52 protein-coding genes and 3 pseudogenes (2 of these 55 running past the window's edge) are annotated in these 57,671 nt (G+C 34.1%); 16 read left to right on the forward strand and 39 right to left on the reverse strand.

What is annotated here, in order from left to right; all coding sequences use genetic code 11:
* The 4 genes from OLM54_RS02725 to OLM54_RS02740 form a co-directional block, all read right to left on the reverse strand.
* On the reverse strand, window positions 1-7 hold the beginning of the coding sequence (locus tag OLM54_RS02725) for an energy transducer TonB (protein ID WP_264537077.1). It extends 422 nt beyond the left edge of the window; the window shows 7 of its 429 coding nt (coding positions 1-7); it begins with the start codon at window positions 5-7; the stop codon falls past the left edge of the window.
* On the reverse strand, window positions 7-1,404 hold the full coding sequence (locus tag OLM54_RS02730) for a tetratricopeptide repeat protein (RefSeq protein ID WP_264537078.1): 1,398 nt from the start codon (window positions 1,402-1,404) through the stop codon (window positions 7-9). The genes OLM54_RS02725 and OLM54_RS02730 overlap by 1 nt, the downstream gene beginning before the upstream one ends.
* 191 nt (window positions 1,405-1,595) lie before the next feature.
* Window positions 1,596-2,792: an aspartate aminotransferase family protein gene (locus tag OLM54_RS02735; RefSeq protein WP_264537079.1), complete on the reverse strand. Its 1,197-nt coding sequence runs from the start codon at window positions 2,790-2,792 to the stop codon at window positions 1,596-1,598.
* Between the two features lie 185 nt (window positions 2,793-2,977).
* The gene (locus OLM54_RS02740; protein WP_264537080.1) at window positions 2,978-4,645 is read right to left on the reverse strand and encodes an OstA-like protein; all 1,668 of its coding nucleotides are present in this window, start codon (window positions 4,643-4,645) and stop codon (window positions 2,978-2,980) included.
* 406 nt (window positions 4,646-5,051) lie between these two features.
* On the opposite strand from OLM54_RS02740, the gene OLM54_RS02745 reads away from it, so the two are divergent.
* Window positions 5,052-6,923: an alpha-amylase family protein gene (locus tag OLM54_RS02745; protein ID WP_264537081.1), complete on the forward strand. Its 1,872-nt coding sequence runs from the start codon at window positions 5,052-5,054 to the stop codon at window positions 6,921-6,923.
* A gap of 142 nt (window positions 6,924-7,065) precedes the next feature.
* Here the strand turns inward: OLM54_RS02745 and OLM54_RS02750 are convergent, their stop codons facing one another.
* The 14 genes from OLM54_RS02750 to rsfS form a co-directional block, all read right to left on the reverse strand.
* Window positions 7,066-8,691, reverse strand: a complete 1,626-nt coding sequence (locus tag OLM54_RS02750; RefSeq protein ID WP_264537082.1) for an alpha-glucosidase — start codon at window positions 8,689-8,691, stop codon at window positions 7,066-7,068.
* Window positions 8,692-8,697: 6 nt separating this feature from the next.
* Complete coding sequence (locus tag OLM54_RS02755; protein WP_264537083.1) at window positions 8,698-10,413, reverse strand: hypothetical protein; 1,716 nt, start codon at window positions 10,411-10,413, stop codon at window positions 8,698-8,700.
* A 17-nt stretch (window positions 10,414-10,430) separates the two neighbouring features.
* Entirely contained in the window at window positions 10,431-11,708 is a 1,278-nt protein-coding gene (locus tag OLM54_RS02760) for an MFS transporter (RefSeq protein WP_264537084.1), read from the reverse strand.
* Entirely contained in the window at window positions 11,708-12,766 is a 1,059-nt protein-coding gene (locus OLM54_RS02765; protein WP_264537085.1) for a glycoside hydrolase family 130 protein, read from the reverse strand. Before OLM54_RS02765 ends, OLM54_RS02760 begins: the two co-directional genes overlap by 1 nt.
* 53 nt (window positions 12,767-12,819) lie before the next feature.
* On the reverse strand, window positions 12,820-14,322 hold the full coding sequence (locus OLM54_RS02770; RefSeq protein WP_264537086.1) for a RagB/SusD family nutrient uptake outer membrane protein: 1,503 nt from the start codon (window positions 14,320-14,322) through the stop codon (window positions 12,820-12,822).
* 10 nt (window positions 14,323-14,332) lie between these two features.
* A complete protein-coding gene (locus OLM54_RS02775; protein WP_264537087.1) occupies window positions 14,333-17,392 on the reverse strand; it encodes a SusC/RagA family TonB-linked outer membrane protein in 3,060 nt (1,019 codons plus the stop codon).
* A 197-nt stretch (window positions 17,393-17,589) separates the two neighbouring features.
* Window positions 17,590-21,753, reverse strand: a complete 4,164-nt coding sequence (locus OLM54_RS02780) for a two-component regulator propeller domain-containing protein (RefSeq protein ID WP_264537088.1) — start codon at window positions 21,751-21,753, stop codon at window positions 17,590-17,592.
* A gap of 255 nt (window positions 21,754-22,008) precedes the next feature.
* Window positions 22,009-22,791 carry a superoxide dismutase gene (locus OLM54_RS02785; protein WP_264537089.1) on the reverse strand — a complete coding sequence of 261 codons (783 nt, stop codon included), beginning with the start codon at window positions 22,789-22,791 and terminating at the stop codon, window positions 22,009-22,011.
* Window positions 22,792-22,799: 8 nt separating this feature from the next.
* On the reverse strand, window positions 22,800-23,069 hold the full coding sequence (locus OLM54_RS02790) for an acyl-CoA-binding protein (protein WP_264537090.1): 270 nt from the start codon (window positions 23,067-23,069) through the stop codon (window positions 22,800-22,802).
* Window positions 23,070-23,723 carry a phosphatidylserine decarboxylase family protein gene (locus OLM54_RS02795; protein WP_264537091.1) on the reverse strand — a complete coding sequence of 218 codons (654 nt, stop codon included), beginning with the start codon at window positions 23,721-23,723 and terminating at the stop codon, window positions 23,070-23,072.
* A complete protein-coding gene (locus OLM54_RS02800) occupies window positions 23,713-24,600 on the reverse strand; it encodes a phosphatidate cytidylyltransferase (protein WP_264537092.1) in 888 nt (295 codons plus the stop codon). Before OLM54_RS02800 ends, OLM54_RS02795 begins: the two co-directional genes overlap by 11 nt.
* Before the next feature lies 1 nt (window position 24,601).
* Window positions 24,602-25,207, reverse strand: a complete 606-nt coding sequence (locus OLM54_RS02805) for a lactate utilization protein B/C (RefSeq protein ID WP_264537093.1) — start codon at window positions 25,205-25,207, stop codon at window positions 24,602-24,604.
* A gap of 114 nt (window positions 25,208-25,321) precedes the next feature.
* Complete coding sequence (ftsH, locus tag OLM54_RS02810) at window positions 25,322-27,247, reverse strand: ATP-dependent zinc metalloprotease FtsH (RefSeq protein WP_264537094.1); 1,926 nt, start codon at window positions 27,245-27,247, stop codon at window positions 25,322-25,324.
* A gap of 15 nt (window positions 27,248-27,262) precedes the next feature.
* The gene (gene rsfS / locus OLM54_RS02815; RefSeq protein ID WP_012024667.1) at window positions 27,263-27,634 is read right to left on the reverse strand and encodes a ribosome silencing factor; all 372 of its coding nucleotides are present in this window, start codon (window positions 27,632-27,634) and stop codon (window positions 27,263-27,265) included.
* A gap of 94 nt (window positions 27,635-27,728) precedes the next feature.
* Here rsfS and OLM54_RS02820 point away from each other — a divergent pair, with 94 nt between their 5' ends.
* Window positions 27,729-28,469, forward strand: a complete 741-nt coding sequence (locus tag OLM54_RS02820; RefSeq protein WP_264537095.1) for a biotin--[acetyl-CoA-carboxylase] ligase — start codon at window positions 27,729-27,731, stop codon at window positions 28,467-28,469.
* A 248-nt stretch (window positions 28,470-28,717) separates the two neighbouring features.
* Here the strand turns inward: OLM54_RS02820 and OLM54_RS02825 are convergent, their stop codons facing one another.
* Both OLM54_RS02825 and pyrE read right to left on the reverse strand, forming a co-directional pair.
* A complete protein-coding gene (locus OLM54_RS02825) occupies window positions 28,718-29,110 on the reverse strand; it encodes an SRPBCC family protein (RefSeq protein WP_264537096.1) in 393 nt (130 codons plus the stop codon).
* Between the two features lie 95 nt (window positions 29,111-29,205).
* Window positions 29,206-29,856: an orotate phosphoribosyltransferase gene (pyrE, locus tag OLM54_RS02830; protein WP_264537097.1), complete on the reverse strand. Its 651-nt coding sequence runs from the start codon at window positions 29,854-29,856 to the stop codon at window positions 29,206-29,208.
* A gap of 7 nt (window positions 29,857-29,863) precedes the next feature.
* Between pyrE and OLM54_RS02835 the strand changes: the two genes are divergently transcribed.
* The 3 genes from OLM54_RS02835 to OLM54_RS02845 all read left to right on the forward strand — a co-directional run bounded on the left by OLM54_RS02835 (window position 29,864) and on the right by OLM54_RS02845 (window position 31,967).
* A complete protein-coding gene (locus OLM54_RS02835) occupies window positions 29,864-30,466 on the forward strand; it encodes an NUDIX hydrolase (protein WP_264537098.1) in 603 nt (200 codons plus the stop codon).
* 243 nt (window positions 30,467-30,709) lie between these two features.
* Window positions 30,710-31,126: a helix-turn-helix domain-containing protein gene (locus tag OLM54_RS02840; RefSeq protein ID WP_264537099.1), complete on the forward strand. Its 417-nt coding sequence runs from the start codon at window positions 30,710-30,712 to the stop codon at window positions 31,124-31,126.
* Window positions 31,127-31,490: 364 nt separating this feature from the next.
* Window positions 31,491-31,967 (forward strand): hypothetical protein, encoded by a 477-nt coding sequence (locus tag OLM54_RS02845; RefSeq protein WP_264537100.1) that lies wholly within the window; start codon window positions 31,491-31,493, stop codon window positions 31,965-31,967.
* Window positions 31,968-32,180: 213 nt separating this feature from the next.
* Here OLM54_RS02845 and OLM54_RS02850 read toward each other — a convergent pair whose 3' ends face one another.
* Both OLM54_RS02850 and OLM54_RS02855 read right to left on the reverse strand, forming a co-directional pair.
* Window positions 32,181-32,837, reverse strand: coding sequence for a hypothetical protein (locus tag OLM54_RS02850; protein WP_264537101.1), 657 nt, complete (start codon window positions 32,835-32,837; stop codon window positions 32,181-32,183).
* A gap of 285 nt (window positions 32,838-33,122) precedes the next feature.
* On the reverse strand, window positions 33,123-34,853 hold the full coding sequence (locus OLM54_RS02855) for a M14 family metallopeptidase (RefSeq protein WP_264537102.1): 1,731 nt from the start codon (window positions 34,851-34,853) through the stop codon (window positions 33,123-33,125).
* A gap of 238 nt (window positions 34,854-35,091) precedes the next feature.
* Here OLM54_RS02855 and OLM54_RS02860 point away from each other — a divergent pair, with 238 nt between their 5' ends.
* Window positions 35,092-36,441 carry a DEAD/DEAH box helicase gene (locus tag OLM54_RS02860; RefSeq protein WP_264537103.1) on the forward strand — a complete coding sequence of 450 codons (1,350 nt, stop codon included), beginning with the start codon at window positions 35,092-35,094 and terminating at the stop codon, window positions 36,439-36,441.
* A gap of 220 nt (window positions 36,442-36,661) precedes the next feature.
* Window positions 36,662-37,108, forward strand: coding sequence for a hypothetical protein (locus OLM54_RS02865; protein ID WP_264537104.1), 447 nt, complete (start codon window positions 36,662-36,664; stop codon window positions 37,106-37,108).
* 186 nt (window positions 37,109-37,294) lie between these two features.
* Here OLM54_RS02865 and OLM54_RS02870 read toward each other — a convergent pair whose 3' ends face one another.
* The 4 genes from OLM54_RS02870 to OLM54_RS02885 form a co-directional block, all read right to left on the reverse strand.
* Window positions 37,295-37,873: a PhnA domain-containing protein gene (locus OLM54_RS02870; RefSeq protein WP_264537105.1), complete on the reverse strand. Its 579-nt coding sequence runs from the start codon at window positions 37,871-37,873 to the stop codon at window positions 37,295-37,297.
* A gap of 177 nt (window positions 37,874-38,050) precedes the next feature.
* On the reverse strand, window positions 38,051-38,509 hold the full coding sequence (coaD, locus tag OLM54_RS02875) for a pantetheine-phosphate adenylyltransferase (RefSeq protein ID WP_264537106.1): 459 nt from the start codon (window positions 38,507-38,509) through the stop codon (window positions 38,051-38,053).
* Window positions 38,510-38,627: 118 nt separating this feature from the next.
* Window positions 38,628-39,320: a DUF421 domain-containing protein gene (locus OLM54_RS02880; protein WP_264537107.1), complete on the reverse strand. Its 693-nt coding sequence runs from the start codon at window positions 39,318-39,320 to the stop codon at window positions 38,628-38,630.
* 229 nt (window positions 39,321-39,549) lie between these two features.
* Window positions 39,550-40,521 (reverse strand): D-alanine--D-alanine ligase, encoded by a 972-nt coding sequence (locus OLM54_RS02885; protein ID WP_264537108.1) that lies wholly within the window; start codon window positions 40,519-40,521, stop codon window positions 39,550-39,552.
* Window positions 40,522-40,673: 152 nt separating this feature from the next.
* On the opposite strand from OLM54_RS02885, the gene OLM54_RS02890 reads away from it, so the two are divergent.
* Together OLM54_RS02890 and OLM54_RS02895 are read left to right on the forward strand one after the other, a co-directional pair.
* Window positions 40,674-41,297 carry a PASTA domain-containing protein gene (locus tag OLM54_RS02890; RefSeq protein ID WP_264537109.1) on the forward strand — a complete coding sequence of 208 codons (624 nt, stop codon included), beginning with the start codon at window positions 40,674-40,676 and terminating at the stop codon, window positions 41,295-41,297.
* Window positions 41,287-42,327 carry an RluA family pseudouridine synthase gene (locus tag OLM54_RS02895; RefSeq protein ID WP_264537110.1) on the forward strand — a complete coding sequence of 347 codons (1,041 nt, stop codon included), beginning with the start codon at window positions 41,287-41,289 and terminating at the stop codon, window positions 42,325-42,327. Before OLM54_RS02890 ends, OLM54_RS02895 begins: the two co-directional genes overlap by 11 nt.
* Window positions 42,328-42,562: 235 nt before the next feature.
* Here the strand turns inward: OLM54_RS02895 and OLM54_RS02900 are convergent, their stop codons facing one another.
* The 8 genes and pseudogenes from OLM54_RS02900 to OLM54_RS02930 all read right to left on the reverse strand — a co-directional run bounded on the left by OLM54_RS02900 (window position 42,563) and on the right by OLM54_RS02930 (window position 48,173).
* Window positions 42,563-43,426 carry an ABC transporter ATP-binding protein gene (locus tag OLM54_RS02900; RefSeq protein WP_264537111.1) on the reverse strand — a complete coding sequence of 288 codons (864 nt, stop codon included), beginning with the start codon at window positions 43,424-43,426 and terminating at the stop codon, window positions 42,563-42,565.
* Window positions 43,427-43,452: 26 nt separating this feature from the next.
* Window positions 43,453-43,833, reverse strand: a complete 381-nt coding sequence (locus OLM54_RS02905; RefSeq protein WP_264537112.1) for a hypothetical protein — start codon at window positions 43,831-43,833, stop codon at window positions 43,453-43,455.
* A 160-nt stretch (window positions 43,834-43,993) separates the two neighbouring features.
* Entirely contained in the window at window positions 43,994-44,614 is a 621-nt protein-coding gene (locus OLM54_RS02910) for a sulfurtransferase (protein WP_319802305.1), read from the reverse strand.
* On the reverse strand, window positions 44,506-44,826 hold the full coding sequence (locus tag OLM54_RS21605) for a hypothetical protein (RefSeq protein WP_319802306.1): 321 nt from the start codon (window positions 44,824-44,826) through the stop codon (window positions 44,506-44,508). The genes OLM54_RS02910 and OLM54_RS21605 overlap by 109 nt, the downstream gene beginning before the upstream one ends.
* A 53-nt stretch (window positions 44,827-44,879) precedes the next feature.
* The gene (locus OLM54_RS02915; protein ID WP_264537113.1) at window positions 44,880-45,683 is read right to left on the reverse strand and encodes a ThuA domain-containing protein; all 804 of its coding nucleotides are present in this window, start codon (window positions 45,681-45,683) and stop codon (window positions 44,880-44,882) included.
* Between the two features lie 60 nt (window positions 45,684-45,743).
* Window positions 45,744-46,132 (reverse strand): annotated as a pseudogene (locus tag OLM54_RS02920) (DUF1398 domain-containing protein).
* Window positions 46,133-46,241: 109 nt separating this feature from the next.
* A pseudogene (locus OLM54_RS02925) lies at window positions 46,242-47,228 on the reverse strand (alpha/beta fold hydrolase).
* Window positions 47,229-47,318: 90 nt separating this feature from the next.
* Window positions 47,319-48,173 (reverse strand): mechanosensitive ion channel family protein, encoded by an 855-nt coding sequence (locus OLM54_RS02930; protein ID WP_264537114.1) that lies wholly within the window; start codon window positions 48,171-48,173, stop codon window positions 47,319-47,321.
* A 249-nt stretch (window positions 48,174-48,422) separates the two neighbouring features.
* Here OLM54_RS02930 and OLM54_RS02935 point away from each other — a divergent pair, with 249 nt between their 5' ends.
* Genes OLM54_RS02935 through OLM54_RS02960 form a run of 6 tightly spaced genes read left to right on the forward strand, consistent with a single transcriptional unit; the run spans window position 48,423 to window position 51,411 of the window.
* Window positions 48,423-48,767, forward strand: a complete 345-nt coding sequence (locus OLM54_RS02935) for a hypothetical protein (RefSeq protein WP_264537115.1) — start codon at window positions 48,423-48,425, stop codon at window positions 48,765-48,767.
* The gene (locus OLM54_RS02940) at window positions 48,707-49,153 is read left to right on the forward strand and encodes a hypothetical protein (protein ID WP_264537116.1); all 447 of its coding nucleotides are present in this window, start codon (window positions 48,707-48,709) and stop codon (window positions 49,151-49,153) included. Before OLM54_RS02935 ends, OLM54_RS02940 begins: the two co-directional genes overlap by 61 nt.
* Complete coding sequence (locus OLM54_RS02945) at window positions 49,134-49,547, forward strand: hypothetical protein (RefSeq protein ID WP_264537117.1); 414 nt, start codon at window positions 49,134-49,136, stop codon at window positions 49,545-49,547. Before OLM54_RS02940 ends, OLM54_RS02945 begins: the two co-directional genes overlap by 20 nt.
* The gene (locus OLM54_RS02950) at window positions 49,547-50,878 is read left to right on the forward strand and encodes a fibronectin type III domain-containing protein (RefSeq protein WP_264537118.1); all 1,332 of its coding nucleotides are present in this window, start codon (window positions 49,547-49,549) and stop codon (window positions 50,876-50,878) included. The genes OLM54_RS02945 and OLM54_RS02950 overlap by 1 nt, the downstream gene beginning before the upstream one ends.
* A gap of 51 nt (window positions 50,879-50,929) precedes the next feature.
* Window positions 50,930-51,193 carry a hypothetical protein gene (locus OLM54_RS02955; RefSeq protein WP_264537119.1) on the forward strand — a complete coding sequence of 88 codons (264 nt, stop codon included), beginning with the start codon at window positions 50,930-50,932 and terminating at the stop codon, window positions 51,191-51,193.
* Between the two features lie 35 nt (window positions 51,194-51,228).
* Complete coding sequence (locus OLM54_RS02960) at window positions 51,229-51,411, forward strand: T9SS type A sorting domain-containing protein (protein ID WP_264537120.1); 183 nt, start codon at window positions 51,229-51,231, stop codon at window positions 51,409-51,411.
* 80 nt (window positions 51,412-51,491) lie between these two features.
* On the opposite strand, the gene OLM54_RS02965 is transcribed toward OLM54_RS02960, so the two are convergent.
* From OLM54_RS02965 to OLM54_RS02985, 5 genes are all read right to left on the reverse strand, one after another.
* A complete protein-coding gene (locus tag OLM54_RS02965) occupies window positions 51,492-51,929 on the reverse strand; it encodes an acyl-CoA thioesterase (protein ID WP_264537121.1) in 438 nt (145 codons plus the stop codon).
* 685 nt (window positions 51,930-52,614) lie between these two features.
* Window positions 52,615-53,640: a saccharopine dehydrogenase family protein gene (locus OLM54_RS02970; RefSeq protein WP_264537122.1), complete on the reverse strand. Its 1,026-nt coding sequence runs from the start codon at window positions 53,638-53,640 to the stop codon at window positions 52,615-52,617.
* A gap of 47 nt (window positions 53,641-53,687) precedes the next feature.
* The gene (locus OLM54_RS02975) at window positions 53,688-54,401 is read right to left on the reverse strand and encodes a hypothetical protein (RefSeq protein ID WP_264537123.1); all 714 of its coding nucleotides are present in this window, start codon (window positions 54,399-54,401) and stop codon (window positions 53,688-53,690) included.
* Window positions 54,402-54,476: 75 nt separating this feature from the next.
* The gene (locus OLM54_RS02980) at window positions 54,477-54,851 is read right to left on the reverse strand and encodes a cation:proton antiporter (RefSeq protein WP_413614462.1); all 375 of its coding nucleotides are present in this window, start codon (window positions 54,849-54,851) and stop codon (window positions 54,477-54,479) included.
* A gap of 56 nt (window positions 54,852-54,907) precedes the next feature.
* Window positions 54,908-55,738: a cation:proton antiporter gene (locus tag OLM54_RS02985; protein ID WP_264537124.1), complete on the reverse strand. Its 831-nt coding sequence runs from the start codon at window positions 55,736-55,738 to the stop codon at window positions 54,908-54,910.
* A gap of 264 nt (window positions 55,739-56,002) precedes the next feature.
* Between OLM54_RS02985 and dnaK the strand changes: the two are divergent.
* A pseudogene (gene dnaK, locus OLM54_RS02990) lies at window positions 56,003-57,671 on the forward strand (molecular chaperone DnaK) (it continues 214 nt past the right edge of the window).

A 57,671-nucleotide genomic window follows, 5' to 3' on the forward strand; every position in this document is an offset into this window, starting at 1 on the left:
TTTTCATTATTGTTTTCTATGTTTTTCAATATAATTTTTAACCATTTTTTTTGCCCAGACTACCGGAAATAAATCTTCGATTAAAATATAATTATCAAAGTTTAAACGTAATCCGTTGCTTAAATGGAATTTTGCTTTTGTGTTGTCCTGAATCATAAAATACAATCCGGCCAAACGATATTCGACTTCATTTTCTTCAGGAAAATATTCTGAAGCCTGCAATAATGTTTGAATTGCGCTTTCAAATTCTCCTAAAAACTGTAAAATATCAACCCAGAATAACCAAGTATCCAGTGCATAATCACCAAATTCTACCGCTTTTCTGTACCCAAATTCAGCCTCTTCAAAAAAGTTCATTTGTTTGTTGATCGTAGCGTAACGTTTCCAGTACAAACGATTTTGATTGTCTATCGCTAAAGCTTTGTTGACAAAAAACAGAGCTTTTTGAAAGTTTTTCTGGCGAACATGAAAATCGGTAATGGCAATCCAGCCTTTATCTAAAAGCGGATCTTCGTGTACCGTTTGATTGTAATATTGAAGCGCTTTTACAGAATTTCCTAATTTTTCGTAACATTTACCAATTCGCAGTAAAGCGTACGAAGTGGCATCGTCAAGCTCAATCGTACGATTATAGCTTTCGATCGCTTCATTGTATTTTTTTAAACGTTCGTATGCTTTTGCTTTTTCCATGAAAGCACCCAAAAACTCATCGTCGATCAGGGTTGCATAATCAAAAGCACGAATGGCGTTTTCATATTCTTTTACACCATAATGCAAACGTCCAAGCTGATGCCAGGCGATTTCACTATATGGATTTTTGTTGATATAATCGTTCAAATACAGAATAGCTTCCTGATTTTGATCTAAAAATTCAAAACAGTAAACCACATTATACAATGCCGACTGATCTTCTAAATCTTCTTCAAGACATTTGATAAAACTGTCTTTTGCCATCTCAAGGTTATCCATAAAAAGATATTCCATTCCAATCAAATTATACACGTCAGCGTAATCATCTGTATATTGCAAGGCAATTTTAAGTAATTCTACCGCTTTTTCGTGTTGATCTCTTTTAGAACAAATATTGGCTTTCTGGATATAAATTTCCTCGTTGTTAGGTTCAATTGCATACAACTCATTCAAAAGCTTTTCAGCAATTTCGAGTTTGTCATCGTAAACCAGCATTTCTACTTGTACTAATTTTAAGCCTGTAGATTTTGGATGTTGGTCTAATGCAAGTTTTAAGGCCTTTTTTGCTAAATTAGCCTTACCTATATCTAAATAATGAAGAATAATTTCTTCAAATTCTTCAGAGTCAAAAAAGAGTACTTTGTTAGTTTTTAACATCGACTCAAATTTGGATAGGGATAGGTTATAATCTTCTTCTTCGTTGCTTAATTGCATACTTTGTTTTATTTGAAATTAGCCTGTTATAAATTTAGGCAACCATATTATTGTTGTGAGGAACGGAAATTAATTGTTGTGAACAATTTAATTAACAATATGGACAGAATTTACGTTCTGTTTTTAATCATAATCTTCTGAAATATAAAAGATTATTTTGTTATTACTCTTTTTTTAGTGTAAAACTTTAATTAAGTTTTTCGCTGTTTATTAATGATTTCATCCATGACTTCTAAAATTATGGCGCAACCTTCTTTTATTTCTTCATCAGAAATGGTTAATGGAGGTGTTATTCGTATTGCACATCCCTCAAACAGTAACCAGAATAAAATGAGCCCTTTATCCTGACAGCTTAAAATAACTTCATTCGTTATTTCGGCAGTTTCAGTCATAGCAGCAAGCATTAATCCTTTTCCTCTAACTTCCTTTATCAAAGGATGTACCAAAAGCGATCTGAACAGTTTTTCCTTGTTTAATGCTTCCTGCATCAAATTAGTCTCAGTTAATTCCTGCAAAGTAGCTAAACAAGCTGACGCAATGACAGGATGCCCTCCAAAAGTGGTTATATGCCCTAATTTTGGATTTTCTGTCAAAAGATCCATTTTTTCTGCTGAAGCTGTAAAAGCGCCTACAGGCATTCCGCCTCCCATTCCTTTTCCCATAACGACAATATCCGGAACTACATCATAGTTTTGAAAACCAAAAAGCTTACCCGTTCTGCCAAATCCCGGCTGAATTTCATCTACAATCATCAACGCACCAACTTCATCACAACGTTTACGAACTTTTTGTAAAAAGTTGTCTTTTGGCTCAATAAATCCGGCGCCGCCTTGTATTGTTTCCAGAAGAATCGCAGCTGTTCTGGTCGTTATTTTTTGTAAATCTTCTTCGTTGTTAAAAGTAATAAAATCAATATCCGGAAGCAATGGACGAAAAGCTTGTTTGCGCTCTTCAAATCCCATAACACTCATCGATCCCATTGTATTACCGTGATATGCATTGTGGCAGGAAATAAGCTGACTTCTTCCTGTTGTTCGTTTGGCAAGTTTAAGCGCACCTTCAATTGCTTCTGTACCGGAATTAACCAAATAAGTTTTGTTTAAAGATTCCGGCAGGAGTGAAGCCAGTAATTTGCAATACGCTACAGCAGGACTTTGCGAATATTCACCGTAAACCATCACATGCGAGTATTTGTCTAACTGATCTTTAATAGCCTGATTTACCCTTGGATGCTGATGACCAAGCGTGCAAGCCGAAACTCCGGCAACAAAATCTAAATATTTTTTATTAGTAGTATCGTAAATATAGGAACCAATAGCATGAGAAACCTCCATTCCCAAAGGATATGGAGACGTTTGTGCCTGGTATTTTATAAAATCTGGATTCATTTTTTTTAAGGTTCAAAGTGGCAAAGGTAGTAAGGTTCTGAGTTTAGTCGCAGTTTACAGTTTTCAGTCTCAGTTTTTAGTCTCAGTTTATAGTTTTTAGTCACAGTTTTCAGTCTCAGTGTGAAACTGAAAACTGTGACTGTGACTGCGACTTTAAACTGCGACTGTAAACTAAAAAATAAAAACTATTTTTTAGTTTTCGTACTCGCTTTAGCTGTAGTTTTTACCGCAGGTTTCTTTTTATCGTAATCTAAAGTTTCTTTCCTGACTTTCATTGGTACATTTTCTTGTGCATTTTCGTCTTTACCTTCCTGAATTAATTTATCATTCATTTCATTTTCTTCGGCAGTAAAAATATCATCTTTCGATTTTATTCGTTCGTCACCACGCCAGACTAAACCTCTTAATTTACGGGCATTTTCAGGTAATTCAATTTCGGGATAAATATCGCCGTCTACTTTGTTGAAAAATGTAATGGTTTCAACCGCATTATTTTCTAAAATAAGATTGATTTTACTACTCACATTTTTATTAATTCCGATTAGTTCATTCGCGTCATTTCGCATATAATAAATTACTTCGGTATTTTTTATCACGTCAACGTCATGGAGTTTTCCATCTTTGAATTTTCCAAATAAATTGAGCCCTTTTACCTGATTAAATCCCGTGCTCAGCGTATCCCGCGAGACGAGAAACGTGTTATTGAGGACTTTTAAAGAATCGAGTTTTTTGGTGTTATTATCACCAATTAAATGCATGACATCACCTGTAATTTGATTTTCACCATTCCATAAAATCGGATTCCCAATTAGTTTGGTCAAAGCCGTTTTAGAGTTTGAATGAATAGAATCACATTTTCCACTCATATCTATTTTAAAGAAACGAACATTATTATAAGCTCTCAAAATTCGTTCGCCTTCTTTTCCCGTAACCATTAATTTTTTTCCGTGAATGTAAACCGAATCATTTTCAACTAAATTAATAGCAACGGCTCTTTTGGTTACAAACATCGAATCTTTTAGTTTGTATAATTCGGCATAATGCCCCTTTACAATTCCTCTATTGATCGAATCTGTAATTTTTACGTTTCGTGTTGCCGATGCAAATTCGGTATTCCGATTATAAAATAAACTATCGCCTTCTATTCGCCTGTCATCATATTTGATATAGGAGTTCCTGACAAAATGTGCCAAATTTTTCTTGGTGTCGTAAAAACCTTTTTCGGTATAAATATAATTGCTTTTACTTGTAATTGTCGACGGACCAAATAAATAAGTGTGCCCGGAATTACTGTAATAATCTAAATGATTTGATTTTATAACATATTTTGGATTCGTAATCGTCACTTCGGTCAAAAACTGAAACTTTTTTTCAGCAACATAATATCTTCCGGATTTACTTACCAAAGTATTGTCTTTATTAACGATTGTTCCTTTTGAGTTGTAAAAAACTTCCTGAACATTTCGATCAAAATTAATGGTATCAGTTTGCAGAGTTGCATCTGGGGAGCTCATAACAGCGTCTCCGGTTGCAAATGCTTTCTTTAAATTTCCGTTATATTCAGCATATTTACTATTTAAAAACAAAGTATCTCCCTGCACTAATTGTACATTACCAAAGGCTTTAAGGTAATTTTCTTTCTGAAAAAAATAAGCTTTATTGCAAGTTAGCACGACACCATCATGATTTACTTTTACATTCCCTGTTAGTAAAAGTGCATCTGGCATTAATTCCTGATTTACATCAGAATAATCAGCATTCTCGACAATTATTTTTTTAGGTGCTTGAGCAAAAATGCTTTGAACACATAAAAGAAGCAGACAATAAGATATGAAAAAGAGTGATTTCTTCAATTGATTAAATTTTTGTCAAATTTATGAAAAAGGTTACAACCTTTATGGATATTAGGATTAAATTATATTTTTTAGGTGCAAAGGCTCAAAGCAACAAAGGTGCAAAGGTACAAAGTTTTAAATGATAGGTTCAAAGTTACAGAGAGGCAAAGGTTCAAAGTTTTTTAAGATTCGTCGAACTATTAAAGATGATTTATATTTTTTACATTCATTAAAAAAACCTCTGTCCCTTTGAACCTTTTTCAAGTTACCAACAAAACATGAAACTATTTCGTTGTAGTTCTCTTTTTTGACGTTAAATCAAAGTCGGTTTCTTTTGAGTTTTAAAAATTAGCTTACATTTAAAAAATGGTTTCTTGTATTGATTTAATCTTCAATTCAGTAAAGAAATAGTTTAAAAATGATTATGATAAATAAAAGAATTTTAGTTGCAGGAATAGCTGCAGCAATGCTGTTTTCGGCATGCAAAACAAAAGATTTGAGAATGAATACAGCAAATGAAGAAAATGCTACAAATAAGAAAATTGTAGTGTATCAGGTTTTTACGCGATTATTTGGAAATAAAAATACAAACAATAAACCCTGGGGAACAATTGACGAAAATGGAGTAGGAAAATTTAATGATTTTACTGATAAAGCACTTCACGAAATTAAAGATTTAGGCGTTACTTATATTTGGTACACAGGAGTTCCGCATCACGCTTTGGTTCATGATTATACGGCTTACGGAATTTCAAATGACGATCCTGAAGTGGTAAAAGGCCGTGCCGGATCGCCATATGCGGTAAAAGATTATTATAACGTAAATCCGGATCTGGCAGTAAATCCGGCAAATCGATTACAGGAATTTGAAGCTTTAATTGCCCGTACACATAAAGCCGGACTAAAAGTAATAATTGATATTGTCCCAAATCATATTGCGAGAAAATATGAAGGAAAAAATAATCCGGAAAGTATTAAAGATTTTGGTGCCAATGATAATGTAAATCTGGAATACGAACGCAATAATAATTTTTACTACATACCCAATAATCATTTTGAAATTCCTGATGGAGATATTCCGTTAAATGGAGAAAAAAATGCAATGGTTGATGGTTTCTTCGACGAAAATCCTGCAAAATGGACAGGAAACGGATCCCGAAAAGTAAAACCGGACCAAAATGATTGGTATGAAACCGTAAAGGTTAATTACGGAATTCGTCCGGATGGTTCTAAAGATTTTCCCGAACTTCCGGCTGGATCTGATCAAAAATCATATCAGGAACATTTTGCTTTTTGGCAGGATAAAGACGTTCCGGATTCCTGGAAAAAATTCAAATCTATTGCTTTATACTGGACAGCAAAAGGGGTAGACGGCTTTCGTTATGATATGGCAGAAATGGTTCCATATGAATTTTGGAGTTACATGAATTCAGCAATTAAAACTAAAAATCCAAATGCTTTTTTATTGGCAGAAGTGTATAACCCAAATGAATATCGCAATTATATCCGTTTAGGAAAAATGGATTATTTATATGATAAAGTAGAAACCTATGATAAACTGAAAGATATTATTCGTGGAAAATCTTCGCCTGATGGATTATCAGATATTCAAAAAGGAATGTCAGACATAGAACATCATATGCTTCATTTTTTAGATAATCATGATGAACAACGTTTGGCAAGTCCTGAATTTGCAGGAACGCCGGAACGTGGAAAACCATTAATGGTAGTTTCTACCACAATAAGCACTTCGCCAACAATGGTTTATTTTGGACAGGAAGTAGGCGAGGCCGGAAATGAAAATGCAGGATTCGGAACGCGTTCGAGAACTTCTATTTTTGATTATATCGGAGTTCCAAATCATCAACGCTGGATGAACGGCGGAAAATTTGATGGAGGTCAGCTTTCTGAATCAGAGAAAAATTTACGTGATTTCTATAAAAGATTACTGAATTTCTCAATTAATAGTCCAGCCTTAATGGGAAGTTTTCAGGAAATTCAATCTGCGAATCGCGAAAATAATTCAGGTTACGATGCTTCACTTTATTCGTACGTTCGTTGGTCTGCCAATCAAAAGCTGATTATCGTCGCTAATTTTTCTTCGGATAAAACAAGGGAGTTTGATTTGAAAATTCCATCCGATATTATTTCAAAATGGAATTTAAAAGATGGAGAATACCAAATTGCAGATCAATTGTATCAAAAATATTCCATGAAATTAACAGTAAATAATGGAGTAGGAACTGTGAAAATAAAAATAGAACCTTCGGAATCTTTTATATTTGAAGTAAAGTAATAGTATTATCCTGCAAGGTTTTCTAAATCTTATCGTTATCCTGCAAGGTTTTTTTCAAACCTTGTAGGTTTAAATTGATGCTAAGAACTTATTATACCTACAAGGTTTGAAAAAAACCTTGCAGGATACTTTTAGGAATTAATTAGTGTTTATATACAACAAAACTATTAGTTTTAAGACTTTTACTTCCCATTAAAATTGTTGCATTTGCCGGAAGCTTTATTTCTTTTTTTGTACCAAAGTTTATGATTGTTGTAATTTTTTCTCCTTGAAAAGATCTTATAAATGAAATTTGATCTTGTGAAGATTCTAGATTTTCATAAGTTCCGTATTGCAAAACTTTTTCATTATTTCGTAAAGCAATTAGCTTTTTATAACTGTTAAGAATAGATTTCTTTTGAGTTTCTAAGACTGCAACATTTGTTTTTTTGTAATCTGTATTTACTCTTATCCATGTTTTTTCTTTTGAAAATCCTGCAAAATTAGTACTGTTCCATTGCATCGGACTTCTCGATTTATCTCTGTTTTGCTCGTTTCCTTCAATAAGCGCTTCATCAATATTTTTGCCTGCAGCAATTGCAAGTTCATAATGGGTTCTTCCTTGCACATCGACCATATCATTAATACTTTTGGCAATAATATTATGCATTCCGATTTCTTCTCCGTAATAAATAAACGGAACTCCTTTTGCAGTCAGAATTAAAGCCGTTAAAGCAACAGCACGCTCTGAATTTCCATCTGCAAGTCGATCCATCATTCGGGGCATATCGTGGCTTCCAAAAAACAGAGTTGGATAATTCGTCATGTTTTTTTCCATGCTTTGCAATTCATCATAAATACGCTGAGTCGAAAATGTTTTGATGCTTCCAAAATTGAAATTAAAAACCACATCCAGTAAATCCTGTGATTGGTATTGCTTTAAAACCTCAATTTTATCACTTCCAATTTCCCCAACTATAAAACGATTGGGATATTCATTTACGGTAGATTTTATAATTCGCATGGCATTTTTTACGCCTTCCTGATCGATATCGTAAATATGATCCTGCTTGCCGTCTTTTAACGGATTATCTTTTGTGATTCCGTTGGTATTTAAAAAATTAATCACATCCAGGCGGAAACCGTCAACTCCGGCATTCAGCCAAAAGCGTAGCACATCCTGAATTTCCGAAACCACTTTAGGATTCGACCAGTTTAAATCTGCCATTGTTTTATCAAACTTATGATAGTAATATTGATTGGTCAACGGATCTTTTTCCCAAGCCGTTCCTCCAAAAAAAGATTCCCAATTGTTAGGCTGATCTTTCCAGATATAGTAATCGCGATACGGATTATCTTTTGACTTTCGGGCTTCCTGAAACCATTTAGAATCTGTAGAAGTATGATTAAAAACCAAATCAATAATGACCTTAATTCCCTTTTTATGCGCTTCACTTAAAAAAAGATCAAAGTCAGCCTTATTGCCGTACGTCGGATCAACTTCGTAATAATTAGCAATATCATAACCGTTGTCAACTTTTGGAGAGGTTAAAAACGGAGTAAGCCAAATACCTTTAACGCCTAAATTTTTCAGATAATCTAATTTCTGAGTCATTCCCTTAAAATCGCCGTAACCATCGCCGTTGCTGTCTGCATAACTTGGCATATAGATTTGATAAAAAACAGCTTCTTTCCACCATTTTTTATCTGATGCCTGTTTTTGTGAAAAGCCAATAGTTGTATTCATTAGCAGAAGAAAAAAGAAAGTATAATTCAATATAGATTTCATAATTGTTTATTTTATTTGCTGAAAATTATAGTCTACAATGACATTATTAACGAGCATTTTGTTATCCTGATACGTTATTTTTCCGTCGGCTGGTACAAATACAAGTACAGCAGAATCTAAGGCATCAATTTTTATTTTGGAAGAAACGCTAACATTTCGGGCAATAAAAATTCCCGAAACTGTATTATATATATTTACTTTTTCGGCTTTTTTGGTTGCTACTGTAACGGTTTTGGCTGTTGTAAAAGGGTTATAATACAGATAAGTTGGATACGCTTTATCACTAAAAAAATCAGTTGTCAATAGATTCAGTTGTAATATCCCTTTTACATTGGTTTCTCTGATAATACTGCCAAAAATACCCACATGTCCGCTTCCGTAAACACTAAATTGAGACTCTTTAGGATTTTCACCTAATACCCAAAGCGGTCCGTCGCCTTGCGCTACGGGAGCTTTTAGGTTTTCATATTCTTTATAACCGGATTGTTTTATAATTCCTTCGTATGCGATTACTCCTTTTGTAACTTCGGCAAGTTCAGGAATAGTTTCATGCTGATCCGGCATATATTGCGGATAGAAAAATCGGGATGCATTGGCGGCATTCAGCATCCATTTTCCAATTACTGTTGCATACGACTGATCGTATCTCACCATCGGAATTAACGGCCATGCGGCATCGTAGGTATTCATTAAAAAACCATATCCGCCATGATCGACTGTACTTCCAAAAGTTCCCGAAATATCAATTCCATTCCAGTTGCCCACTAATGCACCCCAGCCTTCGCGACAAACAGGCGTTCCGTCAAATGTCCAGTCCAGCATTTTGGCAGTGTTGTATTTGGTGCCATGTTCCGCATTTATTCTCGCTGATAAATAAGCGCCAAAAGGCATTAATACTTCATAAGTTGGGTTTTTTGGCTGTGCCTCCAAAGCTGATAAAGCACTCAAAGCACCTTTTAAATATTTTTGATCTCCAAATTTTTTATATGCCGAATATAAAACCCATGCATGTCCCGCAGCAACATCTGGCTGTGCGCAGATATGGTTCGTCATTGGTTTCATTGTGTTATAATCAAAATATGAGTATTCGTAGTTTCCGTTTAGGATTACATCGGCTTCGTAAAATTTATCAGCAATGGTTTTTGCGATTTCTTCAAATCCGGGTTCGTTTGGATATTGATCGTAAACCGCATAAAATAGAAGATTCGGATATACATCATACCACCAATCGCGACCATAACCGCCGCCCAATAAAGCAACTTCGGGACAGGTATTGTTCATCATAATATTCCAATTTGTGCCTTTGTTGAAATAATTCTTCAACATTCCGACATAATTGAAATGCTGTTTTTTATCAATTCCAACCAAAGTTGCGCCCAGCGTTGCGCCCATTGTCGCCAGTGCTTCATGAAACATTCCTTTGTTACGATTTGATCCTTGTCGAACATCGCCAACAGCGGTATATAAACCAACAACGGGCTGCGGAAAGTTTTTTTGGCTCGTATCTATCCAAACCATTGGCCAGAATTTACCTTTTGCTTTAAAATCATATACCGTTTTATCAAAATCCAGCGCCAGTTTTTTATAATCAATAATTTGCAAAGGTTTTGGTAAATCCGGCATTTGATCAATACGGGCTATATTTTGCTGTTTTATTTGGGCTGTTGCCGAAAAATTTAAAAGCAACAGGAATGAAAACGTAATTTTTATAAAGACATTCATAAGCACAATTTTTGATTTTAGACTAATTCCATAACAACTTCTTTCTTTTCCTTTTTTATTTCAGGAGAAAGCTCGTTTCCTTGTTTGATGATTTTTTTACTGATATAAATAGAACAAAGCTGTAATACGGCAATAATTCCGATGGCGTATCGTAAAGCAAAATCTTCTGAAACAACATAATATAAAGTCAGGAAAGTTCCTGCGCCTAAAAGTCTGCCAATATAAAGTCCGGCTTCGTGATTTAGGATATAAGTAAATTCACCTCTGTTTTCGATTCGGGAAACTATATCAATTACTTTTAACTGAATAGGGAAGTAGGCGAGATCCATTAAAGGTTTTGCAATAAGCAGTAATAATAAGAAGATAATAACTCCGGTTTTATCAAAAAATAATCCATTTATGCAGGCGCCTAAAGTAAACAAAATCAAACCCAATGAAAAGATTTTGATTCGGTCAGAAGGTTTCGAGAAACGACCGATAAGATATACTATAACTGCTGCCAGAACGGCACCAATAGATTGTGCTTTTCCTAATGCGCCTTCTTCGCCCAATAATTTAAAAATCAACATTGCGGGAGCGGTCACCAAAAATCCCTGCGCCAAACCTTTGAATGTGGCAAGCGACAATAATTTGTACCATAATGGATGAAACTTAAAAAAGATATATTGCTTTTGAGCCGGATTTTCGAATTTTCCTCTGTAACAAACTACCGAAGCCATAATTGTAATAAGAAACACAATTCCGGTAATGATTAAATACGCCTGATGTTTATCGCCGTCGCCCGTTTTTGACTGGATAAACCAGCCAATAGCTGCAGGAATTGCAATGGCAATAATGGTATAAATAAAAGTTTCGAGACCGTAATAATAATTACGGTTCGTATCATTTGTAATCGATAAAGCGAGATAATCCCTGTTTGACCAATATAAACCAAACGAAAGCCCCATTGTAATTCCTGCAATGGCAATTCCGGTAAGGTCTAATGTTTTTAAAGACATCATAATAATCATCGAAACACCGCTCAGCATCATCCCGATGGAATATAATTTCCTGATATTAAAATGCTTTAATAAATAGCCGTTTAATAAAAACGTAAGCGGAATTCCGGTGTAAATAGCAAGCTGATAAATCACCACTTTTGAGGTATCATTGGAATTTCGCATAATATAAGCAGCGACAAAAATATCAATCACGGGCAATACCAATGCATAAACCAGATTGGTAAAAATCAGCGTACGAAAATTATGGGTCTGGCTTTTAAAATGATCAATTTCTGATATAAATTTTTTAAGCATTAGGCAGTTTTTAAAAGTAAAAGGATTTCTTTAATCGAAAATTGAGCACCGCAGACAAATTCATCAGAAGCACCGTAATAAATTGTAACCGTATCTCCGTCAGGTGCTACAATATGTCCGTTTGTAAAGACGACATTGCCAAAAAAACCGCTTAATTCATATTCTGTGGTTGGCACCATAATGGGCTGTTCTGTTCTGGCGATTACTTTTGTCGGATCTTTTAAATCCAATAAAAAAGCACCTAAACAATACTGATGATTTTCGTTGGCTCCGTGATAAATTTCAAGCCAGCCTTTATCTGTTTTTATTGGTGCAGCTCCTGCGCCAACTCTTTTGCTGTCCCAAAATCCTTTTCTGGTTTTAACAATGCAATGGTGATTTCCCCAATGTAATCCGTCCGGAGAAGACGAAATCCAAATATAATTTCCGCCAATATCTACGCTGCTTGGACGGTGTAAAGCATAAAAAAGTCCGTTGATTTTTTCTTCAAAAATGGCGCAATCCTTATTATGTGCGGGAAATATCAAACCGTGGTTTTTAAAATTTTTCCAGTCGGTTGTAGTTCTTAAACCAACGGCAACGCCATTATCAGATACAGACGTAAAAGTTAAATAATATCTTCCGTCGATTAAGGTAACGCGGCAATCCTCAATCCCGAAGGTTTCCATAATTCCTTCGCCAACCAAACACGGATAATTTTCGGGTTCATAGAATTTACGTCCGTCATCACTGCACAATAATCTTAAATGAGAAAGTGTTGTCAAATAATCGACACCTTTATAATTAATTACCCTTGCATCGTCGGCTATTAATTCAGGATCATTTTTTGCAATTTCAATGATTTTTATCGCTCCGGTTTCGGTTAAAATCGGAAAAGAGATTGTGTTTTCTTTTTGTTTTGGTCTTTCGGCAACCCGAACCGCAAGCCATGTTTTATTTTGATATTGAAATACACCGGGATTTAAAAGACAGGTAATTTCTAAACCTTCTCTGCTAGCAGGAATGTCGGCTGGTGATAATAATGGATTTTCCGTAAAACGGATTGCGATATCTTTCATGTTTTTTATTTTCTTGTAATTAGGGGAAATAGAAATGAAGACCTGACAGGTTTTTAAAACCTGTCAGGTTTAATATTAATAACCCGATTTTGTGTTAATCTTCTGGCTGTTGCATCGATTTCAGATTGCGGAACGGGATATAACATATGTTTGTCCTGAAAGTTTTTTCCGTGTGCTCGCATAACCTCTTTTGCAATTCCCCATCTTTTCAGGTCGTGCATCCTTTGGCTTTCAAAACCAAGTTCTGCTCTTCTTTCAGCTATAAGCCATGCTTTTACAACAGCTTTATCTGTAGATTGTTCCCTGTCCGGTAAAGTTCCGTCAGGCGCAATTGTTCCGGTTGTGGTTACCGTAGTTCGGGCACGTTTTCTTATTTTATTAATGATGGCGATTGATCCGGCATAATCTCCGGTTTCATTAAGCGCTTCGGCTTTCCAAAGCAAAACATCGGCGTAGCGGATATAGATTTTATTATTTGGAGATTCCTTGTTTGATTTATTGGTTCCGTTTATACTTCCCAATAATTTATTTACCCATTGCTCTTGAACATTAACCGTATATAATTTTCTTGGGTCGTTTGGTTCAAATGAAGCCAAGAAATCAGCGGTTGGAGCAAAAAATCCCCAGCCAGCAATCGCACAAATTCCGTTTCCTTTTTTAGGAATTACATTCTGAATGTGGTTGTATGAGAAAATAACTTCATTATCTGTATATTCTGAATTAAAACTATCAAAGTAATTGGCATTCAGATCGTAATAATTTCGCATTTCCAATTCAGAAACCAATGAAATTACCAACCCCCAATTTTTATTGTACAAAGCAGATTTTGCCTGCAATGCGATTACGGCTCCTTTAGAAACTCTCCATTTTTCAGTTGAGGAACTGTATTTAGAATCCGGTAATAAATCTTTTGCACGCACTAAATCAGCATTAATCTGATTCCATACTTCTCCTTTTGGCGCTCGTATAATTTTAAAAGCGTCCTGATATTTTTCAATCGGACTTAAAATTAAAGGCACATCGCCGAAGTTATTTACCAGTGAAAAATAATAGTACGACCTCAGGAAATATGCTTCTCCCAACAACTGATTTTTTCTTTCGGTTGACATTTTCGTGATTTTTTCTAAATCGGGATTTAGTAAAAAGCCGAGAGCAATATTGGTTCTTTTTATACCTTCATAATTGTATTTCCATGCTCCGTTTGGACCGCCGTTTGCGGCTGTAAACGTGAAATTATTTACTTCGTCCATCCAGGATTGATCGCCATCCGGAAGCCATTTTTTCTCCATATCATCAGATGCAATATCCTGAACAATCAGATCACTCTGAAATACCAATCCGGTGCTCCAGTTCCAGTCTTCTTCGCTAAAAAGATTCATCGTATTCGAAAATAATTGATACGAAGAACTAACGGAATTTTCTACCGCAGTTATGGTGGGTTTCTTGTCAGAATCTTCCTTGACTGATAAACCAATCGGGTCTGTTGTCAATTGTTCCTCGCAGCCGGTTAAAGACAGGAATCCGATTAATAGCGTGATTTTATATATGTTTTTCATCGTTCGTTTTTTAGAGTTTTAGTTTTAATCCAAGAATAAAAGTCATCGATTGCGGATACGTTCCTTTGTCAATCAAAGAAGTAGATTCAGGGTCTAAACCGGAATATTTGGTAATGGTAAATAAATTTTGACCGGACAAATACATACGCAAATTGGCATCGCCCAGCGTTTGTGGATTAAAAGTGTATCCAATCTCTATATTTTTCAATCTTAAATAAGAAGCATCTTCGATATATGTGCTTGAAACTTTACTTCCTCCGTTGTCATTAAAAGTCAGTCGTGGAGTTGTGTTTGACGTTCCTTCGCCATGCCATGAGTTTAAAACATCGGTTGTTGAATTAAACGGGCGGCTATCGTAATTGACAATCTTTTTCAATTCGTTATAACGGTCTACATCCTGAACTCCCTGAAATAAAAAGGAGATATCAAGCCTTTGATATTCGGCATTAAAAGATAAACCATAAGTAATTTTTGGAATTGGATTTCCAATAAAAGTCCTGTCATTTTCGGTAATCTGACCGTCGCCATCTACATCTTTAAATTTTATATCTCCGGGTTGTGTACCGTTTGAATTGGTATATAAATTTGAATTTACTTCGGCTGTGTTCTGATAAATTCCATCCGATTTATATCCGTAATATGAATTAATTGGTTTGCCAACAGTAGTTCTGGTATTGCTTAAAATATCATCGATATTGGCTACAGATTCATGCAGTTTTTCGACCTTATTGGTCAGTGTTGCTACGTTTCCGCTTATACCATATTTAAAAGCGCGGTCATTATTTTGGAAATTAGCTCCAAATTCAAAACCTTTATTGCTTACCGTTCCGGCATTTATATACGTTAATCCTGTTATTCCGGCTGCTGCAACAGGCAGGCTAACGCCCAATAAAATATCATCGGTAGTTTTATCAAAGTAATCTGCTGTAAACGATAATTTGTTTTTTAGAACGCTAATGTCTATTCCAATATCTGTTTGGGTTGTTGTTTCCCATTTGATATTCGGGTTTCCGTAAGTAATATTTAAGGCTTCGTCTCTTTTTGTAACAACGGTTAAATAGGCGTTATTTGGTATTTCCTGATTTCCTGACTGACCCCAGCTTGCTCTTAATTTTAAGTTAGAAAGCCATTCGCTGTTTTCAAGGAATTTCTCTTTGGATAAAATCCATCCTCCCGAAACAGAAGGGAAATAACCCCATTTATTATTAGGTCCAAATCGTGAAGAACCATCCGCCCTGATCGTACCTGAAACATAATATTTATTGTCATATCCGTACGTTCCCGAACCAAAAAAGGAAACCAGATTCCAGTTTACGTCAGTTCCCGTTGCCATCATTTTATTCATGCCACCGTAATCCAGATAACGGAACGGGTTTGTTGTGTTGTCGTAATTTTCTCTGCTGCCGCCAATCCACGAATATTTACTACTGATACTTTCTGTACCTAACAATGCATTTACAGTATGTTTCTCGTTGATTGTTTTAACGTAATTTAGTGTATTGGTAAAAGTAAAAGTCATGGTTTGACCTCTATTTTCATTCAAAGACGAAGGTTTGTTAAGTCTGCCCAAAGTTGGATAAAGTAAATCTCCTTCATCATCACCAAAATTTTCAGCAAAAGCTTTATTGTGGTTAAAAACAAGATCAGCGCCAAAACTGCTTCTGAATTTTAAAGACTTGTCGGCTAAGAATTTATATTCTCCATAAATATTTCCAAAAGTGCGGAAGGTTTTTACTTTATCATCTGTAAAATGAACCAAAGCAATTGGATTCATCGTCTGTTCGTATTTTTTATCCCAACCGCCGTTGCTGTTATTATTTTGGTAGAAAGGTAAATCCGTATAAGGATCTCTTTCTGAATAACCCGGGTCATTTTGGTTTTTATAAACAGACAAAACAGGCGGACGTAAAAAAGCATGACGAATTACTCCGGGTGCATCTCCGCTTGACGATAACTTATCCTGAACGGTATTGGTGAGTTGGATATTAGTTCCTATTTTGAAATTTGGCGTGATGTCAGAATTTAAATTAACCCTGAAATTAATACGCTGAAACTTATCATGATCTCCAATTACGATTCCGTTTTGAGCAAAATATCCACCCGAAATCAGGTATTGTGTTGTTTCAGTTCCCCCGTTTGCCGAAAGCTGAAAATTAGTTGTTAATCCTGCCGAAAACAATTGTTTCAGCCAATCTGTATTTGCGAGATCAGTTCTGTTTCGGTCCGCTGCGTAAGGACTAATTGCATTTGCTGCATTTCCCGCCGTATTATGCCAAGCCTGATCTTTTGCAGTTAAATATTGATCTGTATTTAATAATTTAGGCAGATTGGTTGCATAACTAATACCGGAATAATATTCGGCATTAATACTGGTTTTTCCTTTTGATCCGTTTTTGGTCGTAATTACAATAACTCCCGCAGAAGCTCTTGAACCGTAAATTGCTCCGGCTGCAGCATCTTTTAAAACAGTCATCGATTTTACATCGGCTTGGTTTAAAAACGAAATATCACGTGTCGCCACACCGTCAACAACATACAAAACGTCGTTGTTTCCCAAAGTTCCTTCGCCTCTAATTCGGATTTTCATTCCGTCGCCGGGCGCACCGGTATTGGCAGAAACAAAAACGCCTGCAACCTGACCTTGTAAAGCCTGACCAACATCGGCAACTTTAGTTTTAGACATTTCACCCATATCAACGGTAGATACGGCTCCGGTTATTGCCGATTTTTTTTCGCTTGTATAGCCTACAATCAAAACTTCATTTAAAGTATTGATGTCTTCTTTTAAAATAACAGAAATGTTGGTTTTACCCGCTACAGGCATTTCCAAAGTTTGAAAACCAATATAACTGAAAACCAAAATAGCATCAGAATCTACTTTTGATAAAGAATAGTTTCCGTCAAAGTCTGTTGCTGTATTAATAGCGGTGCCTTTTACAACAATGTTTACCATTGGCAAAGGACCTGTAAGATCAGACACGTTTCCTTTTATAGTTTGTGCGTTCACGACGCTTCCGGTTACCAATAAACCTAATAAAAACAGGTTGTAAATGTATTTTTTCAGCATCATAATAAAGAATTGTTTGAAGTATTGATTTCAGCTTTTTCCATGGTTTTTTGAGGTTATTTGTATTTTAAGTTTATACTACAACGATTGAATTAATTATCATTTATAAAATTAGCCTGAGCATGTAAGAAACGGTGTACACTATTTCTTCAAAAGTGTACACCGTTTATACTGTGTTGATCTTTAATGTTTTGGAAGTTTTATCGCTTGTTTTTATAGATAAGCTGATAATTTTTGGGAGTGGTATTGTATAGTTTTTTAAACTCTCTGTAGAAATAGGAGCGGTTATTAAAACCGGATTTGTAGCAAACCTCAGAAACCGTTAAAATATTTTTACGCAATAGTTCTGCAGCATATTTCAGTCGGACTGTTCGAATTAAATCTCCGGGAGAAAGATTGAAGTTTTGCTTTATCTTTCGATAGAGTTGTGAATTACTGATTCCGAGTTCTTTTTCAAGAAATAAACTCTGCAGGTTTTCATTATCGATATTATTCCGAATAAGATCAATTACTTTTTTAATAAAATCTTTCTCCTCGCTAATTACAGACAAAACCGATAAATTTTGAACAAGATTATCTTGTGTTATATATCTTGAAAGCAATTCTTTCTCTTCCAGCAGCTTTTGTATTCTTACCAATAGATGATCGGGATAAAAAGGTTTTGGGATATAAGAGTTTGCGCCGCTTTCGATACCATCAATTCGATGTAAAACAGAATTTTTTGCGGTAAGCATGATAAACGGAATATGACCCGTTTTGAGATTGGTCTTGATTTTTTTACACAATTCAACGCCATCCATAAAAGGCATCATCACATCGCTGATGATAAGATCAGGCATTTCATTTCGGACTATTTCCAACGCTTCACGACCATTATAAGCCGTAAGAAGCTTGTATTTTTCGTTTAGCAATTCATGAAGCAAAAGATGAATATCGAGTTCATCTTCAACTATTAATATTACTTTTCGGTTTTCACTGCATTCATTTAGAGATAAAATTTTGTTGGGCATAATTTCAGAACGATCAGCTTTTTGTTCCAGAATATTTTTCAGATGTTCTGAAATTAAAACCGGACTCATTCCCAGATCTAATTCTTTTGCCGTAAAAACATCTTTACTGCAAGGCAATAAAATGGTAAAGTTTGTTTTTTTTATGGAACTTGAAACCTGAATATCGCCCTTTAATACGTGGACTAATTTTTTTACGTAGGCAAGACCAATGCCTGTTCTAAACATATTATTATCGGATTCTTTGCCTGTGCCGCCAAGGAAAAACGGATTAAATAAAGAGCTTAATTCCTGCTTGGGAATTCCTTTTCCGGTATTGGTAATTATAATATTTAATTGTGGCAGCTCTTTATTTTCTATATAAAATTTCAGGTCTATTCGTCCATTTTCCGGAGTATATTTAAAAGCGTTCGAAAGCAAGTTAAAAACTATTTTTTCTACTTTATCCTGATCAAACCATCCGGTTAGGGCAGTAGGGATTTCAAGATGATAGGAAATGTTTTTATCCAGTGCCAATTCATCAAATAATTCGGCAATTTGTTCTATCAAACTTACGAGATCAAACTTTTTTGCTTTGACTTCTAAACCGTTGTATTCTGCTTTTCTAAACTCCAGTAATTGCTGTGTCAAAAATAACAGCCTTGACGAGTTACGCTGAATCATTTCTATAAATTTCTGATTTTTTTCGTTGCCGTTTGCCTCATTTGATAATTTCTGAACCGGACCAACAATTAAAGTTAGCGGAGTTTGAAATTCATGTGCTATATCCGTAAAAAAGGAAAGTCTGTTTTCATGCAGTTCTTTTTCTCTTATTGCCGAAAGAATATTGAGGTTTAAGGATTGACGTTTTTTGTAGTAACTCACAACAAATAAAACGAATGCAACAGCTAATAAAAAATAAATTGCAAACGCCAGATTTGATTGCCAAATGATAGGTTTAATACAAATATCAATAGCGTGAACGGGTTTACTCCAAACGCCATCACTGTTGGTCCATTTTAGCCATAATGCATATTTGCCTTTAGGAACATTTGTAAAAGAGATTATTCTCCGGTTATTGATCGTATTCCATCCTTTATCAAAATGCATTAATTGATATGCATATTGGCATTTTTCGGTATTGATATACGTTAAAGCCGTCAGTTCTATATCAAAAAAATTCTGATCGTGATTTAAAACAATTGCAGGATTTTTTTTGGAATTCTGCGAAAGCGCCAATCCCTGATAATAAGGAACGGATTGATTTTGTCCGCTGATTTTATCAATAAACAGGGGTGGAATTGTAACGGATTCTTTTATTTTTTCCGGGAGAAAATAATTGAAACCCTTGATTCCGCCCATAAAAATAAAGCCTTTTTGGTTTTGCTGATAAAAAGCACCATCTGAAAATTCATTGTTCTGCAAACCTTCATTTTTGGTGTAATTGGTAAATTTTAACTGCTGCGTATCAAAATTCGACAAGCCAAAGTTGGTGCTTAACCACAACTTATTTTGATCTGCAATAATGCCGTGAATTGTATTATTTGGAAGTCCGTTCGCGACCGTAAAATTTTTAAAAGTTGCAGTTCCGTCTTCTTTTAAATCTTCTAATACATTGAGACCAAAGCTCGTTCCAATCCAAAGTTGGTTTTGCGCATCAGTCTGTAAACATAAAATATCGTTGCTGGACAAACTTTTGGGATTATTCCTGTCGTTTTTATAAGTGATGAATTGTTCTGAATCCTTATCAAATAAATTTAATCCGCCCAAGCGGGTTCCAATCCAAAGCTGTTTTTTGTTTTTTGGAATTATAGCGTATATTTTATTACTGCTCAATGCATTTTTAGAATTGCTATCGGCGATGTATTTTTTAAAATTGGTAATGATTAATTTTTCTCCAGAGCGTTCAATTTTACAACGGATCATCCCGTAACCATTTGTTCCAAACCAATAAAATCCGTCTTCATCCTGATAAACAGAATAAACAGACTTAAAATAATCACATTCTTTACTTCCTGAAATCGCTGCCCAATTTATTAGTTTAGAATTATTTAAGTCGTAAAGCGTAATTCCGTCGCCGTCGGTTCCTATAAAAATTAAGTTTTCCTTTCCTTTATAAAGCGAATAAACGGCATTGTTAACGATGCTGTTTTCGTCATTAAAATTCATGTATTGCAATTGCTTTTCAGGATTAGAATAAAAATCATGCGGAAGCCGGAACAACCCTTTTCCTTTTGTTCCAATCCAAAATGAATTTCCTTCTATTGCTAAAAAAGTCCTGATAATTCCGCCGTCAAATTCCGGAATTTGAGTTCTCGAAACTAGATTAAAAGGTTTATTAGCGGGAAACATTTTAATTATTCCGTCTCCATCCGTTCCTGCCCAAATAATGTTTTCATTGCCGGCAATCAGGGTTGTTATTTTTTGATTGTTTAAACTGTTAAGCCACGGTTTGTCAACGATATTTCCCGTTGTATCAATTATAGAATATTTCGATTTTGACGAAACTATAATTCCATCAGAAATGCTGGTTATAAATTTTGTAATATTATTGGACAAAATTGAAGTTTCCTTATACAATACAGAATTTATTGTTGTAATTCCTGATACCGATAAAGTAACTATTTTTTGTTTGGATAAAATTCCAAATTGACTGATGTTTTCTGAAATCAATTCTATTTTCGAAATAATTTCTTTGTCATCATCCTGTGATTTCCTGAAAGCTAAAGAATAGAGTTTATTGTCTTCAAATAAAATCAGCAAATCTCCGTTGGACGTAAATTCCATTTTTCTGACTTCTTTTTTCGAAAGGTCTTTGGCATTTAATAATTGAAAATCAGTTCCGTTAAAATAACCAATTCCCCAATCTTTTACAGCACAAAAAACTTTTTTGGAGGGATTGAGTGTAATATGAAATTCAGATTCAGATAATGGCGGAATGTTTTCTCTGTCGAAATAATAATGCTGAAAAATATCTGTTTGTTTATTATAACTGTTAATTCCGTGAAGCGTTGCAATCCAGATAAGACCTTTGTAATCTTCGTCTATTTTTAAAATGACCTGATTGCTAAGGCTATTTTTATTGTTTAGTTCAGGTCTGAAAATCCTGAAATTATTTCCGTCATATCGGTTTAGTCCGTCCCATGTTCCTATCCAAATTAAGTTTTCAGAATCCTGAAAAATAGTATTGATCGAACTATTTGATAATCCTTTACTATTATCCAATTGCTCGAATGCATATTTTACATCTTTAATTTCCGGGAGAAATTCAGTTTGAGGCCCGGCAATTACGGATTGCGCAGCATCAGGATTATTTTTGTTTGAACAGGCAAGAAGTGTGATAAAAGCGACACAAATAATTTTAAATTTCAATTGCATAAATCATAATAAATTGATGATTACTAACACTTAATTTCCTTTGTAAGAGGTTGTAAGTTATGCAAAAGCCATAGTAATCCCTGTAGATTATTATGAATTATCTTATAAAATTGTTTAATGACATTGTTTATCAAAAAAGAGAAGCAGAAACTCAGAAAGTTATCAAAAAGTCTGAGAATTACGTTTTCGAATATGTTTTAAACAACCTTGAGAAAAGTATAAAAAAAAGCTGATACATTATGTATCAGCTTTTTTTTATACTTTTCGAACTTTCTTTAAAGCTTCAATATAGTTTTCGTTTACTTTTTCCCAATTGATGTGTTTGTAAAAAGCATCGATATAACTTCCTTTTCTGTTTTGATAATCGAGATAATAAGCATGTTCCCATAAATCGATTCCTAAAATAGGAGTTCCGGGAATCAAAGCGTTTTTCATTAACGGATTATCCTGATTTTCGGTGGTAGTTACCTGAAGTTTTCCAAGTTTATCAACGACTAACCAAACCCAGCCAGAACCAAATTGCTTTGTTGCCTGACCTTTAAATTGATTGGTAAGGTTATTAAAAGAACCAAATTCTTTGTTTATAGAACCTGAAAGTGTGTCTTTTGGAGTTTGTTCTTTTGGCGTTAAAAGATCAAAATACATGGTATGATTGTAATATCCACCGGCATTTTGACGTAGTTTTAAATTTGTAAGAGGCATCTTTTTTAAGATATCCTCAATAGGCATGTTTTCAAATTCTGTCGAAACAATTTCCTTATTTAAATTATTCGTATACGTTACATAATGCTTGGAATAATGCGTTTCTAAAGTAAGAGAACGAATTTCCGGCGCCAACCCATCATAAGGAAAAGATAATTTAGTAAGCCCAAAAGAACCCGGTTCAGCTTTTACTTCATCAGGAGAACCAATTGTTATTTTTTCTTCTTTTGTTGGTAAAGGAACTTCTACAACTTCAGTTAGCTTATTATTATCATTACAAGAAAATAATACTAAGAATGAAGCCGAAATAGTCAAACATATGATGATTTTCTTCATGTTGGAAATTATTTTGATGTTAGAGAATTAATTATTTCAATGTAATTTTCTTTTGCCTCGTCAATCGAAATATGGCTAATTTGCATCCATGCGTTAGTTTTAAAAGCATCGCGCAAATCAAAATTTTCAGATTGATTGTATACTGCGGTTCCAAACGTTGCCTGTTTGTAATACGCATAAAGCCTTAACTGCACATCTTGCGGCAGTGAGGCCTGAGTCATTTTTAAAGCAGTTTCTACAGCCTCTGAAAAGCGAGTATCTAAATCTTTTTGAGTCATTTAAGCTTTTGTAGCAATAATGGTTTTACCGCCAATTGCTTTTTGGTTTAATTCTACATTAATAGGCGTACCTAAAGGTAAAAATAAATCTACTCTTGAACCAAATTTAATAAATCCGGCATCAGTACCCTGAACAACCTGCATTCCTTCCTGAGCATAATTTACAATTCTACGCGCTAAAGCACCTGCAATTTGTCTGTATAATATTTGACCAAAAGTCTCATTTTCAATTACAACCGTAGTTCTTTCGTTTTCTTCACTTGCCTTTGGATGCCAGGCAACTAAAAATTTACCAGGGTGATATTTACTAAATTTAATAATACCGTCCATAGCATAACGTGTCACGTGTACGTTTATTGGCGACATAAAGATAGAAACCTGTAAACGTTTGTCTTTAAAAAATTCACCTTCGTAAACTTCTTCAATTACCACAACTTTTCCATCAACAGGAGCAAGAATGTGATCGCTGTTTCTGATTGCTATTCTTTTTGGATTTCTGAAAAATTGTAAAATAATAATCAAAACTACTACGCCGGCAATTTGTACCAGCATTCTTAGCCAGGTAATATCAATGAATTTGTCAGCAATTAAAAGCACAGCAACTGCAAAAACAGTTCCTAATAAAATCGATGGGCCTCCCTCTTTATGAAACATAATATAAAATTTGGTAAAATAAATATATAACTGGTGCTACAAATATAACACTATCTAATCGATCTAAAACACCACCGTGTCCCGGCATTATCGAACCGCTGTCTTTTACACCCGCAATTCTTTTAAATTTTGATTCAATCAAATCTCCTATAGTTCCAAAAACACTAACAATTAAAGCAATTATCATCCATATTAAAACAGATTTACTGCTAAATTCAGGATTTGGGCGAATGTAAAATTTTGAAATTAAAAAACCTGCAAAAGCAGCAAAAACAGCTCCGCCAAGAAATCCTTCAATTGTTTTTTTAGGTGAAATACGTTCAAATAATTTATGTTTTCCAATGGATTTACCTACCAGATAAGCAAAAGTATCATTTGTCCAGATTAAAATAAATAACCCAATGATAATTTTCGGATTATAATCTTTTATTCCAAAAGAAATTTTCACAATAAAAAGAAATGGAAGCATAATGTATCCAATCAGATAAATATATTTTGATAGTTTACTGATGATTTGAGTGTCATCAAATAAAAAGACAATACATTTTATAGATACAAGTAATGTAATTAGGAGTAATACAGAGAATAATTTGTCTGTATCAACGGTAATTAAAATATTTTCTTTTAAAAGTTTACTGATATAATTTTCAGTTTCAGCTTTATAAAAAGTAATTAAAGATACAGACGAATAAAAAACAGAAACAAATAGTATAGCAAAATACTTGTTCATCTTAACTAAGTTGCAAAATTCATAAGTTGCTATAACCAGAAAAATACCAAAAAGAATGATAAAGCTCTCTGTAGAAAACAAAATAGAAGCTACGAGTAAAGCGATATAAACAGCACCAGAAATGGTTCTCTTGAGAGTTTCATTCATCTTAAAGATCTTCTAAAAGCAATAAATACAAGTTTTTGGCAACACTTCCGTATTGTGTAAAATCTTCTTCTTTTGCTTTTTCGAAATATTTTATTGTGGTAATATTGGTAGGATAGTCTCTTTCGTATTTGCGTTTAATAGCACTAAGCCCGTCGCTTTTCATTGGCAGCATTTGGCTCGTTGTTGCTATAATGACAATATTTGGGGGTAATTCGTTTGGCTTATTCTGTTTGATTTGCTTTGATGAAAATAAAATAGAACCTTCATCAGCAATTAAGTTCTCGCAGGTTGCAAGCAAAAATCTTGGATTAGCAGGAGAATGATAAGGTAATTTGTTTTCTTCTAATAAGCTAAACAGGGCAGGTTCATAACATAAAACTTCGTTTTCGAACCAATCATTTTCTTCAAGGATATTTTCAAATTGTTCAGCTACTTCTTGTTTGTTTTCACAATACAAAAATTTACCTCCATTTTTCTTAAAATTAAAAATGAATCGTTCATCTATAGACAAATGACTATCCTGAATAGGAGTACCTGCATATTCACTTTCGTTTTCTTCATCAGAAGCGGCGTCGCTGGAACCAAATATTTTTTTGAAAAAATTCATTTTTATATGAAATACTTTACATGTTAATTGAAAACGTTCAAAGATAAAAAAATCTTAATTCAAAAGGCTATTTTGAATTAAGATTTTAAAAAATATTACATATTGATGTCGAATTTACGAAACCACTTCCTCAAGATTTTTATCAAAAGTACGTTTTCCGAAAATCGTTTCTAAGTCATCTTTAAAAATAACTTCTTTTTCAATTAATATATCGGCAAGCTGATTAAGCTTGTCTTTGTTTTCTTCAAGAATCTGAATTGCTCTTTGGTATTGACCTTCAATTAATTCTGAAATTTCTTTGTCTATTACTTTAGCAGTTTCATCAGAATATGGTTTAGAAAAATTATATTCACTTTGTCCGCTTGAATCGTAATAAGTAACATTTCCGATTTTATCATTCAAACCATAAATCGTTACCATAGCACGAGCCTGACGTGTAACTTTTTCTAAATCGCTTAATGCTCCGGTCGAAATTCTGTCAAAAGTTACCTTTTCAGCCGCTCTTCCGCCCATAGTAGCACACATTTCGTCTAACATTTGATCTGTTCTTACGATTTGTCTTTCTTCCGGTAAATACCATGCAGCTCCTAAACTTTGTCCACGAGGTACAATAGTTACTTTAATAAGTGGTGCAGCATGCTCTAACATCCAGCTTACAGTTGCGTGACCAGCTTCGTGAATTGCGATTGCTCTTTTCTCTTCCGGAGTAATAATTTTATTTTTCTTTTCAAGACCACCAATGATTCTGTCAACAGCATCAAGAAAATCTTGTCTGTCTACAGCAGATTTATTGTTACGGGCAGCAATTAAAGCAGCTTCGTTACAAACATTTGCAATATCAGCACCTGAGAATCCCGGAGTTTGTTTTGCTAAGAAATCAAGATCAAGACCTTCAACTTTTTTGATAGGAGCTAAGTGTACTTTAAAAATTTCTGCTCTTTCGCGAATGTCCGGTAAGTCAACAAAAATTTGTCTGTCAAAACGACCTGCACGCATTAAAGCTTTATCAAGAACATCAGCTCTGTTTGTTGCAGCCAAAACAATCACGTTTGAGTTTGTACCAAAACCATCCATTTCTGTCAATAATTGGTTCAGAGTATTTTCTCTCTCATCGTTTCCGCCAGACATATTACTTTTTCCTCTTGCTCTACCAACGGCATCAATTTCGTCGATGAAAATAATAGCAGGAGATTTTTCTTTTGCTTGTTTAAATAAATCACGAACACGTGACGCACCAACACCTACAAACATCTCAACAAAATCAGAACCTGATAATGAGAAGAATGGAACCTGAGCTTCACCCGCAACTGCTTTTGCAAGCAAGGTTTTACCAGTTCCCGGAGGTCCTACAAGTAAAGCTCCTTTTGGGATTTTACCTCCAAGATTAGTATATTTTTCAGGATTTTTAAGGAATTCAACAATTTCCTGAATTTCTTCTTTTGCACCTTCTAAACCGGCGACATCTTTAAATGTAGTTTTGATATCTGTTTTTTCATCAAACAGTTTTGCTTTCGATTTTCCAATATTGAAAATTTGTCCGCCACCGCCACCGGCACCACCTGACATTTTACGCATAATGAAAATCCAGACACCAATAATGATGATGATAGGAAGTAAGCTGATTAAAATATCGCTCCAGTTGTTTTTTTGAAGGAAGTTAAAATCTTTTAGTTTGCCTTCGCCAACTGCTTTTTCTAATTTAGTTTGAAAAATTTGATCGTTACCAATCTCTAAAGTATAATGCGGACCTTTATTTGGTCTGTCAAAAATATCTTTAGCTACTTTTTTATTGGCAGCGTCTTTAAGAGCCGCAGCGTTTAAATATACTTCAGCCTCAGCTTTATTATAAACGATCACTTTTTCAATTTGTCCTTTTTCTAATAATACATTGAATTTAGAAGAAGTTAATTGAGCAGGTTCGCTTAAATTAGATCCACCGGTTGCAAAACTTATAAATAAAAAAACTAGAAGTATTGCAGTATATATTAACCAGGGACTTATTTTAAATTTACTCGGATTTGGATTATTATCTTTAGCCATTAGAAGAAATTTTCTTTAGTATTTGTTTTCGATTGTAGTTATTTTGGCGTCACCCCAAAGGCTTTCGATATTGTAGTATTCACGAATGTGTTTTTGGAAAACATGTACCACGATGTGCACATAATCCATTAGAACCCATTCAGCGTTATCGGTTCCTTCTACGTGCCAGGGTTTATCTTTTAAGTCTTTTGATACTGTTTTTTGAATAGAGTTCACAATGGCGTTAACCTGAGTATTAGAGCTACCGTTACAAATAACAAAATAGTCACAAACAGCAGTGTCTATGTCTCTCAAGTCAAGAATATCGATATCATTTCCTTTTACTTCCTCAATTCCTTTGATTATGTTCGCCAACAGAACATCATTATTAATAGTCTTTTTCGCCATGAATTATTTTATATGATTTTGTAAAGTTACCAATTTTTGTGATTAATTTTGAACCTTAACAAAATATTAAATTAAGTATAAATAAATTATTTTAATGAAACTAATCAAACTCGATGCCATAGATTCTACAAACGATTTCCTAAAGGCTCTGGCAAGTCAGGACGAGCTTGATAATTTTACCGTCGTAACGGCTGAAAATCAGACAAAAGGCAAGGGGCAAATGGGATCTAAATGGCAGTCTGAATCAGGTAAAAACTTAATTATGAGTGCCTTGGTAAAGGATTTTCTATATGATAACGAACAGGTTTTTAATTTAAGTATTATAGTTTCATTAGCCGTAATCGAAACTTTAAATTCTTTTGATATTCCTGATTTAAGTATAAAATGGCCAAACGACATTATGTCATACAATAAAAAAATTGGTGGCATACTTATCGAAAACACCCTAAAAAGCGATGGCAGAATCGTGTCAGTCGTTGGTTTAGGCTTAAACGTAAATCAAACTAATTTTACCGAATTACCGCACGCTTCGTCATTGGCAGTAATTACCAAAAATACTTTTGATAAAGATATTTTACCGGAATTAATTATCGAAAAAATTCAGCAAAAAATAGATTTGTGGGAAACCAATTTCGATATTTTCTGGAAGCAATATTTCAATACTTTATTCAGAAAAGGAATTCCAATGCCGTTTAAAAATCTTGATCCCCAAGCTTCAGGACAAAACTTCATGGGAATTATTCAGGGCGTTTCGTCTGTTGGAAAAATTCAGATTTTGTTAGAAGACGATTCTGTTTCAGAATTTGATATTAAGGAAGTTCAGATGCTTTATTAGAGAGGGGCAAAGGGTTTATTAAAGAGGTGCAAAGGTTCATAGGTTCAAAGTGACAAAGGTTTATTGTAGAGATATTTTTGCCACAGATTGCACAGATTAAAATGATTTTAAATCCAAATAAATCTGCTATGATCTGCAGAATCTGTGTAAAAAAAAATCTTTTTAAATCATTTAATCTGTGGCAAAAAAAAGTCTGATCGTTAAATCAGACTTTCATTTATAATTTACAATTTACAATTTACCATTAATTAAAGTTTGGTCATATTAGTTGCCAAAGTTTCAATGAATTTGCTAATTGGTCCTTTAATCATCATTGCCATCATTGGGTTAAATTCGCCCTCAAATTGCAATTGAACATCGCTTGAAGCGTCAGAAACACTTTCAATGTTCGAAACTAAAGTAAACGGAAGTTTATCGCTTGCAGCACCCAAAACAATTTTGTTTGGAGCTACTTTTTCTTTCATTTTCAGTTTTATTTCCGGCATACCTTTCAGTCCAAAAATAAAAGCATCTTCGCCAATCACTTCGAATTTAGCGATATTGTCAGGCATTAATTTTTCAAAATTCTTTACATCAGTCAACAAATCAAATAAATCCTGTGCTGATTTCTGAACAGTAACCTTTGGACTTTCTAAGTTCATATTTTATTTTTTTATTTTTTGTTTAAATCAAAAGTAAATCTAAATTCCAAAATCTTGATTCTGATAATCTAAAATCAACAATCTAAAATCTAAAATTATTCCTCCTCCTGCAACCATGTCGACGGGCTTTCGCTCCATTCCTGCAAAGTCGACTGTTGATCTTCGGTAATATATTGTTTCTGAACCGCTAAGTCTAGTAAATTTTCGTAATTACTTAATGTAAACAGGTCGATATTGGCGTTTTTAAAGTTCTCTTGTGCAACACCAAAACCGTAGGTAAAAATCGCCGCCATTCCCTTAATATTAGCACCTTCGTTACGCAAAGCTTCCACAGCCATTAAGCTGCTGTTTCCTGTACTAATTAAATCTTCAACGACAACCACGTTTTGACCTTTTTGTAAAAAACCTTCAACCTGATTTTGTCTACCGTGTTTTTTCGCTTCCGGACGCACATATACAAAAGGTAACCCAAGGCTTTCGGCAACAAGAATTCCAATTCCAATGGCTCCGGTGGCAACTCCGGCAATAACATCTGGTTTACCAAATTGTTTCTCAATATTCTTCGCAAACTCGTCGCGAACGTAATTTCTTATAACCGGAAATGAAAGAATTAACCTATTATCGCAGTAAATAGGAGATTTCCATCCTGAAGCCCATGTAAAAGGATTTTCGGGATTCAATTTAATTGCATTTATTTGCAAAAGCAATTCGGCTGTTTTTTCGGCAGTATCTTTATTAAAAATCATACTACAAATGTATAAAGTTTTTGTGAACGACAAACCACTTTTTTTGACAAATGAGATCTCAAGAGAGACTGATTTTCAATTATTCTTGTTAGAGAGTATTGATATCGAGCATCTTATTGTCAAAATGTTTCAAAATAAAATTCAAAAGGCTTATTTGTATTATCCTGACGAAAAGGAAATAATGAAGACCTTAAAAGCTAAAATTCCCGTAAATAAAGCCGGCGGAGGATTAGTTTACAACAAAAAAGGCGAAGTTTTATTCATTTTCAGAAACGGAAAATGGGATTTGCCAAAAGGCGGAATCGAAAAAGGCGAAGAAATTGAAGATACTGCCATGCGCGAAGTCGAAGAAGAAACCGGCGTTGGCAAACTAAGAATCACCAATAAACTCGAAAAAACATACCACGTTTTTAAACGCAACGGAAAATACAAACTAAAAATTACGCATTGGTTCGAAATGCAATCAGATTTTGAAGGAACTCCCGTAGGTCAGGAAAATGAAGGCATCGAAAAAGTAGCCTGGTTAAATCCGGAACAAATCAAAGAAGCCCTAAAAAACTCTTACGAAAACATCAAATTACTTTTTGAAGAAGAAAATCAGTTACAATAGTAAAATTCAATTTCAATAACAAAAATCAATTACAATATCAAAACTCAACAATTGTAATTGAATTTTGATATTGATTTTTGCAATTGAATTTTTTTTAACTATTTCATGTCTCAAAAATCGTACTTTTGTTTAATGCGTAATAAGTAATAATTGTATTACACAAATCATTTCGATCGTATCGTACATACCAAAATTTGTTTTTTACATATTGCCAGTTATTACCCTTAATATTATCTTTGAATTATGAGCACACTTACAAAATCAAACCATATTGGGCGAAAAATTAGCCGAATTCGTGAACTTCGTGACATGAAACAAGAAGCTTTGGCGCAGGCTTTAGGAATTAGCCAACAAACTATATCGGCTCTTGAAAACAGCGAAACCATAGATGATGAAAGACTTGCAGAAGTAGCAAAAGCTTTGGGAGTAAGTGTAGAAGCCCTTAAAAATTTTTCAGACGAAGCTGCAATTAATTACTTTAATAATTTCTATGATAATAGTGGAAGTAATGGTGCATTTTCGCATGGACCATTATTCACTTTTAATCCTTTAGATAAATTAATGGAATCTATAGAAGAAAATAAAAAACTTTACGAACGTTTAGTTCAGGCAGAAAAAGACAAAGTTGAGTTTTTACAAAATATATTGAAGGATAAATAATCTTTTATACTACAAAATATATCCACATACAATAACGCGGATTAATATAATCTGGGCGTGCCACCATTTAAAAAAAGGCCTAATCAACTTTGCGTTCATTAGGCCTTTTTTTCAATGCTGTCGGGCTATCCGCGCTACTTCGGTAGCCAGCTTCTATCCCTCACACGAGCTACACTTTGAGAGTAGTTTTATTGTGTTTCAAGTTTCAGGTTTTCCTCCGCTAGCGCGAGCGTCCCGCTCGTGACTATTTTTTAATTTAGTTATCTTAAATTTATTTTGATTGCGTTCACGAGCGGGACGCTCGCGCTAGCTAGTGATTACTTCAAAATAATGTAATTTTGTAAAAATAATTAATAAATAAAATATGAGTAATACAATTGTGAATATACGAGAAGTTCAAACTAGATTACATAATTTGATAACGCCTTTCATTAATGATTTGACATTAAAGGGTTATAAAATAATAGATAAAAATAGAAAAATATTAAATGTACAAGACGGTAGCTATTTGGTTATTGATGGTTCTAATGCATACTTTTATAATATTAATACGAGTAAGGTTACGCTATATTCAATAAATGATTTGGTTGTTACGGTTCCATTAAAGGCTAATATAATCACATATAATATAATTGAAGAAGTATGGAATCATAATTTTGTGGATGCTACAGATTTAATAATGTTAGATAAAGGTAAATTGCAAGAGTTTAATGTAGTTATTAAAGATATTGACTTTGTGCAGGCGGAAATTGATAAAAGAATTTTAGAAAATCCAGATCAGGTAACTCAAGTAAAAGTTAAAGGAATTGATTATACTTTATTTCGATATTCGAAGATTTAAGAATTACGATAACGCGGATTTAAAATCCGTATCCACACAGTAAGGCAAACTTTATTTCTTAGTTTCTCTCGTTGCGGGTACGGATTTTAAATCCGCGTTATCGGGTTTTTCGCTAGCGCGAGCGTCCCGCTCGTGCCCGTTTCAATTGAAATTTGCTTCTCTTTGCGTTCACGAGCGGGACGCTCGCGCTAGCTAAGGGAGAATTACTTTGATTTATGAAACAATATCATTTAACAATTCTACTAATTTCTCTTTTTCCTCTGTTAATTCTTTCGGTATTTTATCAAAAATCGAGTAAAATTTTTTGTTTAAATCAGGATGTTTATTTAGTAAAACGGGTTTGCAAGTTAGCTTATTGTTATTTAAATACTCAGCAGCTCTGATAGCTCTTCTACAAGATGCTCTAACTGCACTACCACCATTTTCACAAAGTCCATAATATTTAATACATTGACAACACCAATAGAAAAGTTGAACTCTTGTTGCTGGCGTTGTGTTTGTACATTGATTAGCAAATAACCTAGCACTTTCTCCTTTCATTTTGTAAAGCTCTTGATTAATTTCTTTTTTTACATTATCTGCCAATCTTTCCTTCTCTCTTTTAAAAATCTTATTTGTTTGTTTTTCAATATCAGTTTTGGCTATTCTAGTTTGATATAAGTACGTACCCGTTGCAAACAAAGCAAGAACTCCGACAAAACCACCTAATATTAGTGTATAAGTTTGTGATTGGTTTTCTAAAATCTTTTTATAAATCTCAACGTCAGTACTATTTTCAGTTAGTTTTTGTACTGAGGCGTATATTGTATCTTTAATAATTACAGTTTTCTGAATAATTGTATCTTGTATAATTGTTTTATTTTGATTCATTGGTTAGTTGATAGTTAAATTAGTTTTGTTGTTATGTTTAAGTCTGCTTATTTTTAAGTTTATTAACTAGAGTTTATAATTATTATATAAACTTATATAAATTTTTGTAAATCATTTTCACATCTCGAATGCTGTCTAGGAAGAGTTTATATGCCATAATTTAATTAGTTTTTAAATTCAATTTTATCTTTATCAAAGTTCTACACATAAAACTTTGTGATCTTAGCGTTTTCTCAACACAATCAAAAATCAAAAAAACCTTTGTGAACTTCGCGGTAGAAAACATCAAAGCATTCGATAAACAGGATATTGCAAATGCGCCTTTTCATAATAAACAGAATGCTTATAAATCCAGTCCAATTGCGCATCAGGATTTTTAGCAAATTCAGTATCAGTTTGTTTTTTAGATTCTAATTCGGCTTTTAAAGTTGGGTTTTCTTTTAATAATTTCGCTGCTGTATCTTCAAAAATATATTCAGAATAATGTTCTTTTTGCTGTAAAATTGGATCGAAGAAATTCCAGTTAAAAAACGAATCAACACCTTCCGGTTCAAAAGCTTCTACTAAATATTTTACACCTTTTTGATTTGTCGGAACTAAGTAATCGCCTTTGGCAAAAGCCATTTTTACTATTTTAGAAGTAACGGTTGTATTTCTATGGATATAATGACCTTCATAAGCATTTTGCGCTGTTTTAAAATCAGCAATTCTGTAACTTTCAACCTCAATAATTGTATCATTTTTAAGTTGAGAAAACGAGATATTGTTGTTCTTTAAAAGATCAATAATATTCCAATATCCTTTCGGAATGATATAAGCAAACGGTATAACAACGTCTTTTACTGATTTGAATTCTTTTATATACGGAACATCTTTTTTATACGGTTTGCTTCGGTCATAATACAAACGATTTCCTGTTGTGGCCTCGCTTTTTTTGTAACCCGCTTCATATCCTAAAAACGAAAATGTAGTTGCTTTTGTACTGTCCAGTTCCCATTGCAAAGTGTATGGTTTTCCTGGTTTATATTGCTCCAGATTTTTCACTCGAAGTTCTTTTATCTTTAGATAATTGGCATCGGTAAAATCCATTGTCGATTTCATATATTCATACGTTACTTTTACACGATCAGCATATTTTTTCAGCATATGCGTTTCAACCACAAAACCAATTGTATTAAACAACGAAGTATATCCCGTTGTATATCGCGGACTATCAACAAATTGCCCAAAACCTTTGTCCGGCGTATCTTTAAAAGAATCAACATAAGGCGTTGTTTCGATTTTCTTTTGCTGTAAATCTTTTACCAAAGCCGGCATCATTTCGGTATTCATAAAATCGCCCAAAACAGTTCCCAATTTGTTATGCTGCGTCATAATATAGGTTAGTTTATATTGATAATCAGATCCGTTGCTTACGTGATTATCGATAAAAACATCGGCATTTATTTTCTGGAAAATCTCGACAAAACTCTTTGTATTTCGAGTGTCTGATTTCATTAAATCGCGATTTAAATCATAATTTCTGGCATTTCCCCTAAAACCATAAATTTCCGGTCCGTCCTGATTGGCTCTTGTAGTTGAATTTCTGTTTAAAGCGCCGCCAATATTATAAACCGGAATACAAACGAGAACGGTATTTTTTGGTGCTTTTAGTTTTCCAATTGCCAAATCTCTGTAGAATTGCATAGTCGCGTCGATTCCGTCAGGTTCTCCGGCGTGGATTCCGTTATTGATAAAAAGTACCGCTTTGTTTTTTTGGATTTTCTCAAAATCAAATTCTTTTTCAGGATTATAAACGATCATATGCAATGGTTCTCCGGAATCTGTTAAACCCATTTCTTTCATTTGAATCCTTGGAAAATCATTAGCCAAAAGCTTATAATATGCAATAGTTTCAGCATACGAAGCAGATTGATTTCCGTTTCCTTTTTCGAAAAAAGTGTCGTATTTTTTATTGTTATTCTGAGCAAAAATTGTGATGGTGAAAAGGAAAAGGTAAAATGTAAAAAGTTTCATGGATCTGGTTTTAATAGAAACCAAATATAATAGTTTTATTTGTTTCAGGTTTTAACGCTTTGTGGTTATTTGCTTCTCGCAGATTTTGCAGATTGAGCAGATTTAATTTCAACTGATAAATAAAAAATCTGCCTAATCTGCAAAATCTGCGAGAGATAAAAACTTTACACCTTTGCAGTAAAAAAACTTGAAACAAAAGAAAACCTGAAACTTGAAACCTTTTAATTACTTTTGCAAAATGAATAAAAATCACCATTCCAACAATATACTTTCGAATTTAGGTATTGAGAGCCTAAACGAAATGCAGGAAGTTGCTCAGGACGCAATTTTAAACGATAACAATGTTTTGCTTCTTTCTCCAACAGGATCAGGAAAAACACTGGCTTTTTTGCTTCCGGTTTTAGAATTATTACAGCCGGAAATTCTTTCGGTTCAATGTTTAATTTTAGTGCCTTCGCGTGAATTAGGTTTGCAAATCGAGCAGGTTTGGAAAAAAATGGGAACGCAATATAAAGTGAATATCTGCTACGGCGGACATTCTATTGATACTGAAATTAAAAATTTAAGCAATCCGCCAGCGGTTTTAATTGGAACTCCGGGCAGAATTGCAGATCATATTGACAGAGATACTTTTCGTACAGACAAAATTCAGACTTTAATTTTAGATGAATTTGACAAATCACTGCAGTTGGGTTTTCATGAGCAAATGTCATATATCATTGGCAAATTAACAAAACTAAACAAACGCGTTTTGGTTTCGGCAACTTCAGATATTGAAATTCCGAGATATACCAGAGTTGTTAATCCAACAGTTTTGGATTTTATTCCCGAGGAAGAAGAAAAAGCGAATCTTTCGATGAAAATGATTGTTTCGCCAGCTAAAGATAAGTTGGAAAGTTTGTTCAATTTAATTTGTTCATTGAAATCACAGTCGGCAATTATATTTTGTAACCATCGCGATGCTGCAGAACGTATTAGTGATACATTGAACGAAAAAGGAATTTACGCCACGTATTATCATGGCGGAATGGATCAGGATGAACGCGAGCGCGCTTTGATTCAGTTTAGAAACGGAAGTATGAGTTATTTAATCACAACAGATCTTGCCGCACGTGGATTGGATATTCCGGAAATGAAACATGTAATTCATTATCATTTACCTTTAAAAGAAGATGAATTTACACATCGTAACGGTCGTACGGCACGTATGCAAGCTACAGGAACGGCGTATATAATTATTCACGAAAGTGAAAAAAAACTGGATTATATCGATTACGGAATGGAAGTTTTGAATGTAGAAAACACCACGACTTTACCAAAACCACCTGAATATCAAACAATTTATATTAGTGGAGGAAAGAAAACAAAACTGAATAAAATTGATATTGTTGGTTTCTTCTCTCAAAAAGGAAAATTGGAAAAAGGTGATTTAGGTTTAATCGAAGTAAAAGATTTTATCTCGTTTGCAGCTGTAAAATACAATAAAGTAAAAGACTTGCTTCATAATGTAAAAGACGAGAAAATGAAAGGCAAGAAATTTAAAATTGAAGTTGCCCGTAAGGTTGTCAAGAAAGAAGAAGAACGATAAAATTTGTTTTTTTCAGAATTTCACGAAAATTCAGAGACTTTATAGTTGTGTTTTTTAATTTTAATTTATTGATTATTAAAAAGTTGCAGTTTTTAATGTGCCGAATGAAGTAATTTTAACTAAAATTCACAATTTAATGTTAATAAAAGAGTGGTTTTAGAAGTAATTTTTCATAATTTCGGCGTTTATTATAGTAGTAAAAATTAACCCCAAAATCGTTATGAAAAAGATTATTACCCTTGCTATTTTGTTTTTTAGCGTTGTTTCGTTTGCGCAGATTAAAGTTCTTGAAACTGTACCTGTTGAAAAATTAGGAAAAGTAAATAACAACTATATTCAAAAAATTGGAGATGAATATACTGTTTATTACACAAGTATTCAAAATGATGATGATTCGTCAGCATTGAGAAAGTTTTCATTTAAAAACGTTAACAACGATTATACAAGTCTTTATAATATTATTATGGGCGGTTTTACTGCAAGCCCATTATATGATATTAAATTAGAATTACCAAACAACTACATCTGGTTGCATTACACAGGAAGTGTTATTCCTGAGAAAGCTACAGTTCAGTTTATGGTTTCAAGCAAAGAAGCTTCTTCTGCAACAAGCAGTGTTTCTGAGCCATTCGTAAAAGATCAGATTAATAAATTATTCCAAAAATAATTTATTTTTAGTTTCAGGTTTCAGGTTTTATTTGTTCAGGTTAAACCTTTGTCATGAAATTTTAAATACAATACAAAAAAGGCTATTCAGATTTGAATAGCCTTTTTTGTATTAAAAAAGTTTCATGTTTCATGTTGAAAAAAAACTTTGAACCTTTGTTACTCTGTACCTTTGAACCTTTAAAGATTATATCTTCTTCACGTATTGCGTTATAATTACAATTTGCTGTCCGTCTACTTTTCCTTCGATATATTCAGCATTTTCATGGTCTAAACGAATGTTACGAACGGCAGTTCCTTGTTTGGCAACCATGCTTGATCCTTTTACTTTTAAATCTTTTATTAAAACAACAGAATCTCCGTGTTCTAAAATTACCCCATTACTATCACGGTGAACCAGCTTGTTTTCGTCATCTTCGCCTTCTCCGGTTGCTTTTGCCCATGCAAGCGTATCTTCGTCTAAATACATCATGTCAAGCAATTCCTGCGGCCAGCCAGCAGCACGCAATCGGCTTAACATTCTCCAGGCAACAACTTGTACCGCCACGTTTTCATTCCACATACTGTCATTTAAACATCTCCAGTGATTTAAATCTACATTATCAGGGTTTTCAATTTGGTCAATACAAGTTGCACAAGCCATTATGCTTTCGTCAAGTCCGCCTTTTTGAGTTGGTAATACCTGATATACTTTTAGGTTTTCTTCTGCTCCGCAAAGTTCACATTTAGATCCGCTACGTTTGTTTAATTCTCTTTCGATGCTCATTGTTTATGTTTATTTAAAAATGCGAAATTACTTATAATTTGCTTCGCTTGCAAGTTTGTGTTTTTGGGGTTGGTTTTGTCCTTGCGAGGAACGAAGCAATCTCATTTGCAGAATCCTTCCCAAAATGATTTATATCAGTGAGATTGCTTCGTTCCTCAAATGACTTTATGTGTGTTATTACTTCTTCACCCTAACAGCATCCGGAACCAGCATTTCATATTCGCCGCCGTTTCGCAATACATCGCGAACAATACTTGAACTTATAAAAGATGTTTTTGCAGCCGTTAATAAAAAGACAGTTTCTATTTTTGACAGTTTTCTGTTGGTATGTGCAATGGCTTTTTCGAATTCAAAATCAGCGGGATTGCGCAAACCTCTTAAAATAAAATTAGCTTTTAGTTTTTTGGCTAGATCTATAGTCAATCCTTCATAGGTAATAACAGAAATTTTAGGTTCATCTTTGAATGTTTCTTCGATAAAACGTTTTCTTTCTTCGAGTGAAAACATGTATTTTTTTTCGGCATTAACACCAATTGCAATTACGATTTCATCAAAAAGAGAAATTCCTCTTTTAATAATATCTTCGTGACCAAGTGTTATTGGATCAAAAGATCCCGGAAATATGGCTTTTCTCATTTCTTTTAAGGTTCAGAGTTTCATAGTTACAAAGGTTCAAAGTTTTTTAATTAAACTATGTTGAAACCTTTATTTTTTTGGAATTTTCCCGATAATTATCGGGATTGGAATTTATCTTTTACGTTATTCTGAGTGTTTTTATGGCAGGAACCCATTCTTCTTTTTTACAGACTTTGCATTTTGCAGTTCCTGATTTTTGTTCTTCGGTGTGGCCGCAAAAAGTGCAGGCATGAATACCGTCATTTTGAATGTTTTTACTTTTTTCATTAAACAAGCCAGGCAAAATTGGCAAGCCATATTTTACATCTTTATCTTCATAAAAAAATACGCTTATTTCGCCACTTGTTTCTATAAAAGCATGTTTTACCTGACCAAGATGTTCGATAGATTTAATACGAAGTTCAGAGAAAAATTCATCTTGCGCCAGACTTTCTTTTTTGAAAGTTGCTACAGAAAATTTACCGTCGTTTATCAAACATTCGGTTTTGCCTTCAATAAATTCTTCAAATCTTTTGCTTTTTCCAGTCAGCCAGGTTACGGCGCGGTACAAAATTATAATTACGGTAAAAACAATTGCGGCAGGAACAATTCCAACATCTTCATAAAACATTGGATCTCCGGCTGCAGAACCTAAGGCGATTATAATTACGGTTTCGAAAATCGACAATTGTTTAACGCCTCGTTTTCCTGCCAGTTTTAAAGTCAACAGCAAAATCGTGAACATTACTGTGGAACGAAAGATAACCTCCAGCGCGAAATTTTCGGGCAAATCATTGTAAAAAATTCTATTCCATTCGAATATTTCGTTCATTTTTTTAGTTGCTAAGGTTCTTAGGTGCTAAGTTTTTTTCTTTTTGTCATTTCGACGGAGGAGAAATCACATCCAGAGAGCGACAAACTGTGTGTCTTCACTTTATGTGATTTCTCCTCCGTCGAAATGACAAGATTATGAATAATGACTTTAAAAAATAAGGTTCTGAGATCTTAGTAACTTAGTCCCGAAGCTTCGGGATAGAATCTCAGAACCTTAGTATCTTTTGCTAAGCTAACGCTAACTCAATCGCATTGGTGAATAAATCTTCAAGAGAAATTCCGGCTGCTTTTGCTTGTTGCGGAATTAAACTTTCGGTTGTTAAACCCGGAATTGTATTCATTTCAAGCATATAAGGTTCGTTGTCTACAATGATAAATTCGCTTCTTGAAAAACCCTTCATTTTTAAAACTTCGTAAGCACGTTTGGCAGTTTCTCCTACTTTTTGTGTTAGTTCGTCTGAGATTCTGGCAGGCGTAATTTCTTGTGATTTTCCTTCGTATTTCGCTTCGTAATCAAAGAAATCATTATCTGAAACGATTTCAGTAATTGGTAAAACCTTAATTTCTCCTTTGTAATTAATTACTCCAACAGAAACTTCGGTTCCGTCAAGAAAACTTTCGATGATAATTTCGTTGTCTTCTTTATACGCAACTTCAATTGCGATAGGCAATTCGGCCGCACTTTTTACTTTTGAGATTCCAAAACTTGAACCCGCTTTGTTTGGTTTTACGAAACATGGCAAACCTACTTTTTTTACGATTTCGTCTGTATTGATAACATCGCCTTTATTTAGGTAATAAGAAATCGCAGTTTTGATTCCGTATGGTTTTAAAACCGATAATAAATCACGTTTGTTGAATGTAAGCGCCGATTGGTAATAATCGCATGACGATTGTGGAATGCCTAATAATTCAAAATAAGCCTGCATTAATCCGTCTTCGCCCGGAGTTCCGTGAATGGCATTAAAAACACAGTCAAAAGTAATTTTTTGTCCGTTTACTGTAACCGAAAAATCATTTCTATCAATTGGGAATTCGGCATCATTTTCGTCTACATAAACCCATTTTTCTTTAAAAATATGAATACGAAATCCGTTGTATTTTGTTTTATCAAGATATTGGTGAACGACGTTTCCTGAGATAAGCGAAATTTTATATTCACTTGAATATCCGCCCATGATGATGGCTATGTTTTTCATTGATTTGATGTTTATTTGTTTGATCGTTAATCGTTTAATTTGTTTCAAGTTTCAGGTTTTAGCTTTTTTGCCGTACTTTCTTGTTTTAAACAAAATTATCATTTTTTTTGAAACGAAATAGCTTTATCTTTGCCACAACTAAAAATAAATTTATGAGTTTACGTAAGTATTTAACTAGCCGTGTGTTCTTTTTACAAATATTGGCTGCGGCTGCTATTATTGCCGTTTTAGGTTATTTGTTTATGCATTGGTTGACTTTTACAACTGATCACGGGCATGAAATTACGGTTCCGAATTTGTCTAAACTGACTGAGGAGCAAGTAGAATCAAAATTAGATGAATTAGACCTGGATTATGTGCTTTTGGATAGTGTTGATTATCGAAGCGGATTTCCTAAATACAGTGTTGTTGAGCAAGATCCGTTGCCGGGAACGAAAGTTAAAGTAGGTCGAAAAATATATATTAAAATAAATGCATCCGGATTTTCTTCTGTAAGAATTCCGGATTTAATCGAAAAAACATATCGCGAAGCTGTTCCAACTCTTAAAGCTTTAGGGCTTGAGGCGGGAACGATTACTTATATTCCAAACTTAGGAAAAGATATGGTTTTGGAAATGCGTTATAAAGGAAGAAACTTAAAAGTAGGAGACCGTGTGCTGAAAGCTTCTAAAATCGACTTGGTTTTAGGTGACGGAAAAGCAACGTATGTAGATGAAAGTCAGGCAACAGACAGCTTAGCTGAGCCAGCTCCAGAAACCCCAAAAGATGAACAATAATAATGAAAATTTAGATCTGGAAGACGAATTATTCGAACATTTTAGATTTGAAGTCCCAAAAGGTCAGGCGCTTTTGCGTATTGACAAATATTTAATGAATTTGATTCAGAATGCGACCCGAAATAAAATTCAGAATGCCGCAACTGAAGGAAATATTTTTGTAAATGATATTCCGGTAAAATCAAATTATAAAGTTAAACCTTTTGATGTTGTAACGGTTATGTTATCGCATCCGCCATTTGAAAATCATATTCTGCCGGAAGATCTTCCGTTGAATATTGTTTATGAAGATGATGCACTTTTACTGATTAATAAAGAGCCAGGAATGGTGGTACATCCGGGTCACGGAAATTATACGGGAACTTTGGTTAATGCTTTGGCGCATCATTTTGATAATTTGCCAATGAACAGCAGCGAGCGTCCGGGATTGGTTCATAGAATTGATAAAGATACATCCGGACTTTTGGTTGTTGCAAAAACGGAAGCGGCAATGACGCATTTGGCTAAACAATTTGAAGCTAAAACTTCTGAACGCGAATATATTGCACTTGTTTGGGGGAATGTTGCGGAAGAAGAAGGAACGATTGAAGGAAATCTTGCCAGACATTTAAAAGACCGTATGCAAATGGCGGTTTTTGCTGATCCTGAAATTGGAAAACCTGCCATTACTCATTATAAAGTTTTGGAACGTTTTGGTTATGTAACTTTGATTTCATGCCGATTAGAAACCGGAAGAACGCACCAAATTCGTGCACACATGAAACACATTGGGCATCCGTTGTTTAATGACGAGCGTTACGGCGGTCATTTGATTTTGAAAAACTACGTTTACAAAATACAAACAGTTATCGAGAATTGTTTTAAAGCGTTGCCACGTCAGGCTTTGCATGCTAAAACACTTGGTTTTGTGCATCCAAATACAGGCGAAATGATGCGTTTTGATACAGAATTACCACAGGATTTTCAAGATTGCATTGAAAAATGGCGCAATTATGGAAAGACGCATAATATGGAAGATGAGGAGAAATAATTAGATAATTTGTCGAGGATTAATTAGATAATTAGTCAATTAGAAAAATAGATAATTTTGTTATAAGTTGAAAAAAAGCTCCGATTGGAGCTTTTTTTGTTTTTACTATTTGATTAAGCTTCACTACATGTCATTTAGGAACGAAGCAATCTCACGCTGTATACTTTTTGTTAGTGTAGTTGCTTCGTTCCTCGCAATGACTTTGCATGTGTGAACTTTTAGAGCTTAATTTTTCTTAATCTCTTAATGATTCAAAAAAACTTTTTAATTTAACTCGGAGTGGTATTTTATTTTTACCGATTGATCCGGTTGGAGTTGGTAAAAGTTCGAATACCGAAGTGGGAGCAAGGCCTGATTCTATGCGGTGTGAAACATATAAAATACTCACGTTTGTTTCCTGCTTTATAGTATTGATAAGCTGAATGACCAAATCTACATTTTCGTCGTCAAGACCTTCAACAGGTTCGTCTAAAATTAATAATGGCGGATGTTTTAAAACGGCACGAACAATCAATGCAACTCTTTGCTGCCCAATGGAAAGATCGATAAAACGTTTTTTTCTTAAATGTGTCATTTCGATTACTTCGAGCCATTGCGAAACGATTTGTTTTTGATGCGTCGTAGGTTCGATATAAAGTCCGATAGAATCAAAGAAACCGGAAAGAATCATTTCTTCGAGAGTATGTCCTTTTTGAAATAAATCGGTCATTGATGTGGTGAAAATTCCAATTTGTTTTTTGATGTCCCAAACACTTTCTCCGCTTCCTTTTTTTCTTCCAAATAAGAATAAGTTTTGCCCGAATCCTTTAGGATTATCTCCGGTAATTAAGGATAAAATAGTGCTTTTTCCGGCGCCATTCGGACCAATTAATTGCCAGAATTCACCTTGTTTTATCGTCCAGGAAATATTGTCTATAATTTTTCTTTCGTCATAGCTTACAGAAACATTTTCCATTTTTATTAATACACTTTCGTGGAATGAATGCTGTTCAATAGCTTTTGGAATTGCGGCTGTATTTAAAGTTTTAAAATGGCTTTCGATTTTTGAAAGTGGGTGCAATTCATACGTATTGTCTTTAATCTGAGCTTTGTTTTCCACAAAATTCAGTACATCGGTAACACGATTTACGATTTGGATGATTGCAATAATATTGATAAATCCTTTAAGGATTCTGCCAGAATTACACGCGAAGCCTGATCTAAATGATCAAACGGATTATCGAATATAATGAAATCCGGTTTTTGACTGATGCAGTATTTCAGGAATTCTTTTTTACGTTCTCCCGAAGAAAAAGTGCGTAATTGTCTGTGTGATTCAGGCGAAGCTTCAACGGAGTCATATTGATATTCTTTTTCGATGAATTTTTCGATTGCAATATCTGAAAACAAGATTCCTTTTTTATGGTTAAAAACAGCTAATTCTCCTTTTGCTTCTCCGGAAATCAGTATGTTTATGAAGGCTTTTTTATTTACTAAATTTGATAAAAGTATATCCCAATGCTGCATTTTATATTTGTATTTTAAACTGTTGTCAGTGTTTTTTTAACACATAGAAACATAGATTTTGTAAATTTTAAAAGGCGTTTCACTTATTTAAATGCACATACCTATGTGTTAGAAACATGTTTCTTTTTGTATTCTTTTTGCACATATAAAATCTATGTTTCTATGTGTTAAACATTAAAGCCAATGCTTTATTTTGTAAACATTTCACGATCGTTGCGCGACCATTCGCTCCATGATCCTGTGTAAAGTTTGGAATTTCAATTCCGGCATAATCCATTGCTAATAATGTATGGCAGGCAGTAACTCCTGAACCACAATGTACGATTGCATTTTCTGGTTTTACATTGCCTAAAATTTCAGCATATTTTTCGGCTAAAACCTGAGGTGATTTATAAAGTCCGTCTTCATTTAAATTTTCGCTAAACGGAACATTTACAGCACCCGCAATATGTCCTGCAATTAAATCCAGCGGTTCTGTTAAACCATCAAAACGATTTTTATCTCTTACGTCGATTACAATATTTTCTTTGTTATTTCTGGCTTTTTCGACTTCTTCAATATCGGCAAGAGCCAGATTCCATTTTGCAATTGGATACCTTTCGGCTGGTTTAAAACTTTCGATTTCTGAGCTTGTTTTAAAACCAAGTTTAATCGCAGCTTGTAAACCTCCGTTTAAAACCTGAACTTTTTCGTGCCCAATTGATCGAAGCATCCACCAAAAACGCGCTGCGGCATTTGATCCATTTTTATCATCATAAATAACAATATGACTTTCAGGCAAATTCCGAGTTTAGAAAGTACTTCGGCAAATTTTTCGAATGAAGGCAAAGGATGTCTTCCGCCATTTGCGGGATCGGTTTCAACGGTTGCTAAATCCCGATTTAAATCAACGTAACGAGCACCTTTTAAATGTTCGTTTTTATAATTTTCCTCAGCATTGATTCCGGCTCTGGCATCAACTAAAATAATTCCGGCTGAATCCTGATATTTCATTACATCTTCAGGATTTATAAGGGTGAAATTTTATGAGACATTTTTAATACATTTTATTTTTTAGAATTTCCTAACCAAAGTAAAGCGTTGAGAATTAGTTTGCTTTGGGTTTCGTTTTCAAAAGTATGAGAAAGTGTTTTATTGGTTCCGTTTTCGTAATCAATATCATTATGTCCCATATTTACATAAAGCATTTTGTATTTTGTATTGGTCCAGACAACGGGATAATATCCGCTGTGCCAAATTTCATGCGGTTTTGGTCCGGTTCCTAACGGAAAACTGGATTCGTCTATTGCTAAAAGAATTTTTATATCCGGATTTTTTCGTAAATCATTATTCCATTTATACCATTCGTTTGGCGCTGATGTAAAGGTTTTGGGCAGGTTTTTTGTTATTTGATGTTGATTTTCAACTCGTAAAACTGCTGATGTCGGGCGCCAGGTATTACTTGAATATTCACCGGAACCTAAAAAAGTATCGTGATACCAATTCCAATTTTGAGGATAACCGGAATCGTTTAAAGCAAATGCCGAAAAATGAAAACCAATCCATCCGCCGCCGTTTTCCATATATTTTTGAAATGCTTCGCGCTGACTTTGGGTTTCAGGTCTTGTGTCCAAAAATAAAACAACCTTATATTTTGCTAAAAACTTTGCATTAAGATTGTCCCAATTGCTGGTTGAATCATATTCAAAATGATTTTGCTGTGCTATTTTCGGAAACCATTTATTGGCTTCATGCACAAAACTGATATGCGCCTGATCATTTTTTGCGGTATAAAAAGCAATTACTTTAAACTTAGAATTACTTTTTTCAGATTGTGAAAATGCTGTAAAACAAGCTAAAAAAAGTATCATTAAAATACCTTTTTTAGCTGTTGGATCTATTTGTTGAAGAAAACTGGCATCGAATCTTTGTTAATCAGGAATTTTTTCGATCAATATTTCATTTCCTGATTTGTCAAAATATGTACAAGTCATTTCGATGATATCCACTCTCCATTTTGCAATTCCGCATTGTGCAGCGTGATTACAAAACGTAAGATAATCAGTTTGTCCGTCCTGATGCATTACCAAAAACTCGATAAAACGTTCTTTATTGGCAACGGCTTCGACTTTAATTTCAGGGTATTTCTCGTCAGCTGTAACATTATAATTGTTTACGCCATAATATTCAACATGTCCGTCGTTTACGAAAGTGTCATAGCCTTTTACGCCTAAAATGATTAAATCCTGTATATAATTTGAAAATCTGCACCGCTTTTTACTTTGGCATGCGCTTCTTTTATTTGTTCGATTGTAAACATATATTTTAGTTTTAGATTAGTATGCTAAAGTTTCCGCCACGAATTCACGAATTTCATTCCTAAATTATTTAAATATAATTCTTGAATTCGTGCCGGAAAACCTTATTGTTTATTTCAAAAATACGATTAATGGTTTTATAAATTGTTCAAAAGATTCAATATGCGGTAAATGTCCTGTGTTGGGAACTTCGACCAGTTTTGAATTGGGAATCGCTTTTTGTGTTTTTTTGCCTAATTCAACATAATTCCCCATTGTTTTTCTAACTTCTTCAGATACTAATTGTTTTCCTATTGCGGTTTTCTCTTGTTCCGATGATTAATAATGTTGGACTTTTGATGTTTTTAAATTCATATACAACAGGCTGCGTAAAAATCATATCGTACATAAGTGCCGAGTTCCAGCCACTTTGTCATAATTTGGTGCAGTTGTCCAGCCTGCGCTAAGTTCTGCCCATTTTTGAAAATCGGCATTCCATTTTCCATCATAATAATTTTCCATTTGGTATTTTTTAATGGCTTGATAATTTTGTTTTAGTTCTGATTCGTACCACCAATCTACAGGTTTGTACGGAACAACTAATTTCCAGTCTTCTAAACCAATTGGGTTTTCAAGGACTAATTTTTCAGCGGTTTCAGGATACATTAAGGTAAATCTTGTGGCAAGCATTCCGCCCATAGAATGTCCTAAAATGGTTGTTTTTTCGATTCCTAAATGCTCTAATAATTTCTTTGTGTTTTGAGCAAACTGCTGAAAGGTATATTGGTAATTATCGGGTTTTGATGATTTTCCAAAACCTATCTGATCAGGAACAATGACACGAAAACCTTCTTTTGTTAAGGCTTTTATTGTCGTTTCCCAATAAGCGCCATTGAAGTTTTTACCGTGTAATAAAACAATATTTTTGTTGTTGTAATTATCTGGTTTAATATCCATATACGCCATTTTTAAAAGCTGACGCTGATTGTTTAATTCTAAAAAATGAACGGGAAATGGATATTCGTAATTGGTTAAATTAATATCGAGTTCTTTTATCTTTTCCTGCTGTGAAAAACAAAGCAAAGGAAGAAGTAATAATATATAGAGTATCTTTTTCATTTCAGTTTAGTATTGGTTTGCATTAACTATAAATTTAAGGCTTACCATTTTAAAGGCAAAAATTAAAATCTTAAAGTTATATTAATTTGCTTACGACTGTTTTATGTCGGAATTTTTAAGTGTTACAACTCGCTGTGGATATGGAATATCAATATCTGATTCATCAAAACGTTTTTTGATGCTTTGCAGTAAATCGCAATACATGACAAATCCGTCTGTAGAGTTTTTTGCCCACGCCCACGCTTTTAAGGTAACGCTGGAATCTGCCAAAGCAACTACACGCGCTACAACCAAAGGTGTTTTTTGTTTCTTGTTTTCGGCTGTTCTGGTGTCAATAAAAAGAGGATGTTTTGCAATTTCATCTTTCATGATTTCTAATGCTTTGTCAATATCGGATTGATAACCAATACCAATTTCGATTATTTTACAGCATTTTGTGTCGTGCATATTGGTATTTACAATAATTTGATTGCTTATGACTGAATTAGGAATAATGATTCGATTGTTTTCGGCATCTTTCAAAACAACTTGTCTTAAATTAATATCTTCAACCGTACCCACAAAATTATTAATCGTGATTTTGTCGTTGATTCTAAAAGGTTTGAAAATTACCAGAAAAATTCCGCTTACAATATTGCTTAATGCTTGTTGAGATGCCAGACCCGCAACGAGAGAAATTACTCCTGCACCCGCCAAAAAGGAATGTCCGATGATTTTGAATTCGGGAATTTGAATTAAGGCAAAAGCAAATCCCAAAATATAAATTACGGTTATCACCAAATGTTTTAAAAACTTAAAACCGGTTGCATCATATTCTTTATCGGTTAGTTTTCGATATAAAAAATAGCGAAGCACTTTGTCTGTAACTGCGCCTAAAATAATGGTTGTAAGTGCAATAATGGTGATAATTATACCTATTCTAAAATCTTTGATAAAGTCGATCATAAGCTTTTTAATTTTTGAGAAAAATTCTAAAAGTTAGAAAAGCTAATTTACGAAGTTTTGTACGCATCTAAATGCTGTTAGCAGTAATAGTTCTGTAAATTTTAGGGTGTATTCAAATTGAAAAAAGGATTTTTAGCAGCTCTGAAAATTATAATATATTGAGAATTAGTAAGATGAAGCAGGATACGACAGGATGGTCTCCGTTTGGCTAATAAGTAAATTAGTTATACTAACATATAACCAAAATTTATGAAAAAAAGTAACCAACCATTTAAGTTTTTGCTTAAATTATTTATGATCTACGGATTTATTAACAGTTTTATGAATCTGAATGCTCAAACACTTGCTTTTCCTGAAGCCACAGGATTTGGACGATTTACCACCGGTGCGAGAGGTGCTGCAAGTCCTCAAATTTATTTGGTAACGAATTTAAATGACAGTGGTCCGGGTTCATTTCGGGATGCCGTTAGTCAGGAGGGAAGATTTGTAATATTCAGGGTGGCGGTATTGTCAATTTATTGTCTCAGGTTGTTGTGGCGAGTAATACGACTATTGCGGGACAAACTGCCACCGGAGAAGGAATTGTGTTTTTAGGCCCTAGAGTAACGTTTACGGGATCAAGTAATACGATTGCAAGATTTCTTAGAATTCGATATGGGGGAACGGCTCAAAATCAGGATGCTTCGGGACTTGCAAATGGTGCCAATATGATTTTTGATCATATGACTTTTACCTGGGGAACTGATGAAGTTTTTTCTATCAATTGGGATAATAAGGGTGTAAGTCCTGATAATATTACGATTCAAAATTCTATTATTGGGCAGGGATTACATCGCCATAATCATTCGGCGGGAGGATTGATACAGCCTTCGGGAGGAAAAATAAGTTTGATTGGTAATTTATACATTTGCAACAAAACGCGTAATAATAAAATAAAGGGAATTAACGAGTTTGTAAATAATGTTTTTACATTGGGGTAATTACGGTAATACGTACGGACATACGGAATCTGGTGACGCTTATATTATGGGAGGCGATTCTGCGGGAAGTTCTGATGTTAATATTATCAATAATTATTTTATTGGCGGACCAAATACAAGCACGACTATTTCGACGCCTTTTAATCGTGGTAATGATAATTTCTCGTTATACGGATTCGGTAATTATTTTGACAATAATAAAGATGGTGTCTTAAACGGGACTTTGGTTCCCGCAGATTTAACGGGATATCCTACGGGTGATATTTCAACAATTTTGTCAACGCCGTATGATTATCCTATGAAGAATACCACTTTAACCGCAGCCGATGCTTATAATAAAATAGTTTTAGGTGTTGGTGCTTCTTATCCAAGGCGTGATCAGTTGACAATTTGATGGTTTCAGATTTGATGTCGAAAGGAACAACGGCAACTTATGTATATGTTCAGACCGATTTAACAAGCCAGTTTGGTTTTATTAACGGTGGTGCGGGACATGTTTATGGTGCGCCGGCTCCTTTGGATACTGATAATGACGGAATGCCGGATGCCTGGGAAGAAGCAAATGGTTTGAATAAAAATACTGCCGATGCTTTATTGGTTAGTACATCGCATGCGCCTTATCTTAATATTGAGGTTTATATTAATGGATTAACGAATGAAACACCTCCCAATTTTATTATTCCGCCATCTAATATAAATTTTACAAATGTGGTTTCGACAGAAATTCCGTCCGCCAGCACTTTAACTATTAACTGGATTGATGGCGCTGCAAACGAAAATAATTATATAATTGAACGTTCTGTAAATGGTACTGATTTTACAGTAATTAATACATTAGGCGCCAATAGTATTACGTATAATGATACTGGTTTATTGCCAAATACGAAGTATTATTATCGAATTAAAGCAACAAATAGTACGGAATCATCTGTGTATGAAACGGCATCGTTAACTACACCGCCAATTCCGTTAGCGCCAACCAAGGCGACGAGTCCAAATCCTAATTCCGGGTTTGTGAATTCAGAATTGGTAAATGGTACTTTAACATTGAAATGGAGTGGAAGCTCAAACACGACAACGTACGCTGTTTATTTTGGTACAGATGCTTCGAGTTTAACAAAATTGGGAGACGTGGCTTATATTGCGAATCCATCTTATCAGGTTACGGGTTTAAGCTCGGCAATAAATTATTACTGGCGAATTGATGCTGTAAATGATAAAGGAACTGCGACTGGCGATTTATGGAGTTTTCGCGCTTTAACGCCAAGTCTCGTGGGGCATTGGCCGTTTAAAGAAGCGGCATCTGAAGGCGAACAAATTGCCGATATTTCAAGTTTTGCCAATAATGGTACTTTAGATATTGCTTATGATAATGCGAATGTAAGAGTGGCGGGAAAAGCAAATAATGCGATTGATTTTTCGACATCGGCAACAAATAAATCGATGGTAAATATTCCAAATCAGGATCATGTATTGTTTGATAAAAGTTCGTTTACGGTTTCGTTCTGGATGAAAGCGGCTCCGGCTTTATTGCCAAGTTCGTCGTCAACCAGTATTTATGTGTTGTGCAAAGGTTCGTTTACAAAAAATGCGACAACGGGCGCAACGGGAAAAAGATATAATATAGAGATAAAAGGCGGTCTTTTGCGTTTTGCCATTGATGATGATATTACAAAAAAAGAAGTGACTACGGCGGCGGCGAATATTTTACAGGCGACTGGGTAAATGTTATTATTATGAGGGATGTTATTGCTCATAAAATGAGAATATATACAAATGGTGTTTTTTTGCTGCGAATTGGATGAAACGGCTGTTACCGGAATTGGCGAAACGAGTGATTTAATTATTGGGAATATCGGAGAAATTGAACTTGCATCAGGAACTGCGCCTGCGCCTTATAAAGGACAATTTGATGAACTTCAAATGTTTAATTATCCTTTAAATGCAACCCAAGTATTGGAATTATTTAATCAGGATTTTTTAAGTACAGGAAATTCAATGAAAACAAAAGCAATATTGCGGTATATCCTAATCCTGTAAAAGATCAGATTTTTATTCATATTCCAGATCACGCATTGTATTCTGCAACAGTAACTTTAAGCGATATGACAGGAAAAATTGTTATGAAAGAAAAGATTTCTTCTGACGGAAACGGGCTTTTTGCTTTAGATATTGCAAACAAAAATGTTTCGGGAATTTATGTTTTGAATATTTCTGGTGAAGGATTAAATAAGAGTTTTAAGATTTTGACGGAATAAGAATAACCAATCAGTAATTAAAAAACCGTTACATTAATTTGTAACGGTTTTTGTAATTTATATTTAAATGTTTTTTAGATTTAAAGACCAATAAAGCCATCACTTTTTGGAAATATACTCAAAGCCTGAATCGCAATTTCCGGAGTTGGAGAAGCCAGTTTACGCAGTTTGGTATCCATCCATGCGCCATCAACAGTAATGGTTGCACAAAGTGTGTCATCTTCTCTTCTAAATTCATGAATGATTGACCAGCGTGAAGCATCGGCTTTCATTTTTGACGTTTTTGTGTGAATGAATATTTTGTCGGATAGTTTTAGTTCTTTTCTAAAAACACATTCTTCTCTAAACAAAACCGGTCCAAATCCTTGTGTTTGCATCACTTTTAAAGTTAGTCCTAATTCTTGCAGAATTTCGATACGGTGTTGTGCGCCAAAATCGTAATATGCGCTATGTCTAACATGAAAATTTGGGTCAAGATCTGACCAGCGAAAAGAAATTTCTTTTGTAAATGAAGCCATTTTTTAATTTATAATTTTATGAAAATCGAAATTACAAATAAAAATGCAAAGGGAACTTTTTTAAAAAGTTAAATCTAAAATGTTGCAATAATTTTTTTTTAACACATAGAAACATAGTTTGTAGAAGTGAGTAAAAGGCGTTTCACTTGTATTAACAAACATAGAACTATGTGTGAGAAACTTGTATCTTTTGATTTACTTTTTCAAGCAAAAAAAAAATCTATGTTTCTATGTGTTTAATAATGGACAATATTGGATGTTTTTTTTTAAACACATAGAAACATAGCTTGTAGAAATGAATAAAGGCGTTTCATTTGTATTAACAAACATAGAACTATGTGTGAGAAACTTGTATCTTTTGATTTACTTTTTCAAGCAAAAAAAAAATCTATGTTTCTATGTGTTTAATAATGGACAATATTGGATGTTTTTTTTTAAACACATAGAAACATAGCTTGTAGAAATGAATAAAGGCGTTTCATTTGTATTAACAAACATAGGCTATGTGTGAGAAATTTGTTTCTTTTGATTTACTTTTTCAAGCAAAAAAAAATCTATGTTTCTATGTGTTTAATAATGGACAATATTGGGTGTTTTTTTTTTAACACATAGAAACATAGCTTGTAAAAATGAGTAAAGGCGTTTATTTGCATTAACAAACATAGCTGTGTGTGAGAAACATAGCTTAATTCAGATCAGATTCTTGCATGTCTGATATTATAATATCGTCTTTGTCTAATGATTGTAAAAAATCAGAAGCATTGAATACTTCACCAATTGTTGTTACGCCTGTTTTGACTGTTTTTCCGGATAGTATTCTGTTTATGGTTTCTACAACCAAAGGCGCTGTAACGGCGTATATATCTTGTCCCTGAGCCGAAATAGTTCTTTTTTTATGGTCTTTTGCCGCTACAACTTCTACAGAAAAAAGCTGAGACGATCTGTTTTTTTCGTCGGTAGGTTTTGGTTCCGGCGTTTCTGCATTTCGAAGATCATCGAGTGAGTTTTGACTAAGAAAGGTGTTGATCGATTTTACTTTTAAATGACGTGAAATAGTTATAATTTCTGAAAGTGGTAAAGCTACAGCTTCCTGAATTCCGATAGGATTTTTAAAATCCCATTTTATTGGTGAACCAGGTTGAAGTTCCTGTAAACGATTGTCTTTTAAGGTAAGTCTTGTGTAATGATTTCGGTCTCCTGTTAATCTCGTTCCTTTTGTTGGATGCCAGGAATTTAAACCAATATATACGTTTATTTCGTCAATCTCATTCCAATCCTGAGTTATTGCCGTGCTTAGTAAATCAGCTAATCCGCCGTAAAAAGCGACGGCAGGAATAACTAAAATTTCTTTTGATTTTGCTTGTTCTGAAAACTGTTCAAATACGTCTAAAACTGCTTTTTGTTCGGCACTTAAATCAATATAATGAATATTTAATCGCAAAGCCGATTCTATAATAGGTTTTGCTGTATCTAAAAATGGACCGGCGCAATTTACAATAATTTTTGCTCCGGAAAATGCTTCGTCTAATGATTTTGAATCATTGATATTGGCGGCTTTTATGATTGAATCAGGATACTCTGTTTTTAAATTCAGTAGTTTTTCTTCGTCTCTTCCGGAAAGTATTAATTGATAACCTTGTCTGTAAAGTTCGGCTATAATAAATTTTCCGGTATGTCCGTAAGCGCCATAAATTGCAATGCTGTTTTCCATTTTAGAATGATTTATTATTGTTTAAAAAGACTGATTTTGGGTGTTCTTTATAATACCAGATACGTTATTCCAAATCTTAATATTTTTGAATAAGCTTCATTTGTTCCTCCATTATAACCTTCTTTATAATTCGACAATCCGAATGAATATCCCAGATAAACACCAAATTTTTTATAATCTGTTGATATCTGAATTCTCGGACGAAAGTCTGTACTTATTGTTTTTCTGTCTAAAGAGGTTGTATAATTATTTCCGTTTGAAACAGTAGCGTCTCCACATTCTTTCGTATTTAAAATGTTTGCAAAATCAAAGCCTGCCACTAAATCAATAGGTAATTTATTGGCATTAAAACGATATCCTATAAACGGATTTGCATTTATTGTATTAATACTCACAATGGTTTTGCCAGATGCAGGATCGCTAAAATGATTTTCTCCATCATATCCGGACACGGATGATATTGAAGTTTTACTTCCTGTGTTTTCGTAACCGAATCCAATACCATATATTAGATTTACTTTTGTTACTCTTTTTAGATTTACAGAAACACCGTAAGTAAGTACATTTTTTGAACCATAAGGATTGTTTGTATATCCTGAATTAAACTGGCTATTAACGTTTAGAAATGATGAAGATTCTGCGCTTTTTCCTGTAAAAGAAGAAAGTCCTGAGTCTAAGGAAACTCTTAACTCTGTTTTTTGACTGTACGAATTTGAATAGATTAGGAAAGAAAATGCAAATAATAATAATACTTTTTTCATTAGGATTGGTTTAGTTAATGGAACGCTAATGTAGCTAAATTTGTATTATATTTTATTTCTAATTTCTTATCTTTTTTATTCTTCTTTCTTCAAATTTAGTTTTTTTACAATCCACGGAAGTGTAAGCCCTTGCCCGATTAGCGTTAAAAGTACAACGGCGACAGAAATGAAAATAATGGCGTTTCTTTGCGGGAATGGGGTTCCGTCTTCAAGAAATTTTGGCAACCCCAAAGCAATGGCTAATGAAACAATACCGCGCATTCCTGACCAGCTGATAATGAAACTATTTTTGGTATCGAGTAATGCCTGTTCGCTTATTTTTCGTCTTTTTTTATCATTGTTTAGAAAATTCTTTTGAAGATTTGATTTCTGAAAAAAGATCCTGACCATTCGGGTTAATAATGCTACAATAGTTATGATTATAGCATAACCGATATAAGGCAAAATCATGTCGTTATCAATATCTTTTAGTATATATCTGGAATTAAGCCCGATTAGGATAAAAATTAATCCGTTGAGCAGGAAAATAATAACATCCCAAAGGCTTTTTGAACTGTTTTTAAATTTTCAGGGAATATTTTATTGCTAAAACGTGCGATTGCCAAACCTAAAAATACAACAGCAATTACGCCTGAAACATGCAAATGTTCTGCGACCAGATAGGTTACAAAAGGCATTAGCAACATAAAACTAATCGTGACATTTACATTTTTATGGACTTTGGTGAGTATGAAGGCTAAAATTTTGCCCATGATCATACCTATTAAAAATCCTCCTCCTAATAAGAGTATAAAATCTAATGTTGCTTTCCAGATTATAAAGGCTGAACCCATTGCGGCTGCAACGGCAAAACGATATGCAACAAGCGCTGATGCATCATTAATCAAACTTTCGCCTTCGAGTATGGTAATGGTTTTTTCGGATATTCCGAGGCCTTTTGTTACGCTTACTGCGGCGACAGCATCAGTTGCAGAAAGTATGGCTCCGAGTACAAAGGATAGCGGCCAGGTCATTCCGGGAATCATATAATGAGAAACTACAGCGATCCAGAATGTGGTTAGAAAAACCAAAGGTATTGCCAGTGTACTTATTGTGCTAAGATTGGTTTTGAAATGTTTTGGAGATATATTAAAGGATGCATCATATAATAATGGCGGCAGAAAGATCAGGAAGACAATTTCGGGATTGATCTCAATTTCGTTCATTGTTGGAATAAAACCAATTGCTATTCCAACAATTACTAAGAGTATTGGATAGGGTAATTTTGCTTTATCGGCAAATGCAGAAATGCCTATGACAATTGCCAATATGAAAATGATGATGGTGTAGTTTTCCATTATTTTGGTTTAGAAAAAGCTAATGTAGGTATTTCATGATTTATTTAAAAGGATGGAAAGATATTATACTAAACAGCTCCTGATAATGACACGTAAAGTGCTGATATGCCACGAATGTCAGGTTTTAAAAATGTCATGTTGTCAGATGATTTTTATGGTGCCGACATGAAAACTGACAATTTACTTTGGTTTTTTATATTGGCATAAAGATTGACTTATGCCACCTGAGTTATAAAATGTATATCAAAATTAAATATATAAAAAATGGGTAAAATAATCGGAATTGACTTAGGTACGACGAACTCTTGTGTTTCTGTAATGGAAGGTAACGAAGCAGTTGTTATCCCTAACGCAGAAGGAAAAGAACAACTCCATCTATCATTGCTTTTGTTGAAGGTGGCGAAATTAAAGTGGGTGATCCTGCAAAAAGACAAGCAGTAACGAATCCTACAAAAACGATTGCTTCTATTAAACGTTTTATGGGACACACTTTTGCTGAGACTACAAACGAAGCAAAAAGAGTTTCTTATTCAGTTGTAAAAGGTGACAACAATACGCCACGTGTGGATATTGACGGTCGTTTATATACTGCTCAGGAATTGTCAGCAATGACTCTTCAAAAAATGAAAAAAACTGCTGAAGACTATTTAGGTCAAACTGTAACTGAAGCGGTTATTACTGTTCCTGCTTACTTTAACGATGCACAACGTCAGGCTACTAAAGAAGCTGGTGAAATTGCTGGTCTTAAAGTTATGCGTATCATCAATGAGCCTACAGCAGCAGCTTTGGCTTACGGATTGGATAAAAAAGGAACTGATCAAAAAATTGCTGTTTACGATTTAGGTGGTGGTACTTTTGATATCTCTGTTCTTGAATTAGGAGACGGAGTTTTTGAAGTATTGTCTACAAACGGTGATACTCACTTAGGTGGAGATGATTTTGACCATGAAATTATTGACTGGTTGGCTAATGAATTTTTAGCTGAAGAAGGTATTGATTTACGTTTGGATCCAATGTCATTGCAACGTTTGAAAGAAGCTGCAGAGAAAGCAAAAATTGAATTGTCTTCTTCTTCAGAAACTGAAATCAACTTACCTTACGTAACTGCTACAGCTTCAGGACCAAAACACTTAGTAAAAAAATTATCTAGAGCTAAATTTGAGCAATTAACTGATTCATTAGTTAAACGTTCTATGGAGCCAGTTGCTAAAGCATTAAAAGATGCAGGTTTATCTACATCTGATATTGACGAAGTTATTCTTGTTGGAGGTTCTACTCGTATGCCAAGAATCGCTGACGAAGTTGAAAAATTCTTTGGTAAAAAAGCATCTAAAGGTGTTAACCCTGATGAAGTTGTTGCTATTGGAGCTGCTATTCAAGGTGGAGTTTTATCTGGAGATGTAAAAGATGTATTGTTACTTGACGTTACTCCTTTATCTTTAGGTATCGAAACTATGGGTGGTGTATTGACTAAATTAATTGAGTCTAATACAACAATTCCAACTAAAAAATCACAAGTTTTCTCTACTGCTGCTGATTCTCAACCATCTGTTGAAATTCACGTATTGCAAGGTGAAAGAGCTATGGCGGTTGATAACAAAACTATCGGTCGTTTCCACTTAGATGGTATTCCACCAGCACCAAGAGGAGTTCCTCAAATCGAGGTTACTTTTGATATCGATGCTAATGGTATCATCAAAGTTTCTGCAACTGATAAAGGAACTGGAAAATCTCACGATATTCGTATCGAAGCTTCTTCTGGTTTAACAGCTGAAGAAATCGAAAAAATGAAAAAAGATGCTGAAGCGAATGCTGACGCTGACAAAATAGCTAAAGAAAGAGCTGAGAAATTAAACGAAGCTGACAGCATGATTTTCCAAACAGAAAGTCAATTGAAAGAGTTAGGAAGCAAATTAGCTGACGACCACAAAGT

It is taken from the genome of Flavobacterium sp. N1736, from assembly GCF_025947065.1.
Lineage (GTDB): Bacteria > Bacteroidota > Bacteroidia > Flavobacteriales > Flavobacteriaceae > Flavobacterium.

What these genes read in the sequence shown, in the direction of transcription:
- OLM54_RS02800 (WP_264537092.1), bottom strand. Translation starts at nt 24,600, where the DNA reads ATGAATGAAACTCTCAAGAGAACCATTTCTGGTGCTGTTTATATCGCT.
- OLM54_RS02890 (WP_264537109.1), top strand. Translation starts at nt 40,674, where the DNA reads ATGAGTTTACGTAAGTATTTAACTAGCCGTGTGTTCTTTTTACAAATA.
- OLM54_RS02965 (WP_264537121.1), bottom strand. Translation starts at nt 51,929, where the DNA reads ATGGCTTCATTTACAAAAGAAATTTCTTTTCGCTGGTCAGATCTTGAC.
- OLM54_RS02760 (WP_264537084.1), bottom strand. Translation starts at nt 11,708, where the DNA reads ATGCTTAAAAAATTTATATCAGAAATTGATCATTTTAAAAGCCAGACC.
- OLM54_RS02895 (WP_264537110.1), top strand. Translation starts at nt 41,287, where the DNA reads ATGAACAATAATAATGAAAATTTAGATCTGGAAGACGAATTATTCGAA.
- OLM54_RS02765 (WP_264537085.1), bottom strand. Translation starts at nt 12,766, where the DNA reads ATGAAAGATATCGCAATCCGTTTTACGGAAAATCCATTATTATCACCA.
- ftsH (WP_264537094.1), bottom strand. Translation starts at nt 27,247, where the DNA reads ATGGCTAAAGATAATAATCCAAATCCGAGTAAATTTAAAATAAGTCCC.
- rsfS (WP_012024667.1), bottom strand. Translation starts at nt 27,634, where the DNA reads ATGGCGAAAAAGACTATTAATAATGATGTTCTGTTGGCGAACATAATC.
- OLM54_RS02780 (WP_264537088.1), bottom strand. Translation starts at nt 21,753, where the DNA reads ATGCAATTGAAATTTAAAATTATTTGTGTCGCTTTTATCACACTTCTT.
- OLM54_RS02795 (WP_264537091.1), bottom strand. Translation starts at nt 23,723, where the DNA reads ATGTTTCATAAAGAGGGAGGCCCATCGATTTTATTAGGAACTGTTTTT.
- OLM54_RS02975 (WP_264537123.1), bottom strand. Translation starts at nt 54,401, where the DNA reads ATGAAAAAAGTATTATTATTATTTGCATTTTCTTTCCTAATCTATTCA.
- OLM54_RS02865 (WP_264537104.1), top strand. Translation starts at nt 36,662, where the DNA reads ATGAAAAAGATTATTACCCTTGCTATTTTGTTTTTTAGCGTTGTTTCG.
- OLM54_RS02885 (WP_264537108.1), bottom strand. Translation starts at nt 40,521, where the DNA reads ATGAAAAACATAGCCATCATCATGGGCGGATATTCAAGTGAATATAAA.
- OLM54_RS02950 (WP_264537118.1), top strand. Translation starts at nt 49,547, where the DNA reads ATGGTTTCAGATTTGATGTCGAAAGGAACAACGGCAACTTATGTATAT.
- OLM54_RS02915 (WP_264537113.1), bottom strand. Translation starts at nt 45,683, where the DNA reads ATGATACTTTTTTTAGCTTGTTTTACAGCATTTTCACAATCTGAAAAA.
- OLM54_RS02820 (WP_264537095.1), top strand. Translation starts at nt 27,729, where the DNA reads ATGAAACTAATCAAACTCGATGCCATAGATTCTACAAACGATTTCCTA.
- OLM54_RS02860 (WP_264537103.1), top strand. Translation starts at nt 35,092, where the DNA reads ATGAATAAAAATCACCATTCCAACAATATACTTTCGAATTTAGGTATT.
- OLM54_RS02855 (WP_264537102.1), bottom strand. Translation starts at nt 34,853, where the DNA reads ATGAAACTTTTTACATTTTACCTTTTCCTTTTCACCATCACAATTTTT.
- OLM54_RS02770 (WP_264537086.1), bottom strand. Translation starts at nt 14,322, where the DNA reads ATGAAAAACATATATAAAATCACGCTATTAATCGGATTCCTGTCTTTA.
- OLM54_RS02735 (WP_264537079.1), bottom strand. Translation starts at nt 2,792, where the DNA reads ATGAATCCAGATTTTATAAAATACCAGGCACAAACGTCTCCATATCCT.
- OLM54_RS02840 (WP_264537099.1), top strand. Translation starts at nt 30,710, where the DNA reads ATGAGCACACTTACAAAATCAAACCATATTGGGCGAAAAATTAGCCGA.
- OLM54_RS02845 (WP_264537100.1), top strand. Translation starts at nt 31,491, where the DNA reads ATGAGTAATACAATTGTGAATATACGAGAAGTTCAAACTAGATTACAT.
- OLM54_RS02745 (WP_264537081.1), top strand. Translation starts at nt 5,052, where the DNA reads ATGATAAATAAAAGAATTTTAGTTGCAGGAATAGCTGCAGCAATGCTG.
- OLM54_RS02835 (WP_264537098.1), top strand. Translation starts at nt 29,864, where the DNA reads ATGTATAAAGTTTTTGTGAACGACAAACCACTTTTTTTGACAAATGAG.
- OLM54_RS02955 (WP_264537119.1), top strand. Translation starts at nt 50,930, where the DNA reads ATGGTGTTTTTTTGCTGCGAATTGGATGAAACGGCTGTTACCGGAATT.
- OLM54_RS02905 (WP_264537112.1), bottom strand. Translation starts at nt 43,833, where the DNA reads ATGCAGCATTGGGATATACTTTTATCAAATTTAGTAAATAAAAAAGCC.
- OLM54_RS21605 (WP_319802306.1), bottom strand. Translation starts at nt 44,826, where the DNA reads ATGAAATATCAGGATTCAGCCGGAATTATTTTAGTTGATGCCAGAGCC.
- OLM54_RS02730 (WP_264537078.1), bottom strand. Translation starts at nt 1,404, where the DNA reads ATGCAATTAAGCAACGAAGAAGAAGATTATAACCTATCCCTATCCAAA.
- pyrE (WP_264537097.1), bottom strand. Translation starts at nt 29,856, where the DNA reads ATGATTTTTAATAAAGATACTGCCGAAAAAACAGCCGAATTGCTTTTG.
- OLM54_RS02805 (WP_264537093.1), bottom strand. Translation starts at nt 25,207, where the DNA reads ATGAATTTTTTCAAAAAAATATTTGGTTCCAGCGACGCCGCTTCTGAT.
- OLM54_RS02785 (WP_264537089.1), bottom strand. Translation starts at nt 22,791, where the DNA reads ATGAAGAAAATCATCATATGTTTGACTATTTCGGCTTCATTCTTAGTA.
- OLM54_RS02945 (WP_264537117.1), top strand. Translation starts at nt 49,134, where the DNA reads ATGTTTTTACATTGGGGTAATTACGGTAATACGTACGGACATACGGAA.
- OLM54_RS02870 (WP_264537105.1), bottom strand. Translation starts at nt 37,873, where the DNA reads ATGAGCATCGAAAGAGAATTAAACAAACGTAGCGGATCTAAATGTGAA.
- OLM54_RS02930 (WP_264537114.1), bottom strand. Translation starts at nt 48,173, where the DNA reads ATGATCGACTTTATCAAAGATTTTAGAATAGGTATAATTATCACCATT.
- OLM54_RS02935 (WP_264537115.1), top strand. Translation starts at nt 48,423, where the DNA reads ATGAAAAAAAGTAACCAACCATTTAAGTTTTTGCTTAAATTATTTATG.
- OLM54_RS02850 (WP_264537101.1), bottom strand. Translation starts at nt 32,837, where the DNA reads ATGAATCAAAATAAAACAATTATACAAGATACAATTATTCAGAAAACT.
- OLM54_RS02970 (WP_264537122.1), bottom strand. Translation starts at nt 53,640, where the DNA reads ATGGAAAACAGCATTGCAATTTATGGCGCTTACGGACATACCGGAAAA.
- OLM54_RS02775 (WP_264537087.1), bottom strand. Translation starts at nt 17,392, where the DNA reads ATGATGCTGAAAAAATACATTTACAACCTGTTTTTATTAGGTTTATTG.
- OLM54_RS02750 (WP_264537082.1), bottom strand. Translation starts at nt 8,691, where the DNA reads ATGAAATCTATATTGAATTATACTTTCTTTTTTCTTCTGCTAATGAAT.
- coaD (WP_264537106.1), bottom strand. Translation starts at nt 38,509, where the DNA reads ATGAGAAAAGCCATATTTCCGGGATCTTTTGATCCAATAACACTTGGT.
- OLM54_RS02985 (WP_264537124.1), bottom strand. Translation starts at nt 55,738, where the DNA reads ATGGAAAACTACACCATCATCATTTTCATATTGGCAATTGTCATAGGC.
- OLM54_RS02755 (WP_264537083.1), bottom strand. Translation starts at nt 10,413, where the DNA reads ATGAATGTCTTTATAAAAATTACGTTTTCATTCCTGTTGCTTTTAAAT.
- OLM54_RS02825 (WP_264537096.1), bottom strand. Translation starts at nt 29,110, where the DNA reads ATGAACTTAGAAAGTCCAAAGGTTACTGTTCAGAAATCAGCACAGGAT.
- OLM54_RS02880 (WP_264537107.1), bottom strand. Translation starts at nt 39,320, where the DNA reads ATGAACGAAATATTCGAATGGAATAGAATTTTTTACAATGATTTGCCC.
- OLM54_RS02790 (WP_264537090.1), bottom strand. Translation starts at nt 23,069, where the DNA reads ATGACTCAAAAAGATTTAGATACTCGCTTTTCAGAGGCTGTAGAAACT.
- OLM54_RS02980 (WP_413614462.1), bottom strand. Translation starts at nt 54,851, where the DNA reads ATGATTTTGCCTTATATCGGTTATGCTATAATCATAACTATTGTAGCA.